Genomic DNA, 57671 nt, shown 5'->3' with positions numbered 1-57671 from the left:
TTCTGCTTTCTGGCTCTGTTTGTATTTTAGATAAAATATTTTTTGCTGTAAACTTTTTAAAATCTCGTACCAAATCTGATAACTGATCTTTTTCTGATTGAACGATCATATGTATATGATTACTCATGATAACATACCCGAACAAGACCATTCCCTTGTTTTTAATACAATAATCTAAACAATCTATAATTACATCACAATATATTTGCCTGGTAAATACATCTACCCAATCTACCACAGTGGCTGTGATAAAATGAGCTTTGCTTTGATCTCTTATGATGTATCCTTCTTTCATATATTTTTATTGCTATGCAAAGTCCCTGACTATGAGAGCTGTTTTCTTTTTATTTTACTTTTTTATGTTTCATTTTAACTTTTCGTTTTGGTTATTCCGCGAAGTCGGGAGACTTTGCGGAGCGGGGTTGTTGTGAATGTAATCGATCTTTTGTTGTATGACTTTATCTGTCCATAATTCAATCGGTTTGTTATGTTGTTGCCAAAATTGATATTTGGTTACATTACTATTCTTTTTTCCTGCTTTTTTCATCATCCATAGAAGCCATTCTTTTCTACTCTCTTGTGGGTGTTCCTCAATCGTCCTTATGAGCTTTTTTGCGGTAAACCCTTTAAAATCCCTAATTAGGTCTGAAGGGTTTTCATTTGCCGCTCTAAAAAGTAAATGTGCGTGGCTAGGCATAAAACAATACGCATAGATTTCCATTCCTTTTTCTTTTCTACAATATTCTAAGCTGTTCGCTAATACAGAAAAGTATTCCTGACGCGTAAACACATCCATCCAATACACCGTAGCGAAGCTTATGAAATAAGCTGCTGATGGATTATGGAATTTGTATTTTCTGCTCATTGTTTTATAATTCTTTTCTTTTTTAACTTCTATCTTATCTTCTTACTCTCTTGCCTGCACGAGCGAGACGCTCGCGCTAGCGAGGGGATATGTAAGTAGTGGTTTTTCATAATTAATTTAGGTTTCATTCTGAATCATTAGAATTAATAATTTCTTCGAGGTGAAGAAATAGTCTTTTTCCTATCGTGGTCTCTATTTTATGAGAAATTAGATCTCTAATTAAAGATTGTTCATCTTTATATTTTTTTATCATCTCTATGTTGCCATGCAAAAGACTGAACTCAACATTGGCTATGCGATCAGCTAGTTTCACAATTATTGCATTTTGATTTGTAGCTATGTTTTCAAAAGTTATTTCTTTGTTTTCTAGCTTAGTTTTTGAAGGATTTTTTATGTTGCTAACGAGTTCCACAATTTCTCTGACATCTTCTCCACAATTTGAAGTGATCCAGGCTTTATCTGCATCCGTATCTTCTATAACATCGTGTAACCAAGCTGCTGAAAACAAATCAGTGTTTTTTTGTAACTGAGCCCCAAAGTGTAATAATATGGAAACCACATTTGTCAGATGAACTTCATAGGGATAGCTTCCATAACGTTGAGAATTATGTTTTTTTACGGCATAATCCCTTGCTTTTATAACTTTATAGGGAGTGCAGAGAACTACTATTTCTTCTACTATTTTTGGATTTATTTTATCCTTTTCATGTATCCACCCTGTAGCATAATGGTTCATGAATGATTTAATAACAGGGGTTTGTTTTTTCCAATCTCCGTTTTCAAAGGATTCCAAGCTAGAAATATTGTCATAAACAGATTTTCCTGCAATTACCCTAATAACAATATCTTTATTATTGAATTTATGTATATAGAAATAATAATCTAATAAATTATCTCCTTCTATACATTTTATTAATTTCGATTCATTGTTTTTAGGAAACAAATTTATTGCAGGGTTATCCTTAACTCGTTTAACATACGAATATAAGTGATAGGAAAAATTAATGTGCTCCCAATCTGGTTCGTACCCAAAAGGGTCAATTAAAGGTTCTCTTTCGTTTTTGTATTCCTCTCGTATTAAAAGAACATCATTTTTAAATATTTCAAAGTAGCTTAATTCATCATAATTATAGTTTACTTGATATTTAATATTGATTGACTCATCTATCAATAAGGATTGGTCTTTAAGAAAAAGATAATTTGATTTATTATAAGTAAATATAGAATAGATAGAACCATTAATGACTTCATATTCACCAACAATATTATGTTTTTTACTTTCAGAAATTAATTCTTCATTCTCAATAGAAATACTTTGAGTTTTTTCGGTGGGCATAAGGTCGATACCTAAATTTGAGTAAAATCTTTTTAACATTATCTCATTCTATATTTTATTAAGATTTTTTCTAATTCCTGGAGTTCTGATGAAGATACTTTGTCGGTAAAAAAATCATAAAAGTTTGTTCCTAATTCCTTTTTGGTTCCTCCAAAATTGAATGAAGATGACTTAGCAATGCTTTCATTTATTTCATTCCATTGAGACTGATTCAATAAATTTAGGTCATCAATACCAAATTTTTTCTTTGCATTAGTCTTTACCAAACCTTCATATGTGGCACCCCACTTGTCACCTTTTCCAGTTTGGGTATACGTAATTTCATTTCTTTTAAATATCCACTCTAAGAAATCTGATGGAGTGTAATCTTTATACTCTATAGTTAAAGATCTTCTCATTTCCTGTAGAATCTTAGCCACTTCTTCAATACTTTTTCCTTCATTCAATAACTCTATCTTTTTATCTGCTAAAGCTTCTACTTTTGCTGCATATTCCTCTCTTAATACTGAATTGGTTTTCGAAATTAAAAGTTCATCTAAATTATCACTTCTTAGATTTTCTTTCCAAGCTGACAAAAGGTTTTCATCCTGTAATTTTTGAAGTTTGTCTTTTGATGCTCCAGAAAAGTCCTGAAAGAATTCAGTTTTAAAACTTTCATCTAAATCGTCTATATTATTCTTTAAAACTGATAAACTAGATTCTTCTAGCTTATTTAACAAATCCAGATGACTACCTGAAAGTTTTAAGCTTTCATAAATAATGTTTTGAACATTTCCTGGCTCCGGAATCTTGCTAGAATTCTGAACCATCTCTTGAAATAATTCTTGAGCTCTAGGTGTGGTCGGATCTAAAATTCTATACTCTTCATATAGCGGATGGTTTATAGTTTGTTTGACATCTAAACTCTTTGGTGTATGAAATTGAAGCTCGAATACTTGACCTGAAGGTTCGCGTAGATTGGTATTTATGCCTTTATACACTGCTCCACCTTCAAATGTATTTTTGACATTAACAATTTCATATCCTTTTTGTTGTAAAGCTTTCATTACATCAAAAACTCCATCAGTAAAAGATTCTGCTTCAAAGGTGGTCGTATAGCGAAGGACATCATTCATTGGTGTATTTACTCCATCAACAAAAAGTTTTCTTACCAATGAACTTTTTGTTTTCAACCTGAACTCTAGACCTTCCATTATGCCACCTTTGGATGAAGCAATATTTGAAATATCAGAGGTAACTACTTCCTCAACCCTCCTCGCGTCACTCAAGAGTTGTTCTGCTTTAACGTTAATCTGTAAAATTTCAGATTTAGCGTCTAATACTTTTGTTAAGGCTTGCTTAATTTGCTTTACAGCCTCAGCATCATTAGCATGTTTCGCATCTTGTAAATCCTTAATTGCATATCCAATATAATCATCAGTAACTTTTTCATAACTACTTACAAAAACACCTAATTGATCATTGCTCAGTTGGTTTATGTTCTGTGAAAGTTTTCGTATATCAGACGCTATCTCTTCTGCTTCATCTACTTTATTTTTAGCTTTAATCAGTAGATTTTTAAAATTGATGTTAGAAACGTTTTCACCCAGACTTACGATACCAGAAAGTGTGGATGTTATTTGCAGAATGTTTTTAAGTTCATTCAATTCAGCATTATCACTCACGGATGTAGCTCCTATAGAAGCCATACTACTTATGACATCAGCCGTGTAGAAAATTCTTTTGGCTCTGGTTAGGTTAGTTGCAATATTTAGTGCACCTCCTGATACCGCTAAACTCGCTACGTCTATAACTGTGAAAATGGCATCAGCTGTCGTTTGATTTTCTCCAGATTGAGATACATAAGCTACAGCAATTGCGGGTATTGGATAATTTTTTCGATCAAAACCGACACCACTCTCAAAAGATTTTACACTGGTTAAGTTTGATTTATTAGTAAGAAATATTAAGTCAAATGGTTTAAAATATTCCTCATTACTATAATCGACTTTAAATTTGGTTTTGTCGTCTATTGTTACATTTCTAAATCCAGATTGGGTAAGCTGCGTTAATTTTATTTTACCAAAATTAGAATCATTTTTATCTGTGATGAAATTTCTATTTATCGTTTCCGTTTGGTAATAATCAGAAAGAGGAGCATCTATAAATCGATAGGTTAAAGTTTCTGAAGTGATATTGCCTATTTCTACTAGAGCTCTACCTACAACATTTGTATATTCGAAAACAAATGATCTGTTTTCAATATCCTTTATAGCATCAGATAATCTTGAGTCATAAAGTTCCTCAGCATCAAACATTTTCTTAGTGAGTTCTCTAATCAAAAGATTTCTGTTGTCAGAACCAAAGAATAAAAATGCATCATCAACGGCATAGAAAATTTGTTCGCTTAAGACTTTATCAGGATCAAATACATTTGTTCCTTCAATGCCTTCTAGGATAGGTTTGTTGATATTTCTATTAGCATATTGGATTAACTTTATGATTGCTCCTTCAAGATCATACTTGGCGCTATTACTTTCTGGTGTAAAAGTTTCATTAACAAATTTTGAAATGATTTTTAGTATGGTTTCAGAGTGTAGTTCAGCAATGTCATTTTGTGAAGCTATATTAATTACGTAGGCAATATCTTGAGAGTCATCCTCCTCAATTTTTCCTGGAATTGTATTATAATCCAGAAGAGAGGAAGCAATATTATTAGCTTCATTGTTTATATTAATTTTTAGATAATCATAGAATTTGATTAACCATTTTTCAGCTGAATCAGGAATATTAGCATCAGTTTTGATGGAATAAGATGTAGTTCCTTCTTTTTGATTTGTCTGAGAGTAACAATATTCTTGCCTTAGAAGTAATTCAAATTTACCTCCACCACTGCATAGATTTTGCCTATTCCAATTTCCGAATTGAGATGAGATTTCATCTAATAATCTGGGGTATAGAGATTTAATCTCAAGAATTTTGTTTCTAAGTAGAAAAGTTTTATCAGAATTAGAATAATTGGCTTCAGCAAATACCCAATTAACAGCTTCATTGGTAATCGAATATTGTGATCCTGAATATTGAATGTCTAAAGATTTAGTTCGAGTTTCTGCATCTATTTGTACTATAAAATCTTTTACTGGGACTATTCTGGAATTTTCAGAAAAATGTGAATAATTTCCGTTAATAATTAGAGCATGGTAAGAATATTTATCACTTTCATGAACTCCAAATATTATAGCTTTGGAACTATTTTTTTCATTTAATTCAATATTATAATCAGATAATTTATAGACTTCACCATTATCTGTACTATATTCTTTCAAAGAATATTCATTTTCTCCAAGTTCAATTATTCTTGCTTTATATGTTTTATCCTCAATGGTAAATTTTGCGATCGTTCCTGGAACAACAGTCATAAATTGATTGAATTTGGACAAATCATCAAATAGACTATTTCCATAGTAACCATAAAATTTGGTTACATTGGATACATTATTAGGTAATACAAGTATCTCCTTACTTGGTGTTAAAAAAGTAAAGGTTTTATTAGAATCTTCATTTTGACCAAACTGTAAATCTTTAAAGTATCCTCGCGTGGAATAATTTTCCCCACCACTATCCTCCTGAAACAAGAAGAGTTTTAAACCAGAATCACTCATCGTGGCCCAGTTGGGGTATCCCAGTTCTGTACCATCCCCATAATCCATTAACCAGGTACTGGCTTTGCCGGTATTATCCAGATTCTCACCAAATGGATGTTCTAAGGTAAATACACCATGTCCTAACTCATGCGCAGCAACTTTAAGCGCAGAATCTTTCTTTTCTAGTCCACTACCTATATGTTTTTCAAACAAAAATCCCCATTGTCTGGTTTTGGGCATAAAACCACTTAGCGGTTTAGAAACGGTAAATTCATTACTTAGTACTAAAACAAAATACTGTTGTGAGTCATATCCCGGATATTGTTTTTTGAATTCTTTGTAGATATTTTTTAGTTCTGTTGGATAGTCTGATAAAATACCGCTTCCGTCATAATCGATAATATTATTGTTGTTTTCATCCCAAGAGTTCTGAGCTACAGTAATATCTATAACATTAGGTTTTACTTTAAAATTTCCACCAGCGCGACTGTATATTTTATTTAGTTCTGTTTCAAAATCTGGAATGTTTTTACCACCATTTACGGTAACTACCTGTACAGGGATTTCTTTTTGTTTTCTAATATGATGGATAAAGAAACTTGCTGCAATCTTGTATTTTTTGTCGGCACTATCCAAATAAGTAATCACACACTCTTCATTTTGGTATGGATTTATGCCAGATACGGTAATTTTATAGGTATTTGTTCCTGCTAATCGTTCGTGTTTTATTGCAGAATTTTTAACCGTTTTTATGATGAGGCTGTCTATATTTATGTTAGAATCACTTATCTCGATGTCTGCATAAAAAACATCATCCTCTCCTTGTACTGCTGCCTTATGAGGAGGGTAGTAGTCCTTACCATCAGAAGTTTTTATTTTGCTATAGGTAGAGGTTTCAAAACTATTATTTACCTGATCCAGAGCAAAACGAGTCTCTGCTTCATTTTCCTTATGTTCTCTAAAAGCTACTTTAACCGCATCATTGATGATTGTATCTACATAGGGATCCTCTATAGTACCGGCATGAGTGCCAGATTGTATGCCATCAGCGTTAGCAGAGGTTAGAGGAGGGGATGGATCTCCTTTGCCTGTTTGGGTAATATTACCTTCTTTGTCTATAGTCCATTTATCTCCACTAGCATCGGTAATGGTATAGGTGTCTCCTTCGTCATAATCACGGTTATCCTTAGTGCCATCGGGTTTGGTAATCACGATTTGACCATCAATAATGCTAATGTCACTAGTTTCTATATCATAAGTAAGCGTAATGATATCGTTATCTCCACCAGTAAATACATCGACAATGTCTTCTCCTGCATCAATTACTTCGTCTACATCCAGAATATTACCCCATTTTGGGTCATATACTGTCATAACCATACCTTCTGCAAGTTGTTTTTGGTTATTTATAAAAACATTGGTAAAGTGCACGGCAACTTTAATGCTGTTAAAATAAGGAAAGGTTACATATCCCTTACCAGAGAAACGACCATTACTACCATTGGTTTCGGTTACTTTAACAGGAAAATCCCCTGCTTTAAAGATATCTCCCAGAAAGAGTTGTTCCAACGGTTCCATATTCTCGATATTCATATCTGGAGAGATACCACAGTCGATAAGGCTGGTTTCATCACTTTCTTCCAGCGTTGTAAATGTTTGTGAAATAGAATACTCACTTTCAGAAATAAGACATTTTTTAAGTACCTGATACTCATAAGTAGTTCCTGGACGAAGATCCCATATAGTAAGCCAGTTACTGCTTGTTCTGGATGTAAACCATTCATTGTTATTTCCTTTTTCACGATACCGTACTACAAATTCCGGGACATCGGTAGTAAAATCATCCCATAAAACATTTACTTGTTGGGCTCCTTTTACTTCGTGCCTTACAGTATCCGGGGTATCACAAGGAGAGGTATAATTAAACCAATAAATTTCACTGTATCCATTGTTTTTGAATAAGCCGATCTCTTCTGCGCCATTTAGAGCTTTTGCTTTTACACGCCATGCATATCGTTTGTTGGACAAAAATAAAGGGTTTGCAGGACCGTATAAATAGGATGTATTTGTTGTAGTGGTTTGAAATACTGGAGGAGATGCTAAAAATGCAGCTTGAGGATTTATGGTTTGATCCCATATCTCTACAATGCTTAGCTCATATTGTACATTACTTACATTAATATGCCTTGGAGTCCATTGAAATAATAGATTTAATGGATTTTGTTCGGTTACATCTATTTGATTGTTTGGGGCAATTAATAATGGAGGTTCGTTTTGGAATATAAATGTAGATGCGCATGTTTTTTGTGATATTCTTGCTCCTGTAAGAACATCATAAACTTCAAAACAGAATTGGTAGGATCCTTCTGGAATTATCTGTCCATAAGTGGCAGGGGGGATTCCGGTTATATTTTCATAACTAAAATATGGGGAGAGCTCTGTATTTGTTAGAGTTAATGGTATACCTCCTTCTATAAATAAAGTAGCCCCTCCAATAACAACATCTTTACTTTGAAAAGAGATGCCATTGCCTTCAAAATAAGTTTTTAGTTTAATTTCTCGATTTGCTTGTGATAAGTCATTTAAAATAATCTGAAGTCTTAAAGGGCTATTTATAGAACTTGCATTTGCGTATGAAGAAAAATAAATAGGTGCAGGAGGTGTAACTTGCGGTACTAATGTAACAGGAAAAGTTTGTGAGTGCAAACTCTGTACTATTAGTGATATTGTAAGGAACAGGAAAATTAACCGTTTCTTCATAAGTTAAGTTTTGGTTTATATTTTTTCTATATATCTAAGTTCTAATTTATCGGGATTAACCTCTTCTGTAGACTTATTGTAATAGAAATCAATAATTTGGGATTCTAAATATAAGTTAATTTTTTTAACATCTTTTTCTTCTTCATATAATCGGTAAGCGTTTTGAGCTTCACCAGACTTAAATTCAGACATAAAAGCATCTGGATTTTTAACTATTTCAATAGTTGTATATTTGTCAAACTTTTTCTTCATCCATCGATGACCTACCAATTTTTGTTGTCTGTTATCTAGTTCTTTTGTAAGGCTTTTTATTTCTTTTACCTTTTCAGGTTCTTTTTTCTTAAGATTATCTAATTCTATTTTAGTTTTAACAAAACTTCTTTCTAATCTAAAATCGATAAACTGCATATCTTCTTTTAGGCTTAAAATAACTTCTTGTAATATTTTATCATACGTTTTTAGGAAATCTTCATAGCTATATAATTCTTCTAAAAACGTAAGAGCTTTTTCTTTATAAGCCTCTGATTTTGATTGTTGTTGTACTGTTGCAAATAAGAAATTCAGGTTTCCTTGTTTATCTTTCGGGATATTCTGAAATCTAGCACTGTTTTTTACATTGGTAAGTTGTTCTGTTATTTCAGGTATAGTACCACTATATGTTGTAGAGCGATATCTAAACTGTAAAGTTCCTAATTTGGATATAGCTTCCTCATCTAAAAATTCTTTTTTACGTTTTTTAATTTTTATTTTAAACGTATCAAAAGTATAGGTGTACCCTAAGGTTGCAGTAAAATCGTTATCGTTGGTAGTACCTGTGTTTCTAAATAGAGATAGTAAGTTTAGATTAAAGTTATGGCTTTCATAAAAAGAGTAATTTCCTCCTAATCGAATACTATAAATATCATTTTGTTTTTCACCATTATTAAACGCAGCATTGTAAGAACTTGAAATATTTGCTCTTAGTTTTTTATCAAAAAAGGATTTGGTGGCAGATATAGTAGGGCCAAAAGTAAGGTTGTTGGTTGTCCCGACAGTATTATAGGAAACATTGGTAGCTAATGAAAAGTTAAGTGAGTTTTTAGGGTAACTTAATGTGTAACCAGAAGTAATATTATAAAAATTGGATATTCCATTTTCTATAGTTTCTCCATCCTGTTTATTATCAGAACTTTGATAAATAAGGTTTACATTAATTGCTTGTTGTTGATTTTCTACTTTTTTTAATGTGTAATTAACTCCCAGATTTGCATTTTGAGATATTTGTCTATAATTAAGGGTATCTATGTTTTCGAATTGGTCTACTTCGTTAATATAATCAAATTGATCCCGAATATTAGTATAAGATTGAAAGTTAGAGTATCCGGCATTTACAGAGAGTTTATCAGAAGCAGTATAGGTAATATTAAAAGCACTTACTATACGTTGTAGTTCTGAGCTTTTGGTATTATCCAGATTATCTCGTTGTAGACCTGCATTTATGTTAATCCCTAATTTACTATTAAATAAATTTTGTGAGGCATTAATTGTAATATTTTCTAAATCGTTATTAAAATAATAAGCGCCAAACGTTCTGTAATCAGGATCGATACGTTCATATCCAACACCAACAGAGCCATTTCCTGCGGGGTAGTCTAAATGAGCATTAAAAGCATTATAGTAATTAGTAGTCAGATTTTCATTTAATAAAAAGGAAAGAACCCCTGAGGATGTTCTGGGTTCTGATACCTGAGTGTCCTCGGTAATTCCAGAAATAGCGTACTCTAAATTTATTTTAGTTTTTTCAAAAATTGTAAAATTGGTTTCGGCACTTACAACAGTATTTTCTTTTGGGGTAAGTTCTAATTCTACTGGAAATAAATTTTGAATAGAATCTGCATCATCTTTTGCGGAGAAAAATATAAGGCCAATAGATATTTTTTCAAAATTATAAGAGGTTTTAAATCCATACCCAAATCTTTCATAAGCAGGTATTGCCTCAGGAATTTCTTGATTATATTCTGTAGCTTTAAGAAATTTACCGTAGAGTGCACTTATTTTAAAAGGACCATTTAGGGTAAGATCGACACCACCTCCTGTAAATTGGTGACCACTTAACGTATATGGAGAAAATGTCATAGAAACATCACCAATATGAGTAGTGATCCATTTATATGAAGGATGAATACTTAACCGATTTATTTTGAAAGGTGTACTATAACCAAAATCCTGATTAGTATAAGAAAAGGATAATGGGATATTGTATATACCACTAATATCAAAATTTAAGTTTCCATTAACAAAATAAGTGAATGGATCACGATTGGCGATTCCATCATAAAATACACCATTGCCAGAAATTCCACCATTAAATCGTAATAAAGGAACCTTACCAATTTGCTCAAGATCTTGAGCAGAAGCTATTATGCTAAAAATTAAAGAAAGTATAAGTAATTTTATTTTCAATAGAAAAAGGTAATTTGGGGTTGTGAATTTAATATAATTTTAATAATATTCAATTTTAATAATTAACATTTCAAATAATAATTGAATTTTAAGTCTCATCTTCTGCAAAAAAAACAAAAGTTTCATTTTTTGAAACTTTTGTTTTTTTTGCAATTTTTTTTTTAATACCCTATTAAAATTCTAATTCTCTGGGGTTATCTCAAAAACAGAATATGTTTTCAGTAGGATAGATCATGAGCTTACTCTGAAGTTATTGTTCATAAAGCTATCTCAAAAACAAAATATCTTTTAGGAACTTGAGTTCGATCTAAGAATTTGGTTTAAAAAAGCCGTCAAATGGAGTGATTTTTCATAGGGTAACAAGAAAAATTGTATCGCTCTTTCGACAAACTCAAGATGGTAAGGCTTTTGGTTTAAAATTTACTTGTCTTCGATACAATTTTCTATCGAAAACCACTCTGACTCACATAAATTTTCTTACATCAACTCAGGTTAGGAGGATACATTTTTTTACATCATGTTACTTAACTTGTCTTTTTTCGTTTAACCAAGTCGGGAGACTTTGAGGGACAGTATTTCAAAGTTAAAATGGTATTAGTGGTATATCATTCATACCGTAAAGACTCTATAGGATCTTGTTTGGCAGCTTTTAGAGCAGGATATAATCCAGAAACAACTGCAATAACAAAGGATATAGTAGTTGCGGCTATGATTGCTAACCATGGTGTGGTAAAAGAAAAATTGGCTAATGATGAAATACCTGCGCCAATAGCTATTCCTAAAATGATACCCGTTAGCCCTCCAATTTGACCAATTATAATCGTTTCCATAAAAAATTGACCGGCAATAGTATGTTTTTTTGCCCCAAGGGCTTTTCTAACACCAATTTCTCTGGTTCTTTCGGTAACAGATACCAGCATGATATTCATTAAAGCAATCGAAGATCCCAGTATAGTAATAATGCTTATAATCCATGCTGCATAATATAAATAGACTGTAATACTTGCAATTTTATTTAATAAATCATCACTACGTTCCAAACCAAAATTATTTTCTTCCAAAGGGTTTAATCGCCTAATATTCCTGAAAGTTGTAATAGCTTCATCCTGAGCTCCTTCAAGAAACTGCTTGTCGTTTACCATAATACTAATACCGTAATTGATATCAGGAATCGTAAAAATAGATCTGGCAAGTTGCAAAGGAATAAGTACACGTAAATCCTGGTTGTTTTTAAAAGTAGCACCTTTGCTTTCAAGTAATCCAATTATTTTAAATTTAACTCCCCTAATACTAATTGTTTTTCCTAAAGGGGTTTTATTTTTAAAAATATTTTTTTTGAAGTCGGAGCCAATAATACAAACGTGACTGTTGTTTTCAATATCAAAAAAAGTAAAGTTTCTCCCTTCTTCAATTTTTGTACCCGTATTATCCAGATAATTTTCATTAATACCAACAACAGATACTTCGGGATCTGTCTTTTCATTTTCATGTTTAACCTCGGCTGTTCGGGTTCCTGTAAAATAGATAGAAGTCTTTGAAAAAGGATATTGAAAACGATCATTAAATTCTTTTACATTACGATAGCTGATAATAGGATTTATTTTTTTTCTGTCCTCATTGTTTTTAGTTTCAAATTCATAACGTTGAATATTAAAGGTATTGGCTCCCATAGATGCAAAATCCCCTGAAATAGTATTTTCTAAAGCACCAACCAAAGTAAGTATTCCTACTAATGATGTAATACCAATTGCAATAATCAATATAGTGAGAATAGTTCGCAAAACTTGCCCTTTTATAGAATCCATTGCGATTCTGATATTTTCTCTGAAAAGTGAAAACATAACGGTCTTTGATAATTTGTTCTTTATAATAGGACTGCAAAAAGCAATTAAAGTTACTGAAAAACTAGAATTTTTTACTTCTATTATTAAAAGCCGCTATACTTTTTTAGATATTTGCAGCTTAAAATATTCAGTAAATATTTAAGATTAATTCCTAATCAACAGATATATTTCTGGTTATTAGTTAAATAAGAGTTTGTTTAATAAAAATCAAAATGATTTATAAGTAAATATAGAATATTGCTTATGTTTTTGTTCAAAAAAAATGGAAACATCAAGATATAAAAAATCTATGTGAACTTGCTTAAAACTATATAATGGCACAAAAACCATCCATACCAAAAGGAACGAGAGATTTTTCTCCAATAGAAGTAGCAAAAAGAAACTATATTATAAATACCATTAGAGAGCAATTTCGATTATTTGGTTTTCAGCCAATTGAAACTCCTAGTTTTGAGAATAGCGAAACTTTAATGGGTAAATATGGGGAAGAAGGAGACAGGCTGATTTTTAAAATATTAAATAGCGGAGACTATCTTAATAAAATAGATGAAGCACTATATGCAACCAAAGATAGCAGTAAGATAATCTCTAAGATTAGCGAAAAAGCACTTCGTTATGATCTTACAGTGCCTTTTGCCCGCTATGTTGTACAACATCAAAATGAAATTGATTTTCCTTTTAAACGATTTCAGATTCAGCCGGTTTGGAGGGCAGACAGACCTCAAAAAGGAAGATTTAGAGAGTTTTTTCAATGTGATGCAGATGTAGTTGGTAGTACATCACTTTTGCAAGAAGTTGATTTTATTAAATTATATGATAAAGTTTTTACAAAATTAGATCTTAAAGGAGTTACGATTAAAATGAATAATCGTAAAATCCTTTCTGGTATAGCTGAAACTATTGGAGCTGGCGATAAATTGATAGATTTTACAGTAGCATTAGATAAATTGGATAAAATAGGAGAAGATGGTGTAAAAAAGGAAATGTTGAGCAAAGGGATTTCTGAAACAGCTATTGAAAAGGTAAAACCCCTCTTTAATTTTACAGGAACAGCATCAGAAAAGATAAAAGATCTGCGAAGTATGCTAGGATCTTCGCAAGAAGGATTAAAAGGTGTAGAAGAGTTACAATTTATACTGGATGCTATTAAAGAAATGCCTTTAGAAACAGCAACTTTGGATTTGGATATTACTTTGGCCAGAGGATTAAATTATTATACAGGTGCAATTTTTGAAGTTTCGGCCCCGGATACTGTTAGTATGGGTTCTATAGGAGGAGGAGGTCGATATGATGACTTAACAGGGATCTTTGGGTTAAAAGATGTAAGTGGTGTAGGAATCTCCTTTGGCTTAGACAGAATTTATTTAGTTATAGAAGAGTTAGGGCTGTTTCCTGATGCGGTGATACCTGCAACAAAAGTATTGTTTATAAATTTTGGGGATAAAGAAGCCTTATATTCTTTAAAAACAGTAGATGCTTTAAGGAAAGAAGGTATAACAGCCGAAATTTATCCGGATAATACCAAAATGAAAAAGCAAATGAATTATGCAAATAAAAGAAATATCCCGTTTGTGGTACTTGTAGGAACTTCAGAAATAGAAAACAACACATTTACAGTTAAAGATATGCAATCGGGAGATCAAAAAGAAGTCGATTTTGTAGGACTAAAAGTACTTTTACAATAATTTTTTCGTTACTTTATTGTTGTATAACTATATAACCAACACGCTGTTTAATCAACAATAGAACTATTTTTTGTCCTAAAATTAAAATTATGAAAAAACCTATTTTAATCATTTCTCTTTGTACTATTTTGTTATCTGTGGTTTCTTGTAAAAAAGACCCAAAATCTGATACAGTAGTAGATACTACTGTAGAAACAGTTATGCCAGACTCTATACGAGAAGCTGTTTTGGAAGAAGTTGAAAAAGAAAAAATGGAAGCAAAAAATAAAAAATCCATCATTGAAAATAAAAAAGCCATAACCGAAAAGAAAAAGTCAACAGAAGGAAAAAGTACTATGCGAATACCAGGGACTTTTGATTCTACAGATAATACAGATACCCAAAAGTATATAAAAGACTATGAAAAATATGTGGAAGATTATAAGAAAGCTGTTGAAGCAAAAGATATGGATTCTTTTCTTAAACTTAATGATGCAAGTAGTAGTTTAAGTAAACAGTTTAACCGTTTAATGAATATACTGCCTAGTGAAGAAATACAAAAAGTAAGCGAATATATGCAGGTAAAATCAGAGCAGTTGGCAAAATTATCTGCTAAGATGTGATAAGATAAAAGCACCGTTTTTTTGATTACAGACCTCCTTTTTTAGTTTATTTTTATATCATGGGGTAGTGATGATGATGTAATTAACAATTTAATTATTGGAATCTGGAAATTATCAAGCCTTAATACACAGGAGAACCTAATCTTGTTTCTCTTTTGGATTGTGAAAAGACTACCAACTATACTTTGGCAAATAATAAAAATATTGATAAAAACGAAATATTAGAGGGTATTTGATTTTTCAAATACCCTCTTTTTTGTTATGAACTTGCTTGTAAAAAATATTAAAAAACATATTGTCTGTTACAACATTAATCTCCTATACTCTTCTGGAGTATTTCTGGTTTGGTTTTTAAAAAAAGTAGAAAAATAAGAAACATTTTTGAAACCAAGTTCTAAAGCTATTTCACTAATCGAATAATTAGTATGATACAGTAATCTTTGTGCTTCTATACATAAATGGTTTCTAATAAAAGTTCCCGCGGTTTTTCCTGCTTCTCGTTTACAAATTTTGTTTAAGTGATTTGTTGTAATGTTTAATAAAAAAGCATATTCAGATGGGTTCTTTTTACTTTTATAGTGAGTCTCAATTAATTTTTGAAATGCAAAAATCCTGCTTTTTCCTAATGTATTTCGTTCAATTACTTTTTCTGGTCGATAACTTCGTTCAATTTCAAATAATATAATGTTTAGATAAGACCGTAATACCTTCTTTGTGTGTTTTGCATAATAAATATATTCTTCATATAATAAATCCATAATTTGTAGCCATCTTTTATGCTGACTCTCTTTAAAAATTATAGAAGGAATGGTATGATCCTTTATATAAGAAAATTCATTGAGCACATTGTTATTATATCTCAAAGCAAAAAAATCTTCTGTAAAACATATAATCTTTCCTTTAGCATTGTCGTCAATTTTAATACTACTTACGCTACCAGGCTTGATAAACAATATTTGTTTTGAGTCTGCCGAAACAGTAAACTCGTCGATTACTACAGACCCTGATGCTTTTTCTATATAAATGATAGAGTAAAAATCTTGGGTATGTGGTAGACATAATTTAGGAAACCGTTCTATAATGCCATATAGCTCGCAGATACAAAAATCACCAATATTGCCATCAAAAAACCCAATAGAGCAAGCCATAAGACATCTGGTTTGCATTTTTATATATTTAGGTTTATGTAAATAACTATGTATAAACTAAAGAAATAGAATAGCCCGAGGGGGATGAAAAACAGAGGTTTTATAAAAAAAATTATACAGGGAATTAAACGATAAAATTTTTTCTTTTTTTTTAGTCTGAAAATTAAATATTGGGTGGATTTTAATAGCGATAAATAAAAATGCTTCAATTTCTATTTTCTTACAGTTCGGTATCTTTTCAGAAGAGTTATTTTTTCTGTATTTTTCAAATTGAGACAACAATACACATTTTCCGTTGCAAGTAGACTTTTTATTAAATCTGTTTATACATTCATTCTTAGAAATGTATTCTTGATTTATATAAAAATCAATCAATATCCACATATTGAATGCTATCTGATTTAAAAACAGTACACAAAAAAATATGGATATCAGTTTTTTCATGTTTATTAATAATTAAGAACCACTAAATAAATCAACAACAATCAATGAATTCTTTGAACGTCCAAGGTATATACTTTCTCTTTCTTAAAACAGTTTCTCAACATATTTGATAAAGGATTGATTGGTTTTTGAAAAACATTTCCTTTTTTATGATATTCATAGATTGATTATTAAACAAAATTCCTTTTTTTTCATATCAATTCGATCATTATAAATATAGAAATTTACTATAAAATTATTAGTGATGAATTATCATGGGGGAGTAAAAAAAACTTTGGCAGACACTACTGCTTTATTATCCGGGTTTTATAAAGATAAAGTAGCAATTGTAGCTCAGGATAAATCATTGACTTACTTAGAATTTGATAAGTGTACGAATCAAATTGCTAATGGATTATTAAAAGAAGGGGTTAAACCAGGGGCTCGTGTTGCTTTTTTAGGAAAAGACAGTAACATTAATTATGAAGTTTTATTTGGGTGCTCAAAAGCAAAAGCAGTTCTTGTACCCATCAATTGGCGATTGAGCCCTCAAGAAATTTTGGCTATTATAAAGGATGCAGAAGCAGAAATACTTTTTGTAGATCAGGCTTTTTATACAATCATCTCACAGATAAAAGAGCGACTCGTACCCTTTGTGAAAATCATAGAATATAATAATTCACATTCTGTCTGGAGTGATTATGCACAATGGAAATTGATGCAAGAAAAAACATCCCTTGATTTATCATACAACACAAAAGATGTTGTATTACAAATGTACACCAGTGGAACCACAGGAAAACCAAAAGGGGTTCAATTATCAAATGATAGTTTTTTTAGCTTACTAGAAACGATGCGATCAAAACATGATGATCTTTGGATGAATATTAATAGTAATGATATCTTGTTACATTGTGTCCCTTTTTTTCACATAGGTGGTCTATGGTGGGGGGTTCAAGGTTTGATTACAGGGGCTATCCTTATAATGCAAGAAACATTTATTGCATGGCAAGCACTTGAGTATATAGAAAAACACAAGATTACAAAGGTAGCAATGGTTCCGGCAATGCTGCAATTTATATTATCAGAACCTAATTGTGATACAACAGACCTATCGTCATTAAAAGGGGTTCTGTATGGTGGTTCACCAATTAATCCGCCTCTTATGCGTAAAGCCATGAAAGTTTTGAATTGTGATTTTTATCAAATTTATGGCATGACCGAAACTGGTAATATGGCAGTTTGCTTAAGACCAGAAGATCATATTGACACAAGCAAAGGTTGCATAAAAGCCGCAGGAAAACCACTGCCAGGAGTAGCATTAAAAGTGATTACACCTGATTTTATAGATGTGCCATTAGGTACTATTGGTGAAATCTGTATAAAATCCCCTTCTAATATGATTGGATATTGGAAAAGAGAAGATGCTACAAAAGACACATTGATAGATGGATGGATACGTACCGGTGATGCAGGATATCTGGATACCGATGGATATGTATATATCTGTGACCGTATTAAAGATATGATCATTTGCTCAGGAGAAAATATATACCCGGCAGAAGTAGAAGCTGTATTGAGCGAGCACAAGGCTATAAAAGAAATAGCTATCGTAGGTATCCCTGATGAGCGTTGGGGAGAAATAGCTAAAGCTTTTATAGTTCTTAATATCGGTTACTCTCTCAAAAAACGTGAATTAATAAATTATGCCAGAGGAAAAATAGCAGATTATAAAATTCCGCAATCTATAGAGATTGTAGAGTCATTGCCCAGAAACTCTAATGGAAAAATTATGAAACGTGTATTACGAGAACCTTATTGGAAAGAAAAAGAACGATTAGTGAATTAATGTACCAAACCTCTCCTTCTTATAAAAATTAACAGGAGCAGATAACTATCAAAAACCAAGTTAACTAACAATATATTATATAAGCTCTATGGAAACCACACAAAAAATCAATATTAAAGAGGCTAAACCTAATGAAATAGGTGGCATTATAACTGGGATAGATATAACAGAATTATTGCCAGAAAGTGAAGAGATCATAGAAATAAGAAACGCCATTTACAGAAACAAACTGGTAGTGATTAGAAATCAGGATTTCACCCCGTTAGAATATGTAGAATTTGCAAAAAAGATAGGAACTCCTCAGATCTATTTTCAAAAAAACTACCATCACCCTGATTTTCCCGAAATTTTTGTCTCTTCAAACGTAAATAAGAAAGGAGAAAAAATAGGGGTTGCAGGAACAGGACATTATTGGCATACAGACTGTCAGTTTGAACAAAACCCTTTGTCATTTACTTCTATTACTCCTGTAATTATTCCAAAAACAGTAAGAGAAACACGCTATATCGATATGCATCAGGTATACAACAAACTTCCCGATCATTTAAGGGAACTTGTAGAAAATGCTACTCTTATTCATGGCGGAAACAACCGATATAAAGTAACACCAGAGGATATCGATAAATCAATACAGCAGCTTATCGACAAAATGAACGAAATGGTTCCTTTTGTAAAGCACCCTGCCGTTATCGAACATCCGGTAACCGGAGATAAAATACTATATGCAAGTAGAGGGTTTACCATGAAGTTTGATGGCTTTTCTTATGAAAAAAACCAAAGAGTTTTGAATGAATTATTTGATTTTATAGAAAAAGATGAGCATATACACACACATGCGTGGAAAAAAGGGGATCTTATTATTTGGGATAACAGATACCTGTTGCACATGTCCTCACCCCTTGTTCCCGGAGATAAAAGTAAAAGCTACCGTATTGGTATTTATGATAAATACCCTTTTTATGTAGGACTATAAATCTGGTATACCCATGAAAACTATAACAGAAAAAAAAGCAACCCAAATTGTAATAGATTCTGAGTTTGTAAAAAGAATATTGCAACCCTATAGAAAAGATGCATGTTATCTTAAAAAAGCAATTCTTGAATATAATGGAAACGATAACAAATATCCAATTTTAAAAGGAGATTTAGAGATTAACGAGTCATGTTATATTGATGATACAGGACATTTTAATGCTGTAGAATTTAATATCTGTTTTAATCAAATGGGCTATACGTATTTAGGATATTGTATCAAAGAAGGGTTGATCCCTCAATTAGAAGGGTTTTCAAAAAACAATTGTAAAGAATTTTTTGAAAAACAATTATCCCATTTTTTGATCGTAAATATCCAATCATCCTATAAAAAACCTATTAATTCTGATCAATTTTATGGAGAAATTGGTATTAAAACTATTAGTAAAAAAGCAAATTGCACATTTATTGTAATGACATGCAAATACTATGATGATGATAATGGCCGATCTTTTGGTGAAGTTACGCTAGCAATACTACACCCTTGAAAATACAATTTTGTCAATTAAAAATGAATAGAAGTATTACAATACTTCTATTCATTTTTAATTAAGTGTAATACTTATCCTTTATTCTATAAATATATGACTACCTCTTTAATTATTGAACAACTCAAAAATAGTAAAGCAGTATCAAGAATAGATATATTCACAGAATATATAAGAACATTATTAGCAGGTTTTTTGGAATTTGATGATAAAAATGATATAGCTGTAAATCAAGATTTTGTAGAATTAGGAGTGAGCTCTATGGAAGCCGTAAATTTTAAGATATATCTGGAAAATGAACTGAAATGCTCTCTAAAAACTACTTTGTTTTTTGATTACCCCACATTAGATGTATTGGTTCATCATATTCTCAAAGATGTTTTGGGATTTGATATAGAAGAATCTAAAATAGAAACCAAACCATTTCAAGAACAAGAAAACAAATCAATTGTACCCAAACAAGACCTCGGGCAAATTGTTGTTATTGCTATGGATGGCATGTTTCCAAAGGCTATGACTCCCAATGAGCTGTGGAACAAATCTATTATAAATCAAAATACAGATAACGACCAGACAAATAAGTCATTTTTGTTTAATGAATTTCCTTCTATAGCATATCAAGAGCAATTGTTATCGTTTGGGATAACCGAAGAGATATATACAAAAATGCCTAGAGAACAAAAAATAGCATATATTACAATTAATAATGCTATAAATGCATATAACATTTCTGTAAACAAATTAACCACTTCAAAAACAGGTGTTTTTTTTGTTTCTGATGGAGGAACAAAAAAAAATTCTACAAATACCCCGTATCAAATACCATTATCTAATGAAATATCATTTAGATTAAACCTTAATGGACCTAGTGAAACTGTCCATACATTTTGTACCAGTATCTATGTAGCCATGCATAGGGCAATACAAAGTATACAAGCACAAGAGTGTGAACAAGCAATCGTAGGAGGAGTAAACACAATTTCTAAAAAAACATTCCAAAATCATGCAAATCAAGGTATCTACAATGATTTACTAAGTAATAATAATGCTATGTTTAGTTTTAGCGATCAGGCAAATGGATTTGTAAGAAGTGAAGGAGCAGGAGCTATTATACTAACCACATTATCCAAAGCCCTAAAAAACAATGCAAGTATTTTAGCTATTATAAAAGCTACATCTGTTGCTCATGGAGGAAAAAACTTTTCCATGGAAGCACCAAAGGCAACAGGAATAAAAAACACTATCATGTTATGTGTTCAAAAATCGGATATAGCAGTAGATACTATAGATTATATAGAGGCACATGGTATCGCCAATCCTCTTGCCGATGCTATCGAATTATCCTCAATACAGGATAGTTATACATCTTTAAGTAACCAAAAAAATAAAAAATGGCATGTAAGTACAGTAAAACCTGTAGTTGGTCATCCCGAGCTGGTTTCAGGTATAGCTTCTTTTATTAAAGTAATAAAGGCTTTTGAGCATGAAATGATTCCTGGGGTAAATAATCTGCAAACTATAAACACAGAGATCCCAACAAATAATAATTTATCAATTCTAAAAGAAACAATACCATGGATAAAAACTTCTTATCCAAGACGAGCAGCTCTTAATAGCTATGCAATTGGAGGTGTAAATGCACACGTGATTTTAGAAAAGTACAATGATATAACAATAGGCAAAAATATTTTATCGGTAGAAACAAACACAAAGAACCCTGCAAATATTGTGATTTCTTCAGAAAAAGAAGATAAAATGGCTATTGCCAATATATTATTAGAAGTTTTTGATTTGGAATTAGAAAAAATAGATAATTCTCTATCTCCTATGGATTACGGTTTTGATTCTATAAAAATGGTACAATTCATTAGGCGTATTAATGAAAAATTTACGATAGATATAAAAATAGGAGAAGCATTAGGAATAAATAGTTTTGAAGATTTCTTTTCATTAATCGCTGTCAAAAAACAAACAGCTTCTTCAAATATACAAGTCGCACCTATCGAGCTTAATATATCACCAGATTTTTCCTATGAGGTTACCTTATTTCAAAAAGGGCTTTGGTTGGTGCACCAGTCAGACCCCTCATCAAGCACTTATAATCTGCCGGTCATATTTTTGGTAAAAAAAGATATCCAATCCAATATTGTATTACAAGCCTTGGCTTTTTTATTAGAAAAGCATCCCGTTTTGAGAGTTTATTTTCAAAATGAAAGAGAGCAAGTCGTTCAAAAAATACATCCAATATCTTATTGCCTGAATATAGACAAAAGTACTTTTGCAACGACTCCCGAAGAGGAATTTAAGAAATTAACCAGAATACCTTTTGATTTACAACAAGACTGTTTATTACGAGTATATATAAGAACTGATAAAAATAGTGGGCAACAATTTTTAGTATTCATAATCCATCATACCATTTTAGATGGATTATCAGGAACGCTATTTATGAAACTTTTCTGGGAGGCATACCATACAATAGAGAAGGGAGAAAAAAACAGCTTAGAAAAAACAAATACTCATTTTTTTGATTTTGTTACCTGGGAACATCAATATATGAAAAGCTCTAAGGCAGATACTGATTTATCATGGTGGAAAAAACAGTTGACAAATATTTTTCCAGTACAACTACCTTATGATCACGTTCAGAATATAGTAGTGTCACAGCAGGATAAAGAAATGATATGTACTCAAATCAAAGGAGTAGAATTACAAAAACTTAAAAAAGCAGCGATTGCCATGAAGGTAAGCTTGTCTGTACTATTAATGGCAGGATTTAAGATTTTGCTTCACAAATTAACCCAACAAGAAGATATTACTATAGCTACACCTACAGAGGGCAGGCAAAAAACAATATATGAAGATAGTTTGGGATGTTTTGTAAATGTTATCTTAATGAGATCAAAACTTGATACTCAAAAAACAATATTACAAAATGTACTAAGCGTAAAAGAAAACTTTTTAACAAGTTTAGATCACGGAACATATCCTTTAACAGGTTTGTTATCAAAAGTAACAGAAAAATCAAATACATTATATATTCCGGTATCATACACGTATCAAAACATTTTTGATACAATTCTTGACACAACATTTCTAGGAAATACTATTGTTCCTGTATATGATGTATACCAAGAAACACAGGATGAATATGCAATGGAGGTATATGATTTTAGAGATACATTACAAATAAATTTTAAGTATAAAAAGCTTCTTTTTGAAAAACAAACAATAGAAAGGCACCTTAAATATTTTATGCGTATTATCGATCAGGTTATTACCAATGAAAAACTTCTTCTGGCAGATCTGGATATACTTTCTAAAGAAGAAAAAACAGCCTTTTTTACTTATTTTAACAAAACGAATATACAGTACCCAAAAGAAAAAACACTGGTGGATTTGTTTGAGAAACAAGCAAAAAGCACTCCCGATAATATTGCATTAACTTATATCGATCAGCATATAAGCTATCAGCAACTCAATGCAAAGGCAAATCAATTAGCCAGATTTTTAAGAAAAAAAGGAATCGCTCAAAAAGATAAAGTAGTTCTCTGTATCGATACATCCATAAATATGGTGGTAAGTATTTTGGCAGTTGCAAAAATGGGAGCTATATATGTCCCGGTAGATCTTTTATACCCAAAAGAGCGTATCAAATACAGTATCGATGATTCAAAACCCAAAGGTATTATTTGTACCAATACTACTATATCCAAATTTTTAAAAGAAACATATACCTCATCTGTTATTATCACTAATTTAGAGGATGAGGAAATAGCAAAAGAAGAATCAAAAAATTTAGATCATACAATAAATCCCGAGGATTCTTTATATGTAATATATACATCCGGGACTACAGGATACCCAAAAGGAGTTGTTATTACACATAATAATGTAGTCCGCTTGCTAAAAACGGAACAGCCATTATTTGATTTTAACAAAAAAGATGTATGGACACTCTTTCATTCCTATTGTTTTGACTTTTCGGTATGGGAGATGTATGGTGCCTTATTGTTTGGTGGTCGTTTAGTAATTGTACCAGATTATATAAAAAAAGACACCTTTTTATTTTATAAACTATTAGCTTCAGAAAAAATAACAATACTTAATCAAACCCCATCCTCGTTTTATGCATTACAGGATCAAATTAATAAATATCCGCAAGAGTTAAATGTTAGGTATGTAATTTTTGGTGGAGAAGCATTACAACCAATATTATTAAAACAATGGTATGCTGTATACCCAAACTGCAAACTAATCAATATGTACGGAATTACAGAAACAACCGTACACGTAACCTATCAAGAAATTACAACTACAGAAATTAATGGAGGAGTGAGTACTATTGGAGTTCCAATCCCAACACTTAGTTGTTATGTGTTAGATAAAAACATGAATTTGCTACCTAATGGAGTTGCAGGAGAATTGTATGTAGGAGGAGAGGGGGTAGCAAAAGAATATCTGTACAGACCAGAACTAACTAAAGAACGTTTTGTTAAAAACCCTTTTCAAGAACATACCCGACTATATAAAACGGGAGACATTGTTAAATACAATTATAAAAACCAGTTAGAATATATAGGGAGAGTAGATGAGCAAGTAAAAATAAGGGGATATAGGATCGAATTACCAGAAATAGAAAATGTATTGCTCAAAAATCCTAATGTACTACAATGCGTAGTTATTGTAAAAGAGATATCAAAAGATAACAAACACATTATAGCATATATAAAGCTAAAAGAAGCCGTAGACAAAAAACATATCTTTGAATTTCTTGAGAGTCAAATTCCACAATATATGATTCCAAATTCTATATACTTAATAGATGATTTTGAATTGACGTCTAATGGAAAAATTGATAAGAAAAAATTACCATTACCTGATTTTACAGGAATACAACAAAACTATATTGCACCTACAAATGATATCGAAAAAGTAATAGTAACAGTTTTTGAAGAGATTTTGGAAGTAGAAAAAGTGGGGGTTTTAGATAACTTTTTTGAATTAGGAGGGCATTCACTTCTAGTAATGAAAGCTATACACAAAATAAATACCGTAGCAGATACTAAATTGGCAGCAAAACATTTGTTTAGATTTCCTACCCCTCAAAAACTTGCAGTATGTATAAAAAATGAAGGAAGCTCCGATCCAGTAATAAACTTGCAAGAAGAAGTAAAATTTGATCCCGAAACCCATTTTGATTTAACCAAATTTGTTTTTCCTACAGCACCTCAACATATTTTTGTAACAGGAGGAACAGGGTTTGTTGGATCATTTTTGCTTAGCGAACTATTAAAAAACACCAATGCTCAAATATATTGTTTGGCAAGAGCAAACTCTAAAGAAGAGGCTTTTTCTAAAATCAAAAAAGTTATGGACAGATATGATTTATGGTTGGATGAGTATGCAATACGTATAAATGGTATTGCAGGTGATATCGGGCTTCCTTTATTAGGATTAAACCCCGGAACGTTTGATGAATTATCCTCTACTATTGATGTGATTTACCACAATGCAGCACACATGAATCACATGGCAACATACCAGGATCTTAAACCTGTAAATGTAGATGGTACATTGGAGATCATTAAATTAGCATCAAAACACAAAATAAAACCGTTACATTATACCTCTACGCTAGCAGTGTTTAATAATACCATTCGTAAAGAACTTCAGACAATAACAGAAACAAGTACATCAGAAAACGAAATCCACTATGAAAGCGATGGATATCCTACAAGTAAATGGGTTAGTGAAAATATAATCGTAAAAGCACAAAAAGCAGGATTGCCATCTACTATTTACAGACTGGGGTTAATTACCGGAGATACTATAAAAGGAAGGTTAGATAATAAACAATGGCTTTACGGGTTTATAAAGAGCTGTATTACAGCAGGAGCTATGATTAATCAAGATCTAAGCATAAAATTACCAATGATGCCTGTAGATATTGCTGCAAAATCTTTGGCATATTTATCTCTCAAAAAAAGTACATTAAACCAGACTTTTCATTTGATAGGAAAATCATCTTCACTATATACTATTTTTAAAAACTATAGTGAATCAAACAATGGTTTACCTCTTAAAGAATTATCTATGTATGAATGGTTGAAGCTCATAAAATCACACCCAGAACTCCCAGTTCCCCCGTTCATGCTAGAGTACCTGGAGTTAAATCAAGAAGAACTAATTATACGAAAAAATAAAGAACTTATAGCCAAACTAAAGATTGATGCCTCATTTACAGAGAAAAGAATAGAAAATGGTAATATTTCATTCCCTTATATTGATTCTGAAATTGTGTTGAGGTATTTTGGTTATGTAAAAGAAAAAGAAAACCTTATAGGAGATATAGTTGCTTAATAAAAAGCAATAATAAAATAATAGATATGTTTGATAATAAAATCCTCTTAAAAATAATACTAATGGGTATTCTGCTAATTACAGTATTTTCATGTAATACTAAGCAAGACTTGACCTCCATTTCTAACAAAATACAAACCGAAAGTGATATAAAGACAGAAAATATCCCAAAAATAACCGAAGAAAATCACGATGTGTTAATGAATACGCTTTTTGGAAAACCCAAGTATTCTATAAAAAATATAGGGATTTTGGTATATGATGACACCAATTCATTAGACGTTATGGGACCTCGCCATATTTTAGGACAGATCTTATCTGCCAAAACTCGATTTATAGGGATGAAACCCGGTACTTTTATAACTACAGATGGTGTAGAAATAGCCGTAGATACAGTTATTGATTCTATAAATCAATTAGACATTCTTATTATACCAGGAGGTTTTCAGGGAACTATAAAAAATGTATATGACAAAAAATTACACGAGTGGATAAAAAAAATAGATAAAAATTCTGTTTATACGGCAAGTGTATGTACTGGTGCATGGGTATTAGGGGCTACAGGTTTATTAAAAAATAAAAAAGCCACAACACACTGGTATAAAGCAGAAGAAATGTTGGAAAAATATGGAGCCAAATATATAAACAAACGCTATGTGAGAGATGGAAAATATTGGACTTCAGCAGGAGTAACAGCAGGTATGGATATGTCGTTGGCAATGGTGTATGAAATATTAGGGAAAAACTATACCGAAGGGGTTATGTTGGATATGGAATACGATCCGCACCCACCCATAGAAGGAGGATCTCCTGAAAAAACAGGATATGTAATGAAATATATGATGGAGGCTATGTATGATGCAGGAGTAGAACCGTTAATAGATAGTCTGGAGCAAGTCAAAAAAGCATCAGAAGATATTATTATTTTATAACAGGTGAGATTTGCTTTTTCAATAGTATTATGTGCCTTGTTTACAGTGCAACCAATCTGTAAACTAAGTGCTATAGTATATTATCAATATAATATAGATGCTATTATCAAAAAAATCTGTATTAATAAAGACAGACCTAAACTACGGTGTAATGGAAAATGCTACCTGTTATCCAAAATAGGTACTACTACAAATAATACCCACAAAAATATTTCTATTATAGATGTCTTTTCTCCTCTTTATTTTAAAGCAGAAAATATAGAACTTAAACAATTCCCTGATTTTGGTTATGTAAATATTATTAAAAACTGGTGTATAACACTTCTGGTAATATACGAAATTTTATATCCTATTGACCACCCTCCTCAATGAGTATAAACCAAGCCAGGTTAAAAGCAAAATATTTAATATGCATTTTCCTTTATTTTTTTATTGATAAAGGAAGATAACTGTTTGCCTGGTTTTAATACTGACTTTAACCTGAAGAGTGCCTATAATACCTAGTTTGATTTTTGACGGCGTATACTTAAAATCGAATTATTTTTTTCAAGATCAAGGTAAAATATTTTAGCATAGTAGTTGTGTTGAGCTAAGCCGAGGTATAGTTACGGTAACATATTTTAACAAAAGATGGAGAAAAAGAAACTATTTAATATGTTATTAACAAGTTAAATCGATATTATAGGCATTCTTCTGAAAATTAATACTCAATCTAAAAAATCTAATAATACTATTAAAATAACCATGTATATATCCTATAAACTAAGCAAATCAATTCTAAGTATAATTGTATCACTATTATTACTGTTTTCTTGTAATAATGATGATGAATCCAATACAACAGAAGCTGTTACAAAATATGATCTGGAGTTAATGTTAAAAAATTATACCAGCAATCAAGTGATTTCTACAGGAAATGTAGATTTTGAATTTCTAATAAAAAATGCAGGAAAAAACACCATTCCTGCTGGTACCAATATATATCTTTCTCTTAAAATAAATGACACTAATCAATTTGATCTTAATTTGGCTAATACCGGAAAAGATGCTGCTACCATAGTAAAAATTGATAACGATTTAGTGCCCAATGGATCTTTTGCTTATAAGCAGGAACCCATATCTTTTTTGAATGTAGAAAACACACTACAATTCTTAGGCGTTCCTTCAGCAAAAATTTGTTCGGTAGCGTGGGGAGTTGACAAAACTTCTATAGGAACCTTTGATACAGATATCAATAGCCAGAACAACACATTTTGTTTAACTTTTGGTGTTGATTAAAGTAAACACTACCGTAAAATACGGTGGTTGTTTCATTTCTTATTAATGGTTTTTAACCCCTCATTGGGGGTGATTTCCAGTGTCTTGTTCCAAAAACAAAATATATTTTCGAAGGCATACCTCGTAGGTTTGCTTCAGGGTTATTGATTTCTTCAAGATTTGCCCCAAAAACAGGTGCAAACGATATTATCTATATCAGTAATGGATAGAGAATTTACTCTTTTGATAACCCAAAAACAAAAGTTTAATCCTGTACAAAAACAAAACATGAATAAAACAGTTATAATTATCCTTTTTATTTTTTGCATAAGTTATTACTCTGTATATGCACAACTTAGACAAGGTATAATAACATCTGCAGATGGAACTCCGATAGCAGGAGCAACTATATTAATAGAAAAACAATCAATAAACAGAGCCACTAATAGTAATGGTGTTTATACAGTCTATCTGGCAGAAGGAGAGCACCAAATCATAATATTGGCAGAAGGGTATAAACCACTAACCAAAATGATTCAATGTACTTCTTACTATTGCCTGCTGGATTTTTTTATGGAAAAAGATCTTCAGGAACTGGAAACGGTTACTATACAAGGAAATAGACATGAAAAAAATATTTTGAACACAACAGCCTCCATTTCCGAGATTTCCTCTAAATCTATAAAGGAAACACAAACAGAACTATTAAAAGACTTAAACAGCTTAATCCCCAATTACATATACAGTGATTTAGGGGTTAACTACCAACAGCAAATAACACTTAGGGGAGTAAGCGCTTTTAGTGAGGTGCCATCTGTTGCTACATATATAGATGGTATTAATACATTTAATATTTCGGCAAATAATTTATTACTTAATGATGTGGAGAAAATAGAAGTTTTCAGAGGGCCTCAAGGAGCGGTTTTTGGGCAGGATGCTCTAGGAGGAATCATTAATATTGTTACAAAAAAACCATCTTCTAATAATAAATCTGCATTTATAGAAACTAGTATAGGAAATCAAGGATTTTATAGTTATGCAGCGGGTTTTAAAACACCTGTCATTAAGAACATCCTTTTTATAGGAGTTGATGGTAAACTTAACAGTCAGCACGGGTTTTATAGAAATAACTTAACAGGTACATTTTCATTTGATGGAAAACCTTTAGAAAAAAGCTCTGAAAATGGTGTTAGAATAGGGGATCAACAAGCCTATTATGGTAATATCGATATAAATTTAAGACCTGATGAAAAATTAGATTTGCTTTTTAATATTAAAAAGCAAATAGATCAATCTATAGGAGCCAGTTCTTTTTATCAAGCAGCGTTAACTCCTCAAAAAGCATTGGATAACCCTTATGAGTTTTCTGTAAACTCTATTGGTAGCGATCATAGGGACGTATTAAATCTTTCTTTGAGAATAAAATACGAGGGATCTAATTATGTAATACAAAGCTCTTCCTATTACTCCAAAGTAAAAACAGGATACAATAAAATAGACGGGGATCTAACGCCCTTTGATTTTTATTCTGCATCTTCGAGTTATAAAGGAATATTGGGAAATCCTTTTCCTCTGGAAGTTATTGGTCAGGAAATTAAAATAGAATCGGATAAAGAAAAACGATTATCTTGGTTGGTTGGTGGATCAGTGTTTTTTCAAAACTACCAAAAACAATATTCTTATGTCGGAAAATCTACAGTTCAGGAATATAAAGATTTTCAAGAAAACACAGGAGTATCAAGCTTCGGAAGGATTTCATATCAGGTCTCAGAAAAATTTGATATTACTCTTCATGGGAGGTATGACACAGAAACAAAAAATATTAAAGCAAGCGTATCAGATACAAATACAAAAAATAAAATTGATATTATAGAATCTATTAATCGTAAAAAAAACTTTTATGCACTAAGCCCAAAACTGGTATTCAGTTATGCTCCATCCCTTAATCATAAGCTATACCTATCGTATGCCAGAGGATTTAAACCAGGAGGAATTAATAATAGAGTGGTTAATGAAAACGATTTTTCAAGTTATGATTCAGAATACTCTAATATTATAGAATCTGGATATAAATGGCTGTCAAATGATAATAAATATCTTATTTCTGCTACAGGATATACTATGTATTGGCAAGATATGCAATTATATTACTTTTCGCAACAAGCAGATCGACCAGACATAAGAGGTATTTGGATTATTGATAATATAGGAAATGTAAAATCTTATGGGTTAGAAACAGAAGTTACAGCAAAGCCTTTTTCTGGTTTCCAGATAGATTACTCATTAGGAATCAATCATGGCAGATATAGTGGATTTGAGTTTTTGGGAACAAATATTAAAGATAACACTACTATATTATCACCAGAATTTACTTCATTTCTAGGTGCGCAACAGTTGTTTTCCTTGTTGAAAAAGAAAAATATTACAGGTATTATAAGAGGAGAATGGCGTGTTGTTGGAGATCAATATTTTGATTTGGCAAATACTATAAAACAGAGTGCTTATCAAATTTTTAACACAAGATTATCTATAGCAAATAATAATGTATCGCTTGCATTTGGCATAAAAAATATATTTAATGAGCGTTACATAAGTTTTTCTATGCCAGGACAATTTAAAGCTTCTATTCTTAATCGCCCCCGTACATTTACGATAAGTTTGATTTATAGACTATAGAAACTTCTCGTTCATTACTTTTTTAATAATGTTTGGCTCTAGTTTATAATAGAGCCGGCATTCTTTATAGGTAAAACTCTTTATTAGTAAAAAAAGAATATCCTATTACAGTAAATTCAAAATGGTATTATTTAGGATATTTTTGATTATACCTTATTTGCAATTGTGTTATTTTTTTGACAAAAAGGGATAGTGAAATAAAAGGTGGCCCCTTTTTCTTTTTTGCTTTCCAACCAAATTTTACCCTCCAGCATTTCTACGTAGGCTTTTGCAATAGATAACCCAATACCTGCACCTTCCAAAGCATAACGATCTTCTATATCTGCTTGTACAAATCGTTCAAAAATAGCTTTTTGTCTATCTTCTGCAATTCCCATTCCTGTATCTTTTACATAAAATTTTAATACATTACCTTCTTTTTGATATCCAAATTCAATACCTCCTTCTTGAGTATATTTTATAGCATTTTTTATTAGATTAGTAAGTATAGTTGTTAGTTTTTCTTTATCGGTACTTACAAATATATCTTTAGAAGAAAGTCCGTTAGATAGGGATAACACAATACCTTTTTTATCGGTTTGAGGTTTAAAAAGGTTAAACAAGTAATCCGTTTGCTCATTAATATTAATTTCTTGGATATTTACTTTAACTTGATCCGCAGCTATTCGTGAAATATCAATAATATCTCTAATAATATTAAGCATTCTTGCTCCGCTTTCTTTAATTAAATCCAGATATAATTGTTGTTCATCACCGGTAAGCTTTGGTTCATCTAAAAGCTCAGCTAGTCCCATTATACCATTCATAGGAGTTCGGATCTCATGGCTCATGTTTGCCAGAAAAGCAGATTTAAGACGATCACTTTCTTCTGCTTTTTCTTTTAGCTTACTTAGTTCCTGTTCATACAACTTGATATTTGTAATATCTGTTATGGTACCCACATAACCTATAATTTGTCGTTTTTCATTATACTCTGGAATTACTCTTCCTAAAACCCAGGTAATAGAGTTATCAGATTTAAGAAACCGGTATTCTACATCATAAGTTTCTCTTTTGTCAACACTGGTGTACCATCCCTGTTTTAATTTTTTTCTATCTTCAGGATGTACTGCTTTTAGCCACCCGTTAATTAAAGCATCCTCATTAGAAAGCCCGGAGATTTCGCACCACTTTGGATTTACAAATGTAGTTTTTCCTTCGCTACTAGTCATAAAAATACCAACAGGAACCAGATCTGCCAGCACATGATATCTGTTTTCGGTAAGCTGCACTGCTTTTTCTGCGACTTCAAACTTTTGCTTATAAGTAAGAGAATGAAAAATATCTTTAAAATTGATATGATTTAACGGATCATCTTCTTTTTCAAAATATTTTAAGTAAACAGTAAATAAAATACTGTAGACTAATGTCATAGTGTTTTTGGATATTAAACCCGAAATTATAATTTTTTGTATGTCCTTAAAATACCAGAATGAGCCTAATGTAAAAGATATAGCATCAAAACTTAAAACAAGTATCATTGTAAACAATATCCTTAAAAACAAACTTGAAGTATATTTGGATATATACTCATATAAATAGATAATCAATAATGCATCTATATAGAGTATACAAGTCCCAACTATTAATACAAAGATATTAGTATAAAAAAATTCTGTAGAAACATCAAACGGGTTATAATTATAAGCACCTTCTATATTCATCCTGAAGGAAAGTAAAAGAAAACACAATACTACATTTGCTATAACCAAAGAATAAATTAATTTTCTGGCAGTAGTAGCATCTTCTTTAATATAAATTAACAATACTGCAAATAATGTGGCAGAAAATAAAACGGAGGAACCAGGAGAAATGACTATTACATCAGATATTTCAAAATAAAGAGTGCTGGCCATAAAAACCTGAATGAACTGAAATAGTCCTAAAGAAGTAAAAAGCAACCCTAAACCTATTATTGTTCGTAAACGAAAAAGTAACAGGATAAGAAAGGCAACAACAAATCCTTGAAACAGAAAAATTAATATTTGATAAAAATTCAGTGTATCCATATAGTATAATACTACATTAAAAATGGGTTTTAATATATTTTATTAACCTAATTATATAGTATTTATTTTTAATGCCCCTTAAAGCTACGAACAATTGTTAAATTTTTGTATTGTAAATCCGTAAAAAATATTTTTTATTAAAAAAAATCGAATTAAAATTCAATGACAAAATTAAACTATACTAAGAAACTATAGTTTTTGTAATATAGTTAAACAATACATAAAAAAGCAGTTCTTTAATGATATTTTGTTTTTAAAACACTGTTTATCAAATAATTGTGTAGGTTATTTTTGTTTTGTATTACTGTCAAAAATGATATAAAAAAAACCTGCCAACAATGACAGGTTTGTGTTTTAAAAAAAGTTAAGTAGTATATATTAAATTACTTTTACATTTACTGCGTTTAATCCTTTTTTACCTTCTTGTAAGTCAAATTCTACAGCATCTCCTTCTCGAATTTCATCGATTAAGCCAGAAATGTGTACAAAATGTTCTTTGTTAGAATCTTCTTCAGTGATGAATCCAAACCCTTTGGCATCGTTGAAAAATTTTACTGTTCCTTTGTTCATTGTTAAAATTTAAATTAGTTAATAAAAATCAAAGATAATGCCAAATATCTAAATGATCATCATCAAGGTGTTTTTTACATATTTTAATAAACACATATTTTATATGTTTATTGTTGGCAAAAGTATAAAAATAAATTACCAATCAATGTTTTAAAAAATATATAATATTTTTTTATTAGGAAAAAAGGTTATATAAACTCAATTTTTATACTAGTAGCTGCTTTATTTTTATGTTATAATCATATTGTAAATCTTCATGTAATACTTGTATTTTTTTTTGAATAGATATAATCTCGCGATGATATAAATTTTTTAAAACAGTATTGTTTTGTATTGAAGGGGTAATGCATTTTAGTTTGTTACAAAAATGTAGTAATAATTCTATTTCAGTTTCTTTGTTTTTGGAGTATTTTATATACTTTTTTACAGTCCTTAAAATTTTCCGAATACTTTTTTTTATAAAAAAATAAGAAGATGTGTTAATCATTTCAAATTGCTCATCAATTTCTATTTTTATTTGTGCAATATATTCTTCCTCATTAGTGGATTCAAACAATATATAAGTGATAAGCTCTTTGTTTTCTTTTTTAAATCTGGATAAATGCAGGCACAATTCTATTAAATCTTGATGAGATCGAGTGTTCAATTCTGTCTTTATTTCTTTTATAGAGGCAACCTTCATCTATTTGTTTCTTTTTTCTCTCGGTATAATTATTCTTTGATTAGGTATTACCAAGTATCCTGTTATCAATGTTTTTGTTGGCAGTTTTTGTTTAATTGTAAATTTTTCATAAAACTAAAAATAAATTTAATACCGTATTTATTAATGTTGGTAAGTTAAGGTTTTAAATAACTGATGGCTTTGGTTTAAAACTTATTTATAATGAATAAAGTGACTGAAAAGAAATGTTTTCTGCTTGTCATTAGCTCTTCGACTACATTCAAGATAAACTAATACCATTTTAACTTTGAAACAGCACTAATAAATTATTTCTTTTTCATCTGTTCTTCGTTAAAAAATATAACCGTAACTACAGATATGCTTGATACCAGATCAAGTCTGGCACAAGCTTTTTGCCTTGAATACTTAAAAAATAAATTCAGTTTCTATACGCACTATTTCAAAGTTAAAATGGTATAAAAGGCTAGAATCCATGGGGGAAGTAAAGGAGTATTTTTATTTTGCAGATGTTTGATCTTCAGTAAGATACAGGCTAACTTAAACGACATTGATAATCCGGGTTAAATGGTTTGTGACCTGTAAAAACTGGTTTTTCAACAAGTTATTAACATAAAACTCACAAAATAATGACTGATTTGTTGATAACTAGTTGTATTGTAAACAGATAGGTTTAAATCATATATTGTGATTTTATTTAAAGGACTTAATTTAAAAAGTAGTATGATTTTTTGAGAAAACTTCTCAAAGTTTCCCTATGGCTTGTTGGTTCCTGACCAAAAGATTTAATTCTCATAGAGGGTTTCATTCCCCGGGGTTTGCTTTGAAAACAAAATATATTTTTCGGAAGCATAGCTCGTGAGCTAACCACGGGGTTGTTGATTTATTTATTCCTGAATTTTGTAACATCTACCTTGCGGAAAAATTGATTCCCATCGGCGAACATCTTTTTCATGATGAAATGTAGTAGGACGCAGAGATGTTGTAGATATCCAACATTTAAAAGTATCTAATCCACCGTTAATGTTTTTTAATTGCTCTTTTTCAATTTTGAAATTTCTAAACTTTTGTTGCAATGTATCCATAATAGATTTTTAAGTTATATAAAACTAATCTATAGGATTTTCGTTTAAAAAAAATTATTAATTGATAACAGACAAGAAATATAGGTTAATTGCCAGAGCTAAGTTTATAATTGCAGTAGTACAGCTTATAAAAATATATTTTAAAGTATGGTGTTTTTTAAAATCAAAAAACTTATCTATTTTTTAGTTGTCTCATTGTTTTTATAAAATTCTCTTTAATATTATAGTAAGAATTATGCTTTCCTGATGTTACAATTTCTTTGCCATAAGCTATTGTTTCTAATTGCATAGAAGTATCACTAGCATATACTATCGTAGAGGACAAGTTTTTAATAGAAGTTGTCGATAATAAAGGAGAGGAGTCGTCTATAACAAATGCATTTAATGGTTCTCCAATCTTAAAGAAATCTGATGTAAAATTATTCATTGCTTTTCTGCCTGAAGATGTAGCCATTTCTATAGCAAACATTCCTGAATCTCCTTGAATAGAAGAGTAGTAGGTGTTCCTTTTATGAGATATTAATCTTTGCCCATAATCCAAAAGCTTTAATTCTTCCAGAGGGTTAAGACCAATATGGCTATCGGTACCAATGCTCCATTTACCGCCTTTTTCCTGATATTTACGTAAAGGGAACAGACCATCTCCCAAATTCCCTTCGGTACTGGGGCAAAGTACTACATTTGCTTTGCTTTTAGCTATTCCTTCAATCTCTTTATCTGTTAGGTGTGTAGCGTGTACCAAATGAAATCTATCGTTCATCTCTATAGTATCTAATAACCATTCTACTGGGCGTTTATTTAGATATTTTATAGAGTCTTCGATTTCTTTAATTTGCTCTGAAACATGAATATGAAAAGGTATATCTTGTGGCCCGGACTTTGCTATTGTTGCAATATCTATAGGCTCAACCCCACGCATAGAATGAATCCCTATGGCAATATTTGCGTGTTCATAATATTTACATGCTTCTTTACTGGCATCTAATAATTTTAAATAGCTATCTATTGTTGGAGAAATAAACCTTCTTTGTCTGTCATTTGGAGCTTGTCCAAAACCGCCTTTTTGATAAAAAATGGGAATTAGTGTAATCCCAATACCTGCGGTTTTTGCTGCGGAGATTAAGCTACTACCCATTTCTGCTAGGTTAGAATATGGTTTTCCATTTTTATCGTGATGTACGTAATGAAATTCTGCTACATTGGTATATCCATGGCGTGCCATTTCTGCATATAACATAGTTGCAATTGTTTCCATTTGCTCTGGATCCATGCTTAATGCAAGCTGATACATTGCTTCTCTCCATCCCCAAAAATCATCCGGATTACTGATTCCTTCATGTTTTTCTGCTAAACCGGCCATTGCATACTGAAAAGCATGAGAATGCGCATTCTGAAACCCCGGAATAGCAAATCCTTTGACTAGATCATTGGATATTATATTTGGATCAAAAGATGTAATATTGATTATAATACCTTCCTGATTAACTGTTATCGCTGTGTTTTCTTGCCAACCTGTATTTTGTAATATTCCTTTAAAATAGTATGTTTTCATTTGTTTTTATGGCTTCTTGGTGTTTTAGTTTTTTAGTCTTTGAGTTTTGACTTCTGACTTCTGACTCCCGACTTCTGGCTCCCGACCTCTGACTTCTGACTTCTGGCTCCCGACTTCTGGCTCCCGACTTCTGACTCCCGACTTCTGACTCCTGACTCCTGATTTCTGACTCCTGACTCCTGATTTCTGACTCCCGACTTTTATTATTTCAGGACCTCAATTAAACTTTCCATAGTGTTTTGTAGTATCTTCTGTACTTTTTTTGCCCGATCCTTATTATAAGTAATTTCATTATCATCCATATACAGAATTTTGTTCATTTCCAGTTGCAGAGCATGAACATTATTTTCTGGTTTACCAAAGTAGCGGGTTATATGCCCTCCTTTAAAGGGAGAATTATGATTTACAGCAAATTCCCCTGATTTTAATCCGTTTAATGCCGAATTAATGATATCCGGATGTGCTGTTTTTTCATTATTATTTCCTAAAATCATATCAGGAAAAGGATCTTTTTGAATGGTACTTACTTTGTGTCGTATAGAATGTGCATCCCATAATAGTACTTTTCCGAATTGCTTTTTTCTTTCTGCCAACAAGGTTTCGAGTTGTTTATAGTATGGCCAATAATACGTTTCTAATCTTCGATTAATTTCATTTGGATCAGGCTCAAATTCTTTAGAAATATAGATTTTGTTACCATAAAAATCGGTAGTTGGGGTATTGGTAGTGATAAGTCTGTTATCTGTATACAAAGGTACACTTTCAGGATCTCGATTAAGATCAATGACCCATCTGCTTAAATTTGCTTTTATAACTGTAATTCCCATAGAAGGAGCAAATTTGTACAACCAATGTACGTACCAATCGGTATCGTCCAAATGTTTTTGCATCCTTTTTTTATAATGATTTTTTATTTCTTTTGGGAACTTTGTTCCAGAATGCGGGATACTAATGATAATTGGTACTACTGGTGCTTTTGCTTCTTTGATTTTAAATAGTTCCATACTTGTTTTTGTTCATTATTTTTGAAACAACTAAAGTAGTGTCTTTAATGGCAATACTTTGTATATATGTGATAGATGGAGTAGTAACAACTAGTAAATCTCCTTGATCTATTATATACATTGTATTATCTATATTGATTTTAGTTTTTCCAGAATGAACATAAATAAATAGCCATTCCAGATTTTTTTCTATAAGGTATTCTAAGTTTTCATTTTGTTTACTATCAAAAACAATTAATTCTCCTGTGGTTTCCTCTTTAGTCATTAGATTAAAGTCGGTACATTTTCCGATAGATGTAGTTTTCCAGTCTCCTTCAAATTCATCTATATCAAATCTACACAGTTTTTTTTGGTATCTGTTTTCATGAATCAGAATTATCTCTCCTTCTAAAACCATTAATTTTCTGGATACTCCTGGTAATGTGGTAAAAACAGACTTTTCTACCGCAACTGTTGCCATACTTAATCTAAAATCAAAATTTAATTTTGCGTAATCAGCAGAATAGGGATATATAAAAAACTGGGTAGTAGTACCTCCTGACCATGCATTTTTTTTAAAAGTACGGGATTTGATAATTTCAATTTTCATATAGCAAACTAGTTTACATTAAATCTTCCAATAGTTTGTCATCTACTATATTTGGTAAAGTAACTTTAAGCTGTGGTGTTCTTTCCATTTCTCGCTTTATAGCAAATAAAGCTTCTTTATTTCTTGCCCAACTTCTTCTGGAAATACCATTGTTTACATCATAAAATAACATTCGTTCTAATTTTTGGGAGGCTTCTTCTGTGCCGTCCAGTAGCATTCCAAAACCACCATTAATTACTTCTCCCCAGCCAACACCACCACCATTATGAATAGACACCCAGGTAGCTCCTCTAAAGCTATCTCCTATAACATTATGTATGGCCATATCTGCGGTAAATTTGCTGCCATCATATATATTACTGGTTTCGCGATATGGCGAATCTGTGCCACTAACATCGTGGTGATCTCTGCCTAAAACTACAGGAGCCGTTATTTTTCCTGTTTTTATGGCTTTATTAAAAGCTTCGGCAATTTTAATTCTTCCTTCGGCATCTGCATATAAAATACGGGCTTGTGAACCAACTACCAATTTATTTTGTTTAGCTTCCCGTATCCAGGTTATATTATCCTGCATTTGCTGCTGAATTTCTTTTGGAGATACTTTTTTAATAGATTCCATAACTTCTAAGGCTATTTGATCTGTAGTATCCAAATCTTCTGGTTTACCCGAAGTACAGACCCATCTAAAAGGACCAAAACCATAATCAAAACACATTGGACCCAGAATATCCTGTACATAAGACGGGTATTTAAAATCAATTCCATTTTTTGCCATTATGTCTGCTCCGGCACGAGAAGCCTCCAACAAAAATGCGTTACCATAATCAAAAAAATAAGTGCCTCTGGCAGTATGCTTATTTATAGTATCTGCCTGTCGGCGTAAGGATTCTTGTACTTTTTGTTTAAACACATCCGGATTTGTGCTGATTAAAGTATTCGCTTCATCATAGCTTAATCCGGCAGGATAATATCCACCAGACCACGGATTATGTAAAGAGGTTTGATCAGATCCTAGTTGAATATGAATATTTTCATCATAAAATTTCTCCCAAATATCCACAACATTACCTTGGTACGCAATAGATACAATTTCTTTTTGATCCATCGCTTTTTTAGTACGAGTCACTAAATCATTAATATCATCAATAATTTCATCTACCCAACCTTGTTCATGACGTTTTGTAGCAGCTTTTGGATTTACTTCTGCACAAATAGTAATACAACCAGCAATATTTCCTGCTTTAGGCTGTGCACCGCTCATTCCTCCTAATCCGGAGGTCAAAAATATTTTACCGGCAGGAGTTTCCTTTGGTTGTAAAGTTTTTCTAAAAGCATTCATTACCGTAATGGTAGTACCGTGCACTATTCCTTGAGGACCAATATACATATAACTACCTGCGGTCATTTGCCCGTATTGTGTAACCCCAAGCGCATTGTATTTTTCCCAATCATCTGGTTTCGAGTAATTAGGGATCATCATGCCATTGGTAACGACTACTCTTGGAGCATCTTTAGAAGAAGGAAACAATCCCATTGGGTGTCCGGAGTATATATGCAAAGTTTGCTCATCTGTCATTGTTGCCAGATATTGCATAGTCAACAGATATTGTGCCCAGTTTTGAAATACAGCACCATTGCCACCGTAGGTTATTAGCTCATAAGGATGTTGTGCTACTGCATGATCCAGATTATTTTGGATCATTAGCATAATCCCTGCTGCTTGGTTTGTTTTGGATGGATATTCATGGATAGATCGAGCAGATATTTCATATTCTGGCATAAACCTATACATGTAGATACGCCCATAAGTATTTAATTCTTCTAAAAACTCCACAGCAAGTTCTTTATGCCAGTCTTTAGGAAAATATCGCAATGCATTTCTAAGAGCCAATTTTTTTTCCTCAGTAGATAGGATTTGTTTTCGTTTAGGAGCACGACTAACTTTAGAATCTAAAGATTTTTTTTTTGGTACTATTTTAGGAATCCCTTGTAGTATTTGTTCTTTAAAGGTCATCGATATATGTTTTAAATTAAAATTTAGTTAGGTTAAGCAGAGCCGAAATGAAAAAAAAATACTTAAGATCCATCTTCCGATTCGACTCTGGAGGGCAAAAAAAGGAAATGTTTTAGGATACTAAAACTCCTCGTTTCCATACTTGCGAAGGAACAAGTTTACCCTGATGATAAAAAATTTCATGAACAGAGTTGGTAGGAAACAGGTTAAAATCTGCTAACATTCCTGAAACCAATTTTCCTCTATCCTTAAGATTAAGTGCTGCTGCGGCTCTGGAGGTTATCCCGGCAAGAACTTCGGCATTACTTAATTTTTCAAAAGTTCCTAAAACACAAGCCTGCATAAGCAAATCTCCCATAGGAGCAGAACCAGGATTCCAATCGCTTGCTATTGCCAGCGCTCCTCCTGCATCCAGAATTTTTCTGGCAGGAGTAAAACTACATCCTAGTCCTATCGATGCACCAGGTAATGCTACAGAAACTACATTGCTGTTTGCCAACATTTCAATTTCTGTATCGGTACTTGCTTCTAAATGATCGGCACTTATTGCTTTTACTTTTACAGCAACTTCACTACCTCCTGCGGTAAATTGATCTGCATGTACAGTAATATCAAATCCCATCTGTTTTGCTTTTTCAAAATAAGGATAAATATGAGATGGAGAAAAAGCACTTTGCTCTATAAAAGCATCAATTCTATTTGCTAGTTTTTCTTCTTTTAAAACAGGAAATAGGGTAGTACTGATTTCTTCGAGATATTCTTTATGGTTCCCTGTATAGTCTTTTGGTAACATGTGTGCTGCAAGACAAGTGGTAATTAGATCTGTTTTTGTTTCTGGGCGGGCATTTTTTATAGCTCGCAGCATTTTGAGCTCTTCTTCTACAGATAAGCCATATCCGCTTTTTACTTCCACCGTTGTAATTCCATTTTTTAATAGTGTATTGGCTCTTTTTACTATACCACCAGAGAGTTCTTGCATAGTAGCTTTTCTGGTTTGGGTTACCGTATCCCAAATACCACCACCAGCTTTTGCTATTTCAAGATAAGATTTTCCTGCATTTCGCATTGCATAGTCATTAGCTCTTGATCCCGAAAAACAGATATGTGTATGTGCATCTATAAATCCCGGAGTACACACATAATCTGTGCGTAGTTCTATAATTTCTGTTGTATTTTTATCTGCTTTTTCTTTTAAATCTGAAAATAAACCAATAGTATGTATTTTTTCGCCTTCAATAAGTATACCTGCTTTTTCTATGATAGTTAGATCCTGATCTTTTACAGAGCCTTTGGTTTTTATAGTTTCCAAAGAGATAAGTTGTGTGATTGGACCTATTAGTTTATACTGTTTCATATTGTATTTTTAGTAATGAACTGGATGTATACCATTTCTTAAATGAAAAAAATCTGTCTTGTTTTTAATTAAATTATAGTATCGTTTTAATAAACTTCAAATTCATTTGAAAACGGGGTTTCTATAGATACCTGTTCTTTTTCTGCTATTTGGCTAGCGATATTAATAATTGTTCTGTTTTTAATTATTTCAATTCCTTTTTCGATATCATCGGCAAATACACGGTCTTTATCTGCAAAAGAGACCGTTTCACGCACTTTTTTGTGAATTTCATCCAAAATTATCCCGGATTTTAATGGTTTTCTGAACTCAAATGCTTGTGCAGCGGTTAAAAGTTCTATAGCCAGTATTTTTTCTAGGTTATCAATAACTCGTAAAGCTTTTCTTCCTCCTATAGATCCCATACTTACATGGTCTTCCTGACCGAGTGAAGTAGGAATACTATCTGCACTTGAAGGAAAACACAATCCTTTGTTTTCACTTGCTAATGCTGCTGTGGTATATTGTAGTATCATATAGCCTGAATTAATACCAGTATCCGACATTAATAGTTTAGGAACTCCGGGAGAGTTACCTTCTAAAGATAAGTATATTCTTCGATCAGAGATATTACCAAGTTCTGAAGCTGCCAGACATGCATAGTCTATTGCCATTGCCAAGGGTTGCCCATGAAAACTACCTCCGCTAATGGTAAGCTCTTCATTAATAATAATAGGGTTGTCGGTTACAGAATTCAATTCAACCTCCAAAAGCTCTTTTAAATGTAACCATGCATTTCTGGATGCACCATGAACCTGTGGCATACATCGAAGTGAATAAGGATCCTGGACTCTTTCACAATCGATATGATCTTCCATTATTTCAGATCCCTTTAGTAGTGATTTTATTCTGGAAGCAACATGTATATTGCCCTTAAAAGGACGTAGTTGATGTAGTTCTTCAAAAAATGGTTTTACAGATCCTTGCAACCCTTCTATCATCATTGCACCGATAATATCAGCTTGTGATAAGCAACTATGCAGTTTGGCTACTACTTGTACTGCGTGTGCTGCAATAAACTGTGTTCCGTTTATAAGAGCTAGTCCTTCTTTTGGACCTAAATCAACAGGTTTTATTCCAGTTTCTATAAATAATTCTGCTGTAGTAATAGTTTTATTGTGGTAAACTACTTTTCCTAATCCTAATAAAGGTAGAAAAAGATGAGATAAAGGAGCTAAATCTCCTGATGCTCCAACTGATCCCTGACTGGGAACAACAGGTATCGCATCATTATCAATATGCCATAAAATTCTATCTAAAGTTTCTTCTGCAATACCAGAATATCCTTTGGATAGAGATTGCACCTTAAGAATCATCATTAATTTTGCGATTTCAGGATCAATGGGCTCTCCTACGCCAACGCTATGACTTTGCAAAATATTACTTTGCAAAAGGTTCGTTTTTTCTTTAGAAATTTTTGTTGTACAAAGAGGTCCAAACCCTGTATTTATACCATAAACAGGATCTCCTTTCTCTACAATGTTTAGTACAGCTTGTCTGCTGGTTTTAATTTTTTCTCTGGAAGTTTCAGAAATAATCCCCTGGATTTTTCCTTGAGCAATTTTTAAAGCTATTCCTGCTGTTAAATGATCTTCTCCGTATAAAAAATGATGTATTGTTTCTGACATTATCGTGTTTTTATTTGCTAGCACTAATTTAATATCTATTTTTAATAATTAGAAATACTAAATTTGTCATTAATTAATAACTATGAGTTATCAAATAGAATTACGGCATTTTACCTATTTTTTGGCTGTAGCCGAAGAATTGCATTTTAGAAAAGCAGCAGATCGATTATTTATTTCTCAACCAGGTTTGAGCAGACAGATTAAGCAAATGGAAGAAATAATAGGAGTGACTCTTTTTATAAGAAATAAGAGAAAAGTAAGTTTAACCGTTGCCGGAGAATATTTAAAAAAAGAATTGGATTATGTTTTTAATCATATTGATTTTACCCTAAAACAAACTCGTTTAATAGATAAAGGTAATGATGGGGAGATTCGAATAGGGTTTTTGGGTTCTGCTATACAAACGGTTATCCCAGAATTATTGGTAAAAGTTAATGAGCAATACCCTAATGTACAATTTAGCTTAGAAGAAATGTCTAATCACTTACAAGTTGAAGGGATAGAAAAAGATCAACTAGATCTTGGTTTTGTTAGATTGGCAAGGGTGCCTAAGGGAATAGAAATGAAAACGGTACATACAGATACATTTTCATTGGTTTTACCAAAAAATCATTTTTTAGAGAAGAAGAATTTTAAAAACATAGCACAGGTATCGGATCAGCATTTTATTTTATTTTCCTCGGATTATAGTTCTCTTTACTATGATAAAATTATGAGTATATGCGAGGATAAAGGTTTTACGCCTAAAGTTTCTCATAAATCGGTGCATGCACAGACTATTTTTAAACTGGTAGAGAGTGGGTTGGGGGTAGCAATAGTTCCTACATCATTGCAATACGGGTTTGATTTGGGGGTAAAATTTTTGGAAATACCAAAAATACCTCAAAAAGCTACACTTTCTGTTATTTGGAAACAGGATAATCGTAATCCTGCTTTAGAACAAATAAAAAGATTTCTTTAAAGATAAAAAAAAGGATAAAGAAATGTTTATACAAGCAGGAGCACAGTCTAGACCTATTTAATGAGAGAAATAGGTCCCGGCTGTGCTCCTTGCATTTTAATATTTTTATAAAGATGGAACAGATAACTGCATGTTGATCTCTACAAGATTGTTTTTAAGGCTATCTGTTTGTTAGGATAAGACTATTGAGGGGGCATGGAATAAAAAAATTGTTCTTCGGTTATTTTGCCATTGTTTACTTGGTATACGCATACTTCTTCTATTTGCATACGACCACTTTCTTTAAAAGTACAATCCATTTTCATAGAGCAGCTAAAGTGGTTTTCTGCAACTACCGGATCTGATATTTCACCACCATGAAACTCCTCTACAGAGGCATACCAATCTTCACTTTTTTTGATTACAGCATCAATGCCTGTAGTTATTTCATTTGGGCTTCCCGGCATTTCTTTACTTATGATATTGTTATCATATAATTCGTTAAGAGCTTGCATATTTTCACCTTGACGACAAAGCTCAACTAATCGATTTGCAACTGTTTGAGTATTCATTATATTATGATTTATTGATTATACGAAGACAAAATACAAAAAACTTATGGTTATAATTTTAAAGAAATGTTATAAAAATGAATTATTGATTAAGAGCTTCTTTATATATTTTTAAGCATCGTTTTCGTGCAGTTTTATGCTCTATCATTGGTGGTGGATAAGTAAGCTCATTAAGGTCTTTTACCCAAGTGTTTATATACGCAAGTTGCTTGTCAAATTTAGCGATTTGAGTGGTAGGGTTAAAAATCCTGAAGTAGGGAGCTGCGTCAACTCCCGATCCTGCTGCCCATTGCCAGTTTCCAACATTTGCAGACATGTCATAATCCAGTAGTTTTTCGGCAAAATAAGCTTCTCCCCAACGCCAGTCGATAAGCAAATGTTTGCATAAAAAACTAGCAACAACCATTCGTACCCGATTATGCATATATCCGGTTTTATTTAATTGTCTCATTCCTGCATCTACTAATGGATATCCTGTTTCCCCTTTTTTCCATTTCTCAAAATCTTCTTCCTTATTTATCCAATCAATTCTGTCGTATTTTGGTTTAAAAGAAGTATTTTTTGTACGGGGATAGTGCCACAGGATTTGCATAAAGAACTCTCTCCAGATAAGTTCTGATAAAAAGACTTCATTTTTTTCGGCAATTGCTTTTTTCATGATTGTTCTTATTCCTACAGTTCCAAAGCGAAGATGGGGTCCCAATCCAGAGGTTCCGTTTTTTTTTGAAGGATAGTTTCGGGTTTCTTCATAGTTTTGAACAAGATCTGGCGAAACATCAAAACCCTTAATTTTTATAAGGGATTTTTTAAAACCCATATCGCTTAATGAAATATTGGGGAGCCTTGTGTTTTTTATTAGATTATCTAAGTATTGAGAGGTGTAATATATTTTTAAATTAGATTCTTCAAAAATTTCTTTCCACTTGTTTTTATATGGTGTGTAAACAAGATAAGGGTCTCCGTTTGGCTTTACTATTTCATTTTTTTCAAAAATCACCTGATCTTTAAAAGTATTAAAACGAATGTTTTTGTTGTCTAAAAATTCTTTAACCTCTTTATCTCTATCTCGTGCATAAGGCTCATAATCATGATTAGTGTATACCGTTTCTATTTGGTATTGAGATATTAATTCTTGAAAAACATTTTTTGGTTTACCATAAAAAACAGCTATTGAACTATCGTGTTGTTCTTGCAATTTTTTGCGCATGGACTGTAAATTTTCATGGATAAAAGAAACTCTGGCATCGTTGTTATGCAATTCTTTTAAAATATCCTTATCAAATATAAAAATTGGCAATACAGGATTTTTGTCTTGAAGAGCTTTGAAAAAACCTGCATTATCGTCTAATCGCAGATCTCTTCTATACCAAAACACACATATTTTTTTTACCATTTTTAGTTATATTTAAGGTAGATATATCACCATAGATATTACTGTATATATCCTCATAAAAATATAAGATTATATAATAAAATTACGATCATATTTTGGTCAAAAAAAACTTTTAGCCCAGGATTTAGCTTCTTCGAGTGTGCTAAAAAAAGTAAAAGATTTACCATATAATGGTTGTTCTATTATAGCTTTATCTCTTTCTTTATTGTCGCTGGATACAATGGCGATCCCTTTCATATTATCAAGCTGCCCTTTTTTATATATTTCAGAAGAAATCTCATGTTTGTATTTACGGTAGCTAATCATTATAAAATCTTTAGATTTATAATAGTCGCGTAATTTTTCTCTTATTATAGAGGCTTTATGTAATGTGAAATCTACATTTTCATTAACTGTAAGAATAGAGAATTTGTCATGTAGCTCTATTTCACAAAATTCATTAGTAAAATGTTCCATAGGGGGGTATGGTTTTTCTAAAAAGAGTAAATATATGTTAAAAACAATTAATTTTACCTAAATATAGATATTTTAGAAATAAGTTATTAATATATTTTAACAATCCTTACAGCAATCCTCTGATTTTGTTGCTTTACAGGTCAAAACGGCTAGTAGAGCCCCAAAAACCGGAGCTATAAAATATAACCATTGGTGCTCCCAATGTCCTGATAATAAGGCTGGCCCCAGAGATCTGGCAGGGTTCATAGATGCATTTGTTACAGGGCCGGCAAACATAGCCTCCAATAATACTACCCCACCAACAGCAATACCTGCCATTGTACCTGTTTCTTTAGATCCAGAGGATACATTAATAATTACTACCATTAAAAAATAAGCGAGCAATGTTTCCAGAACAAATGCTTTAAGCGGTTCGATTGTTGGTATAGTACCACCTAAAAATTCACTTTGAGGGAATAAATACAGTAAAATACTACTTGCTAATATAGAACCAATAAATTGTGCAATAATGTATTTTGGGACATCTTTCCATTCAAATTTTTTGGCATAGGCAAAAGCTATCGTAACCGCAGGATTAAAATGCGCACCAGATATTTCTCCAAAAGCATATATCATAGCCATTACGATAAGCCCCCAGGTGATTGCTATTCCTACATGGGTAATATCCCCTGCTGTAATTTCATTAATTGTCATAGCTCCTGTACCACAAAATACCAAGCTAAATGTTCCTATACCTTCAGAAATATATCTTTTCATTGTTCTATTTAAAAGCTAACAAATATAGGATTCTTATTTTTATGGTTTTGTTAACTTTTTGCAAGAGTGTAATTCTTATTTTCGTTACAGAATAAATTAAAACAAACAAAATTATACACAATGAAAAAGATTGTCTTATTTCTTTCTGTTGCTTTATTATCCTTCGGGATCAAAGCTCAGGTAAAAACACCACAACCAAGTCCGGCTTCAAAAATCGAACAGGTTATTGGATTAACAGATGTTTCAGTAGAGTACTCGCGTCCTAGTATGAAAGGAAGAACTATCTTTGGAGATTTGGTGCCTTTTGATAAACTTTGGAGAACAGGAGCCAATAAAAATACACAGATTACTTTTGGTGATGATATAAAGATTGACGGTAAAGAACTTAAAAAAGGTACTTATGCAATTTTTACTAAACCGGGTAAAGAAAACTGGGAAGTAATTTTTTATAGCGACACAAACAATTGGGGAACTCCTCAAAAATGGGATGATGCTAAGGTGGCTGCAAGTGTAAAAGTAAAAGCCAATACATTACCTATGAATGTAGAAACGTTTACTATAATGTTTAGTGATTTTACTATAAATTCTGCTGTCCTTAGCTTTATTTGGGCTAATACCGAAGTAGGAGTTACTATAGAAACCCCGGCAAAAGAGGCTGCTATAGCAAGTATTGAAAAAACTATGGCAGGCCCGTCTGATGGGGATCACTATCAGGCCGCTACATTTTATAAAGAAATTGGTGAGACAGCTAAAGCCAAAGAACATATAGATAAAGCCATTTCTTTGCGTAAAGAACCTGCTTTTTGGCATTACAGACAACAATCTTTGATTTATGCAAAATCCGGAGATAAGGATGGGGCAATAAAAGCAGCTAAAACTTCGTTAGAGTTAGCAGAGAAGGCTGGAAATGCTGACTATGTTAAAATGAACAAAGACTCCCTTGCTGAGTGGGGAGCTAAATAAACACTCTTTCTCACACACAAATTATTTAAAAAGCATTCTGGTTATCAGGATGCTTTTTTTATTTTATAACCTTTATTACAATAGGAGCATTTTTTTGGCTTGCTCAAAATCAAAATGTATTTTCAAAACATGCCCTTATAGGCTTGTTGATTTTGGCGGACAATACTTAACTTAAGATTGTTTTTTTTGAATAGTATCAAAAGAAATCTTAGTAGATAGTAATTCTTCTCCGTCAATTTTAATTACAGATGTCTTAATATAGGTGATGATAGTATCTGTTTGATGCTCTAAAACAACTTTTGTTACTACCTTTTTTACAGAATCAGAAACGATTTCGAAAGGAGATATAAGTTCAATACGTTTAAGTTTGGTGCTATGCTTATTTGAAAGTAATTTATATCCTTCTGTTTCAATGTTAAAACCAGGGTTGGTTTTCATCAATACTGCTTTGTCCAAATATTCCTGAAGTTTTTGCTGTATTAGTATAGAGTATGCTTCAGTTTTTGAAAGATAGGGAGTAGGTTCTTCTTCTAAGATTTCAAAAGCCTCAGAATTTTCTGTGTTCATAATTTTAGAAGCATTTTTTGCACATCCAAAACAGAGCAAGACAAGTATAGTGTATATAAATTTTCTCATGACTTTATCCGAAATTTTAGTTTAACGATCTGCTCATTTAATTTTTGCGACTCTATAACCTCAATGTTTTTTAAGCTTTGCGTGGGAGTAGTTAATTTATCTATAAATTCCTTTTTAGTATACATTTCGATACCTAGTCGATGAGGCAATACCTGAAAAATAGTTGCATTGTCAGCAATTATTTTGGCTAATTCTTTTCTTCGATTTTGCCAATCTTCAATTTTTCCATTGGCATAATAATGAAGCATTAATGCATAATCATCAGTTTTTATATGAAGGTTTTCCGGGCTTTTTGAAGAGGCTGTCCTATATATGGTATCTGTTTTGTGATAGGGGGATTGTATTATAAAATGAATGTAGTTATCCTTTGTTTTCCAGATAAAACATCCTACACTATCGCTTTTTGAATAAAATGGAGATTCCCCATTATTAAGGATTATAATATCAATAGGCGTTTTAACAGTTCGATTTCTATCTTGATCTATAAAACAAAAACTAAAAGTGTTTTCTTTTGGAATTAAGAAGTATATAACTGTTAATATAATAAATCCCAAAAATACGAACCCAAACCCAAACCGTTTTTGGATATCCCTGTTTTTTGGGGAACGGGAAGAGGCAGGATGGTTGCTTTTAAAATCATTCCAGTTTTTATATCCACAATATTGTGATAATAAATTCAGGATATCTATTCTGGGTAATTTTTCTGAAGAACTTTTAAAATAACTATAAAAAGATTTTTCACTAATAGTGCCTTTTACTTTTTCTTGTAAATCTTCTTTAAATAATATGATTTCTTGCCCTTTCCATTCAGAAATATCCAAACCAGAAGTGGTATGCTGTTGCAAAAATTGTTTTGCTACAGCTTTTTTAAGAATATCAAACAGTATTTTTTCGTCTGAAGTTATAGTAGTAATGTTTTGATAATGAATGATTTGTTTTTTGTAAAATAGTTTACAAAGGCTTTACATACGTTTTGCAATAAATAAATAACAATAGCTTTTATGTTTGTTTTTGATTTAACGATATAAAAATATAAAAATGAAAACTAAGAAAGTTAAAATATCCAGAATAATAGCTGTTACAGGAGTAGTATTATTAAGTTATTCCTGCTCTAAAATGGAAAACAAATACCGGATGGAGACAGAAAACATCATGGTAGAAGAAACAGGAGAGACGTCTGGATTGTCTGGTGTTAAACAAGGTATCGAGGAGAAGTCAGAGGCAGAACCTAATGCAAGGCAAACAGAAAAGGATAATGTAGATTTTGAACTAAAAATTATTAAAGAAGCCAATTGCAGAATTAAGGTTGTAAATGTTGAAGAAGCTACTTTGTTGGCAAAAAAAATAGCGACAAAGTATAAAGGATACATTTCAGACCAGCGGTTTACAAACACTAATTATAGTAAAGAAAACAGGTTTACAATCAAGATTCCACAAAATGATTTTGATACTGTTTTGGATAGTATTTGTGGGATAGCAGAGTTTGTAGAGTTTAAAAATATATCTACCATAGATGTAACCGAAGAATATATAGATATAACTTCACGATTAAAAACAAAGTTTGAAGTAAAACAACGTTATGAAACTATTTTGAAAAACAAAGCCAAAACAGTAGAAGATGTTTTAATGGCAGAAGAAAAATTAAGCAAACTTCAGGAAGAGATAGAATCTGCCCAAGGCAGATTAAACTACTTAGGTAATAAGGTAGTTTATAGTACTATCCAGTTAGATATATATGAAACTATAATCCCAAAAGAACAGCCAGAAGGATATATCCTTGGTTTTTTTGATAAAGCAAAAAAAGGATTGTCTTTTGGATGGGCTGTTATAGAAACTCTAACATTGTCATTGTTTTATATTTGGCCTTTACTTATTATAGGAATCCTTGTTTTTGCATATTTTAAATGGAGTAGAAAGTAAAAAAATAATGAATTAAGTGTGCCATTATGGTGCGCTTAATTTTGTATTTTGCGGGAGCAAAAAGAAAATTAATAATTGAAAGAGATACTAGGACGATATATCCCGGAAAGAGCAGTAGATCAGGTGTTTGATCTTATTATAAAGTGTAATGTGCATCTTAAGATTGTTAATGAACGAGTTACACGCCATGGCGATTATCGTAGAATGCCAGATGGCAGGCATCAAATCACGGTAAATGCATCTCTTAACAAGTACAGGTTTTTTATTACTCTTATTCATGAAATAGCCCATTTGATAGCTTTTGAAAAATATGGGCGTTATATTAAACCCCATGGTATCGAATGGAAAAAAACTTTTCAGCAATTAATGTTGCCTTATATTCATCCGGAGATTTTTCCCACTCGTTTATTACCAGTTATAGCGCATCATTTTAAAAATCCCAGAGCAAGTAGTGATACAGATGAAAAATTAGCATTAGCCCTTAAACAATATGATCCTGCTAATGATAAAAATTATATCTTTGAGTTACCCCTGGGAAGTGTCTTTAGATTATATAACGGCAGGATCTTCAAAAAAGGTGATAAGAGAGTAAAGCGATACGAGTGTGTGGAGCTTAATACAGGAAAAATTTACCTATTTAACCCAAATGCAGAAGTCGAACTATTAAATTGATTATGAATAAAGATTACTATGCAATTTTGATGGCTGGTGGAGTAGGTTCAAGATTTTGGCCTGTGAGTACTACAGGGTTCCCTAAACAGTTCCATGATATGTTGGGAACAGGAGAAACCTTGATCCAACGCACATTTTTTCGCTTATCTAAAATTGTTCCAAAAGAAAATATACTTATACTTACTAATGAGCGATATAATGATTTGGTATTAGAACAACTGCCAGAGGTCAATCAACAACAAGTGGTTACAGAGCCGGCGATGCGTAATACAGCACCATGTATTTTATATGCGGGGTTAAAAATTCAAAAAAAGAACCCTGATGCTGTAATGGTTGTAGCGCCAAGCGATCATTGGATCGAAGATGAAGATGCATTTATAAAAAATTTGGAACAAAGTTTTATAGCATGCTCTAAAAAAGATATACTAATGACTTTGGGGATTAACCCCACTTTTCCTAATACTGGTTATGGTTATATTCAGTACGATATAGAAAATGAAGTCAATATTAAAAAAGTGGTTCAGTTTACAGAAAAACCGAACTACGAAACAGCAAAACAATTTATATCTAAAGGAAATTATCTTTGGAATGCCGGGATCTTTGTATGGAGCGTTAAAAGTATTGTAACTGCTTTTGAAAAATTTCAAGAAGAAATGACCACGTTATTTAAAAAAGGGTCGTTTGTCTATAATACAGAGCAAGAGAACGATTTTATACAAAAAAAATACCCGTTGGCAGAAAATATATCGATAGATTATGCAATTTTGGAGAAAGCAGAAAATGTATATGTCCTGCCAGCAATTTTTGATTGGAACGATCTGGGAACCTGGGGGTCTTTATATGATAAATTAGAAAAAACAGAAGCTAATAATGCGGTGGTTAATGCAAGAGTTTTATCTCATGATGCATCTGGTAATATGATAAGAACAACAAAAGATAAAATTGTTGTGATTGATGGATTGCAAGATTATATTATTGTAGATAAAGATGAAGTACTTTTGATATATCCAAAAAAGAAAGAACAGGATATAAAAGAAGTACTTAAAAAAGTAAAAGAAACATACGGAGAAAAATACATATAAAATAGCATGAAAGAAGATACAAACCAACAATCCGGGGCTAATCAGGAAGAAATGGCAGAATCGGTTAAAAGAGATGCCAAAGGTCTTATTGAAAGTGTAAGTACTTTTCTTAAAGAATTACTGGATATACGATCGCAAACAGATAAAGATCAAACTATCGAAGATGTAAAAAACGATATTCCATTTAAAGGTCATAATGCATGGATTCTTATTTTTTCGGTATTTGTAGCGTCTATAGGTCTTAATGTTAGCTCTACTGCTGTAGTAATAGGAGCTATGCTTATTTCACCATTAATGGGGCCTATTGTAGGCATTGGATTATCTATTGCAATTAATGATATTGATACCTTAAGACGGTCTTTGGTTAATTTGGGAGTAATGGTTGGTTTAAGTGTTCTTACTGCAACGTTATACTTTTGGGTTTCACCTTTAACAGAACTTACTCCAGAACTTGAGGCCAGAACAGCACCTACTATTTTGGATGTATTGGTAGCTGTTTTTGGAGGTTTGGCATTGATAGTAGCCAAATCCAAAAAAGGAACCATGGCCAATGCTATTGCAGGAGTAGCTATCGCTACAGCATTAATGCCTCCGTTATGCACAGTAGGGTATGGTATTGCAGAGTGGGAGTTGGAGTATGCCATAGGGGCATTGTATTTATTTTCTATAAATGCTACATTTATTGCTTTATCTACATTTATAGTTTCTAAATTATTGCGTTTTCCGATGTTGCGATACGCTAATTCGGCAAAAAGAAAACGTACTGCGCAATTTGCCTCTTTATTAGCAATATTGGTAATGATTCCTGCAATATATACCTTTTATGTAACACTTAACGAGAGCAATGCAGAGAGGGATTATAAAGCGTTTATAGCAAATGAAATTGAAGCAAATGAGAACCTTTATATGCGAAAAGATTTTTATGATTATAACAATAAAGCTATTAAATTATTTTTTGACGGAGAGATCAATGAAGCAACGGTAAGTGATCTGCAAAATGAAATTAAAAAATATCCAAGTATCAGTAATTTTGCCTTGGCTATAAATGGTAACAAATCCAGGGGTATTGACCAAATATCCAAAGCTTACGATAGATCGATAGAACAATTAAACCGGGTAGAAAAAGAGAATGATAAATTGTTAAATGAGATCGAAGACCTAAAGATAAAGATTGCTGAGCTAGAAACACAGCTTAATGAGGCTAACAAAGTAATCCCATTAAATGTGTTGCCTTACGCCAATATTGCTAAAGATGCAAAAATTCGTTTTCCGGATCTTGCAGAGTTAGGATATGCAGAGGTACAAAAATCAAATTTCTTAAAAGTTGATACCATAAAAGTTATTTTTCCAAGGTGGAGATTTCAGGTGTCAGATAGTTTAAATGTGATACGAACAAATTCTTTAAGAGAGTGGATCACCAAAGAAATGAAAGCAGATACATTGTATGTAGAGTAGGTTATATCATTTGCGTTTTGAATTTACCATAATAAAAAAATACTTGGGGTCTAACCAGAAAAAAAATAGCGAAAAGGTTTATTTTCGACCAGACACTAGTTAGGCTAGCCTCATAATTTTAAACCTGACATAGTTTTTATTGAACAGATCCTTTTAGTGTTGGGTTTATCTTTTGGGAAAAAAGCACTTTGAGTTAATGAAGCGTCTACTTTTGTCTTACCAGTTTTAACAATCAACTTATGGGCACTTAATTGACTGTTGATGTTTTTGAAAAGGCGATCATACGATTTTTTCTTGGTTAATTGTGTTCTAAATCGATTCAAAGTGAAGCTTTTGACCTCTGTATTTCTTCTCAGAACGATGTGCCTTTTGTAATTCCTTTTCAATCGGATGCAATCTATTAAAGTATTGATTTGCTTATAAAACTTATACCAATTAAATTTCAAGATGCTCTTTATACATTTGATTAAAAAAGAAGTTACATGTAATCCCTAAGATTCTATTTTCATTGAGTTTATCACTGATAAAATCATGTAATACTATTTTAACTTTGAAAATACTGTAATAGGTATTTAGATAAAATTGGTAAGCTGTTATAAATTTAATAAGGTTACGTTTAAATGAAATTTCAAGGTTTTTTAAAAAGCTCTTCAGCTTTTGGGTCTTTCTTATAATGTGACTTTCGAGCACTTTCAATTTTGATTTATGTTTACGCCTACAATGAGCGTAGAGTGCGAAATAGGGAACAATTTCTTCTAGTTCTTGATCTATCAATAGTTTTAATTCAATATAACTGACCTTTGCAACTGTTTGCCTGATTGGGATTAGCATCGCCCTTTGGAATAGAAAAAGAAAGAAGAAGCAGATATTCCTACAGGTATTGGACAAGCCCGGATAGTAAGGGTTCAGGACGTTGTATGGATCGCAGGTTTATTGGGGTGCTTCAGGACTAGAACGCAAAACTGGCTATCTTATATTAAAAATATTAACTCTGGTGAGAGAACTCCCTATTGGAATGCGAAGGTGGGCAGGGTTTCTAATTCGGTACATTAAATCCCTGTCTGTAAAGCTGCCGATATTCATATTCCCAATACGGCAATTAAAAATAAATTGGTGGTTGCTGCAAAATTAGTTGGATTTAAACGAATTGGAGAGGGAAAGACTTTTGTACATTTGGATAGCGATACTTCCAAATCCCGAAATGTCGCATGGGGATACCCTTCTGGAACAAAGCCACCAATCATTCCGTTTGTATAAATAAAGAAAATTCCAGAGATACCATAGGTATCGTATTGTAAAATTATCTTTTTTTGCGGTATAGATACTGATTATCAAATGTTTTAATAGAAACCATGTAAAAAGTTCATGGTTTTGCCATAAAGCAAAAAGGTATAATTTTCTTAGCTTAGATCCAACATACAGACTCTACTTAAAATGAATTTACTTTTAATTGCCGCAGCTAAAAAGCTAGGTCGGGATACCGATATCATGGACTCTTATTGGAAGTACCAGCAACGGGGGCAAAACTGGTTTTTTTCTCCAAATCCCAATCTGGATCAGGCAACCAGAAAACCTTCTTCTTTGGACAGTTGGAATAGTTGGGACAGGTTATCGGTCAAACAAAAAATGACCTTATCTACTTTGGCAGGTTTTAGAAACGATGCTACCGATGTTATTCGTAATACTTCGCATTTATCCAAATTAAAGGATGCTCTTAGTACATGGAGAAATGATTTGTATAGTATTTTTTGGGCAAATGAGGGAAGTGGAAGGTTGTGGTTATGTAATGTTTTTATAGGGGATGCCATATACCTGTACAATGGTAGTAATTTTATTTCGGGAAACAAACACTACTTTGATCCGTACCAGATATATAGTGGTCAATCTTTTTTAAGAAAAAGAAACAGTTATAAAGAAGTGAAAGCCGGGGATATTGTCGTATTCAAATATGGAGGAAGTCCTAGGCATGTAGAAATCATAACAGAAGTACAAAAGAACTTTTTTGCGGATGACGGGTTTTGTTCTATCGGTGCAGGAAGAGGGCAAGATAATGAAAGTCTGGGAGTAGTCAAATGTGACAGCCATAACTGGTTTCTTGGAGGACGACGTGAATTAGAGGATAAAGGCAACACCTATTTTTATATTTGATGAACAACATAATTAAATTTCATATTGCCAGTAGCATTTTAAACGCTTCTATTATAGGAACGTTTATGATAGTGCATGGCTTAGTTATCGAAGAATTTGACTATTTGTTCTCGATTCGGATTCCTGTATATTTTAATTTGATCTATCTTATTTCGGCTGCTATTATTTCGTGGGTAGCTCCCTTTATGATCCATAAAATAAAGAACTACAAAGAACATTTTTTTGTGCTCTTCGTATTTTATTGGATACTGATTCTAGCCTTTTTAGTATTTGAATATTTTCATCATCTGGAATATACAGAGGCTTATCATGGGGTCTTAGGGTATATAAAACACTGCATAACAAAGATATTAGTAAGGGAGCAAGCCATATTACTATCGGTTTTATTACCCGGGGTGATTTATGGTATACAGTTACTGGTTGGTAGAGCTTTTATCTCTGAATTATATGGTGGCAAGGCTGTAAAGTAGGGAGTCATAAAATTCATAAAATATAGAATAACTTAACTTCATTTGTATAAAATGCTATTTTATAGTACCCTTCAAAATGTTTTTAATCGAACCGTTTATTTTTGTGATATGATCCTCTAAATAATATTGGGCTTTTTTCTTGGTATACACTTCCTCCATTATTTTTAGTATGGTTAGGACATCTTTTTTAGAAGTGGATTTTTTGGCAGCATATTCCAAAAAAGCAATTTTCATTTTCGAATATACCTGGTTCAGTGTTTGTACTTTTTAAGACCGTTGCAAAAGGTCGGTTTACTTGATTTAGTTTTTCTATTAGGTAGA

42 protein-coding genes (1 of these 42 running past the window's edge) are annotated in these 57671 nt (G+C 31.9%); 18 read left to right on the top strand and 24 right to left on the bottom strand.

Going from position 1 to position 57671, the window contains the following annotated elements; all coding sequences use genetic code 11:
- The 6 genes from ACZIYX_RS12190 to ACZIYX_RS12165 form a co-directional block, all read right to left on the bottom strand.
- Positions 1–295: the beginning of an REP-associated tyrosine transposase gene (locus ACZIYX_RS12190; RefSeq protein ID WP_462682523.1), read on the bottom strand. 305 nt of this gene lie to the left of the window's left edge; only the first 295 of its 600 coding nucleotides appear in the window; it begins with the start codon at positions 293–295; its stop codon lies off the left edge, out of view.
- 69 nt (positions 296–364) lie between these two features.
- Complete coding sequence (locus tag ACZIYX_RS12185) at positions 365–865, bottom strand: transposase (protein ID WP_462682522.1); 501 nt, start codon at positions 863–865, stop codon at positions 365–367.
- A 124-nt stretch (positions 866–989) separates the two neighbouring features.
- Positions 990–2201, bottom strand: coding sequence for an HD domain-containing protein (locus tag ACZIYX_RS12180; protein WP_462682521.1), 1212 nt, complete (start codon positions 2199–2201; stop codon positions 990–992).
- A gap of 38 nt (positions 2202–2239) precedes the next feature.
- The gene (locus ACZIYX_RS12175; RefSeq protein WP_462682520.1) at positions 2240–8584 is read right to left on the bottom strand and encodes a fibronectin type III domain-containing protein; all 6345 of its coding nucleotides are present in this window, start codon (positions 8582–8584) and stop codon (positions 2240–2242) included.
- Positions 8585–8599: 15 nt separating this feature from the next.
- A complete protein-coding gene (locus ACZIYX_RS12170) occupies positions 8600–11026 on the bottom strand; it encodes a TonB-dependent receptor (RefSeq protein ID WP_462682519.1) in 2427 nt (808 codons plus the stop codon).
- A gap of 605 nt (positions 11027–11631) precedes the next feature.
- Positions 11632–12867 carry an ABC transporter permease gene (locus tag ACZIYX_RS12165; protein ID WP_462682518.1) on the bottom strand — a complete coding sequence of 412 codons (1236 nt, stop codon included), beginning with the start codon at positions 12865–12867 and terminating at the stop codon, positions 11632–11634.
- Between the two features lie 317 nt (positions 12868–13184).
- Here ACZIYX_RS12165 and hisS point away from each other — a divergent pair, with 317 nt between their 5' ends.
- Together hisS and ACZIYX_RS12155 are read left to right on the top strand one after the other, a co-directional pair.
- Entirely contained in the window at positions 13185–14555 is a 1371-nt protein-coding gene (hisS, locus tag ACZIYX_RS12160) for a histidine--tRNA ligase (protein WP_462682517.1), read from the top strand.
- 89 nt (positions 14556–14644) lie between these two features.
- Positions 14645–15157 (top strand): hypothetical protein, encoded by a 513-nt coding sequence (locus ACZIYX_RS12155; RefSeq protein WP_462682516.1) that lies wholly within the window; start codon positions 14645–14647, stop codon positions 15155–15157.
- 302 nt (positions 15158–15459) lie between these two features.
- Here ACZIYX_RS12155 and ACZIYX_RS12150 read toward each other — a convergent pair whose 3' ends face one another.
- Positions 15460–16323 carry an AraC family transcriptional regulator gene (locus ACZIYX_RS12150; RefSeq protein ID WP_462682515.1) on the bottom strand — a complete coding sequence of 288 codons (864 nt, stop codon included), beginning with the start codon at positions 16321–16323 and terminating at the stop codon, positions 15460–15462.
- 670 nt (positions 16324–16993) lie between these two features.
- On the opposite strand from ACZIYX_RS12150, the gene ACZIYX_RS12145 reads away from it, so the two are divergent.
- The 8 genes from ACZIYX_RS12145 (at position 16994) to ACZIYX_RS12110 (ending at position 31325) form a co-directional block, all read left to right on the top strand.
- On the top strand, positions 16994–18577 hold the full coding sequence (locus ACZIYX_RS12145; protein WP_462682514.1) for a long-chain-fatty-acid--CoA ligase: 1584 nt from the start codon (positions 16994–16996) through the stop codon (positions 18575–18577).
- 88 nt (positions 18578–18665) lie between these two features.
- On the top strand, positions 18666–19550 hold the full coding sequence (locus ACZIYX_RS12140) for a TauD/TfdA dioxygenase family protein (protein ID WP_462682513.1): 885 nt from the start codon (positions 18666–18668) through the stop codon (positions 19548–19550).
- 13 nt (positions 19551–19563) lie between these two features.
- Positions 19564–20097, top strand: a complete 534-nt coding sequence (locus ACZIYX_RS12135; protein ID WP_462682512.1) for an FcoT family thioesterase — start codon at positions 19564–19566, stop codon at positions 20095–20097.
- Between the two features lie 96 nt (positions 20098–20193).
- Positions 20194–26460 carry an amino acid adenylation domain-containing protein gene (locus ACZIYX_RS12130; RefSeq protein ID WP_462682511.1) on the top strand — a complete coding sequence of 2089 codons (6267 nt, stop codon included), beginning with the start codon at positions 20194–20196 and terminating at the stop codon, positions 26458–26460.
- A 62-nt stretch (positions 26461–26522) separates the two neighbouring features.
- Positions 26523–27392 carry a DJ-1/PfpI family protein gene (locus tag ACZIYX_RS12125; RefSeq protein WP_462682510.1) on the top strand — a complete coding sequence of 290 codons (870 nt, stop codon included), beginning with the start codon at positions 26523–26525 and terminating at the stop codon, positions 27390–27392.
- 3 nt (positions 27393–27395) lie between these two features.
- Entirely contained in the window at positions 27396–27764 is a 369-nt protein-coding gene (locus tag ACZIYX_RS12120) for a hypothetical protein (protein ID WP_462682509.1), read from the top strand.
- Between the two features lie 372 nt (positions 27765–28136).
- Positions 28137–28670, top strand: coding sequence for a hypothetical protein (locus ACZIYX_RS12115; RefSeq protein ID WP_462682508.1), 534 nt, complete (start codon positions 28137–28139; stop codon positions 28668–28670).
- Between the two features lie 174 nt (positions 28671–28844).
- Complete coding sequence (locus ACZIYX_RS12110; RefSeq protein ID WP_462682507.1) at positions 28845–31325, top strand: TonB-dependent receptor; 2481 nt, start codon at positions 28845–28847, stop codon at positions 31323–31325.
- A 146-nt stretch (positions 31326–31471) separates the two neighbouring features.
- Here the strand turns inward: ACZIYX_RS12110 and ACZIYX_RS12105 are convergent, their stop codons facing one another.
- The 10 genes from ACZIYX_RS12105 to hutH form a co-directional block, all read right to left on the bottom strand.
- Positions 31472–33373, bottom strand: a complete 1902-nt coding sequence (locus ACZIYX_RS12105) for a PAS domain-containing sensor histidine kinase (RefSeq protein WP_462682506.1) — start codon at positions 33371–33373, stop codon at positions 31472–31474.
- Between the two features lie 378 nt (positions 33374–33751).
- Positions 33752–33943, bottom strand: a complete 192-nt coding sequence (locus ACZIYX_RS12100; RefSeq protein WP_024769089.1) for a cold-shock protein — start codon at positions 33941–33943, stop codon at positions 33752–33754.
- A 205-nt stretch (positions 33944–34148) separates the two neighbouring features.
- On the bottom strand, positions 34149–34625 hold the full coding sequence (locus tag ACZIYX_RS12095) for a hypothetical protein (RefSeq protein ID WP_462682505.1): 477 nt from the start codon (positions 34623–34625) through the stop codon (positions 34149–34151).
- A gap of 884 nt (positions 34626–35509) precedes the next feature.
- Positions 35510–35707 (bottom strand): hypothetical protein, encoded by a 198-nt coding sequence (locus ACZIYX_RS12090; RefSeq protein WP_462682504.1) that lies wholly within the window; start codon positions 35705–35707, stop codon positions 35510–35512.
- A 172-nt stretch (positions 35708–35879) separates the two neighbouring features.
- Positions 35880–37259: a formimidoylglutamate deiminase gene (hutF, locus tag ACZIYX_RS12085; RefSeq protein ID WP_462682503.1), complete on the bottom strand. Its 1380-nt coding sequence runs from the start codon at positions 37257–37259 to the stop codon at positions 35880–35882.
- 203 nt (positions 37260–37462) lie between these two features.
- Positions 37463–38263: an N-formylglutamate amidohydrolase gene (locus tag ACZIYX_RS12080; protein WP_462682502.1), complete on the bottom strand. Its 801-nt coding sequence runs from the start codon at positions 38261–38263 to the stop codon at positions 37463–37465.
- On the bottom strand, positions 38250–38852 hold the full coding sequence (locus ACZIYX_RS12075) for a HutD/Ves family protein (protein WP_462682501.1): 603 nt from the start codon (positions 38850–38852) through the stop codon (positions 38250–38252). Before ACZIYX_RS12075 ends, ACZIYX_RS12080 begins: the two co-directional genes overlap by 14 nt.
- Positions 38853–38865: 13 nt before the next feature.
- A complete protein-coding gene (locus tag ACZIYX_RS12070; protein ID WP_462682500.1) occupies positions 38866–40866 on the bottom strand; it encodes a urocanate hydratase in 2001 nt (666 codons plus the stop codon).
- Between the two features lie 112 nt (positions 40867–40978).
- A complete protein-coding gene (gene hutI / locus ACZIYX_RS12065; protein ID WP_462682499.1) occupies positions 40979–42220 on the bottom strand; it encodes an imidazolonepropionase in 1242 nt (413 codons plus the stop codon).
- A gap of 86 nt (positions 42221–42306) precedes the next feature.
- A complete protein-coding gene (gene hutH / locus ACZIYX_RS12060) occupies positions 42307–43887 on the bottom strand; it encodes a histidine ammonia-lyase (protein WP_462682498.1) in 1581 nt (526 codons plus the stop codon).
- An 82-nt stretch (positions 43888–43969) separates the two neighbouring features.
- Here hutH and ACZIYX_RS12055 point away from each other — a divergent pair, with 82 nt between their 5' ends.
- A complete protein-coding gene (locus ACZIYX_RS12055; RefSeq protein WP_462682497.1) occupies positions 43970–44848 on the top strand; it encodes a LysR family transcriptional regulator in 879 nt (292 codons plus the stop codon).
- 182 nt (positions 44849–45030) lie between these two features.
- Here the strand turns inward: ACZIYX_RS12055 and ACZIYX_RS12050 are convergent, their stop codons facing one another.
- The 4 genes from ACZIYX_RS12050 to ACZIYX_RS12035 form a co-directional block, all read right to left on the bottom strand.
- Positions 45031–45399, bottom strand: coding sequence for a SnoaL-like domain-containing protein (locus ACZIYX_RS12050; protein WP_462682496.1), 369 nt, complete (start codon positions 45397–45399; stop codon positions 45031–45033).
- 82 nt (positions 45400–45481) lie between these two features.
- Positions 45482–46792, bottom strand: a complete 1311-nt coding sequence (locus tag ACZIYX_RS12045; RefSeq protein ID WP_462682495.1) for a cryptochrome/photolyase family protein — start codon at positions 46790–46792, stop codon at positions 45482–45484.
- A gap of 99 nt (positions 46793–46891) precedes the next feature.
- Entirely contained in the window at positions 46892–47248 is a 357-nt protein-coding gene (locus tag ACZIYX_RS12040) for a hypothetical protein (RefSeq protein WP_462682494.1), read from the bottom strand.
- A gap of 96 nt (positions 47249–47344) precedes the next feature.
- Positions 47345–48004: an MIP/aquaporin family protein gene (locus tag ACZIYX_RS12035; RefSeq protein ID WP_462682493.1), complete on the bottom strand. Its 660-nt coding sequence runs from the start codon at positions 48002–48004 to the stop codon at positions 47345–47347.
- Between the two features lie 120 nt (positions 48005–48124).
- Here ACZIYX_RS12035 and ACZIYX_RS12030 point away from each other — a divergent pair, with 120 nt between their 5' ends.
- Positions 48125–48967, top strand: a complete 843-nt coding sequence (locus ACZIYX_RS12030; RefSeq protein ID WP_462682492.1) for a DUF2911 domain-containing protein — start codon at positions 48125–48127, stop codon at positions 48965–48967.
- Between the two features lie 171 nt (positions 48968–49138).
- Here ACZIYX_RS12030 and ACZIYX_RS12025 read toward each other — a convergent pair whose 3' ends face one another.
- Both ACZIYX_RS12025 and ACZIYX_RS12020 read right to left on the bottom strand, forming a co-directional pair.
- Positions 49139–49534 (bottom strand): hypothetical protein, encoded by a 396-nt coding sequence (locus ACZIYX_RS12025; RefSeq protein WP_462682491.1) that lies wholly within the window; start codon positions 49532–49534, stop codon positions 49139–49141.
- A 65-nt stretch (positions 49535–49599) separates the two neighbouring features.
- Positions 49600–50448 carry a hypothetical protein gene (locus tag ACZIYX_RS12020; RefSeq protein ID WP_462682490.1) on the bottom strand — a complete coding sequence of 283 codons (849 nt, stop codon included), beginning with the start codon at positions 50446–50448 and terminating at the stop codon, positions 49600–49602.
- A gap of 193 nt (positions 50449–50641) precedes the next feature.
- On the opposite strand from ACZIYX_RS12020, the gene ACZIYX_RS12015 reads away from it, so the two are divergent.
- From ACZIYX_RS12015 to ACZIYX_RS11990, 6 genes are all read left to right on the top strand, one after another.
- Positions 50642–51523 (top strand): DUF4349 domain-containing protein, encoded by an 882-nt coding sequence (locus ACZIYX_RS12015; RefSeq protein WP_462682489.1) that lies wholly within the window; start codon positions 50642–50644, stop codon positions 51521–51523.
- 75 nt (positions 51524–51598) lie between these two features.
- Positions 51599–52195, top strand: coding sequence for a SprT-like domain-containing protein (locus tag ACZIYX_RS12010; RefSeq protein WP_462682488.1), 597 nt, complete (start codon positions 51599–51601; stop codon positions 52193–52195).
- Positions 52196–52197: 2 nt separating this feature from the next.
- Positions 52198–53277 carry a mannose-1-phosphate guanylyltransferase gene (locus ACZIYX_RS12005; protein ID WP_462682487.1) on the top strand — a complete coding sequence of 360 codons (1080 nt, stop codon included), beginning with the start codon at positions 52198–52200 and terminating at the stop codon, positions 53275–53277.
- 6 nt (positions 53278–53283) lie between these two features.
- Positions 53284–54732 carry a DUF389 domain-containing protein gene (locus ACZIYX_RS12000; protein WP_462682486.1) on the top strand — a complete coding sequence of 483 codons (1449 nt, stop codon included), beginning with the start codon at positions 53284–53286 and terminating at the stop codon, positions 54730–54732.
- Between the two features lie 1434 nt (positions 54733–56166).
- Positions 56167–56880, top strand: coding sequence for a hypothetical protein (locus tag ACZIYX_RS11995; protein WP_462682485.1), 714 nt, complete (start codon positions 56167–56169; stop codon positions 56878–56880).
- Positions 56880–57350: a hypothetical protein gene (locus ACZIYX_RS11990; RefSeq protein WP_462682484.1), complete on the top strand. Its 471-nt coding sequence runs from the start codon at positions 56880–56882 to the stop codon at positions 57348–57350. The genes ACZIYX_RS11995 and ACZIYX_RS11990 overlap by 1 nt, the downstream gene beginning before the upstream one ends.
- Before the next feature lie 54 nt (positions 57351–57404).
- Here the strand turns inward: ACZIYX_RS11990 and ACZIYX_RS11985 are convergent, their stop codons facing one another.
- Positions 57405–57584 carry a hypothetical protein gene (locus tag ACZIYX_RS11985; RefSeq protein ID WP_462682483.1) on the bottom strand — a complete coding sequence of 60 codons (180 nt, stop codon included), beginning with the start codon at positions 57582–57584 and terminating at the stop codon, positions 57405–57407.
- Positions 57585–57671 lie beyond the last annotated feature (87 nt).

It is taken from the genome of Aquimarina sp. (assembly GCF_977115655.1).
The sequence above is the reverse complement of the archived record's forward strand: the minus strand, read 5'-3'. Positions and strand labels throughout refer to the sequence as shown.

Bases quoted from the DNA above. Each gene is read 5' to 3' on its own strand.
- hutH (WP_462682498.1), bottom strand. From the start codon at position 43,887: ATGTCAGAAACAATACATCATTTTTTATACGGAGAAGATCATTTAACA.
- ACZIYX_RS12035 (WP_462682493.1), bottom strand. From the start codon at position 48,004: ATGAAAAGATATATTTCTGAAGGTATAGGAACATTTAGCTTGGTATTT.
- ACZIYX_RS12095 (WP_462682505.1), bottom strand. From the start codon at position 34,625: ATGAAGGTTGCCTCTATAAAAGAAATAAAGACAGAATTGAACACTCGA.
- ACZIYX_RS11985 (WP_462682483.1), bottom strand. From the start codon at position 57,584: ATGAAAATTGCTTTTTTGGAATATGCTGCCAAAAAATCCACTTCTAAA.
- ACZIYX_RS12135 (WP_462682512.1), top strand. From the start codon at position 19,564: ATGAAAACTATAACAGAAAAAAAAGCAACCCAAATTGTAATAGATTCT.
- ACZIYX_RS12055 (WP_462682497.1), top strand. From the start codon at position 43,970: ATGAGTTATCAAATAGAATTACGGCATTTTACCTATTTTTTGGCTGTA.
- ACZIYX_RS11995 (WP_462682485.1), top strand. From the start codon at position 56,167: ATGAATTTACTTTTAATTGCCGCAGCTAAAAAGCTAGGTCGGGATACC.
- hutI (WP_462682499.1), bottom strand. From the start codon at position 42,220: ATGAAACAGTATAAACTAATAGGTCCAATCACACAACTTATCTCTTTG.
- ACZIYX_RS12185 (WP_462682522.1), bottom strand. From the start codon at position 865: ATGAGCAGAAAATACAAATTCCATAATCCATCAGCAGCTTATTTCATA.
- ACZIYX_RS12140 (WP_462682513.1), top strand. From the start codon at position 18,666: ATGGAAACCACACAAAAAATCAATATTAAAGAGGCTAAACCTAATGAA.
- ACZIYX_RS12000 (WP_462682486.1), top strand. From the start codon at position 53,284: ATGAAAGAAGATACAAACCAACAATCCGGGGCTAATCAGGAAGAAATG.
- hutF (WP_462682503.1), bottom strand. From the start codon at position 37,259: ATGAAAACATACTATTTTAAAGGAATATTACAAAATACAGGTTGGCAA.
- ACZIYX_RS12125 (WP_462682510.1), top strand. From the start codon at position 26,523: ATGGGTATTCTGCTAATTACAGTATTTTCATGTAATACTAAGCAAGAC.
- ACZIYX_RS12105 (WP_462682506.1), bottom strand. From the start codon at position 33,373: ATGGATACACTGAATTTTTATCAAATATTAATTTTTCTGTTTCAAGGA.
- ACZIYX_RS12075 (WP_462682501.1), bottom strand. From the start codon at position 38,852: ATGAAAATTGAAATTATCAAATCCCGTACTTTTAAAAAAAATGCATGG.
- ACZIYX_RS12090 (WP_462682504.1), bottom strand. From the start codon at position 35,707: ATGGATACATTGCAACAAAAGTTTAGAAATTTCAAAATTGAAAAAGAG.
- ACZIYX_RS12145 (WP_462682514.1), top strand. From the start codon at position 16,994: ATGAATTATCATGGGGGAGTAAAAAAAACTTTGGCAGACACTACTGCT.
- ACZIYX_RS12150 (WP_462682515.1), bottom strand. From the start codon at position 16,323: ATGCAAACCAGATGTCTTATGGCTTGCTCTATTGGGTTTTTTGATGGC.
- ACZIYX_RS12175 (WP_462682520.1), bottom strand. From the start codon at position 8,584: ATGAAGAAACGGTTAATTTTCCTGTTCCTTACAATATCACTAATAGTA.
- ACZIYX_RS12005 (WP_462682487.1), top strand. From the start codon at position 52,198: ATGAATAAAGATTACTATGCAATTTTGATGGCTGGTGGAGTAGGTTCA.
- hisS (WP_462682517.1), top strand. From the start codon at position 13,185: ATGGCACAAAAACCATCCATACCAAAAGGAACGAGAGATTTTTCTCCA.
- ACZIYX_RS12180 (WP_462682521.1), bottom strand. From the start codon at position 2,201: ATGCCCACCGAAAAAACTCAAAGTATTTCTATTGAGAATGAAGAATTA.
- ACZIYX_RS12045 (WP_462682495.1), bottom strand. From the start codon at position 46,792: ATGGTAAAAAAAATATGTGTGTTTTGGTATAGAAGAGATCTGCGATTA.
- ACZIYX_RS12165 (WP_462682518.1), bottom strand. From the start codon at position 12,867: ATGTTTTCACTTTTCAGAGAAAATATCAGAATCGCAATGGATTCTATA.
- ACZIYX_RS12040 (WP_462682494.1), bottom strand. From the start codon at position 47,248: ATGGAACATTTTACTAATGAATTTTGTGAAATAGAGCTACATGACAAA.
- ACZIYX_RS12015 (WP_462682489.1), top strand. From the start codon at position 50,642: ATGAAAACTAAGAAAGTTAAAATATCCAGAATAATAGCTGTTACAGGA.
- ACZIYX_RS12100 (WP_024769089.1), bottom strand. From the start codon at position 33,943: ATGAACAAAGGAACAGTAAAATTTTTCAACGATGCCAAAGGGTTTGGA.
- ACZIYX_RS12070 (WP_462682500.1), bottom strand. From the start codon at position 40,866: ATGACCTTTAAAGAACAAATACTACAAGGGATTCCTAAAATAGTACCA.
- ACZIYX_RS12030 (WP_462682492.1), top strand. From the start codon at position 48,125: ATGAAAAAGATTGTCTTATTTCTTTCTGTTGCTTTATTATCCTTCGGG.
- ACZIYX_RS11990 (WP_462682484.1), top strand. From the start codon at position 56,880: ATGAACAACATAATTAAATTTCATATTGCCAGTAGCATTTTAAACGCT.
- ACZIYX_RS12025 (WP_462682491.1), bottom strand. From the start codon at position 49,534: ATGAACACAGAAAATTCTGAGGCTTTTGAAATCTTAGAAGAAGAACCT.
- ACZIYX_RS12130 (WP_462682511.1), top strand. From the start codon at position 20,194: ATGACTACCTCTTTAATTATTGAACAACTCAAAAATAGTAAAGCAGTA.
- ACZIYX_RS12115 (WP_462682508.1), top strand. From the start codon at position 28,137: ATGTATATATCCTATAAACTAAGCAAATCAATTCTAAGTATAATTGTA.
- ACZIYX_RS12050 (WP_462682496.1), bottom strand. From the start codon at position 45,399: ATGAATACTCAAACAGTTGCAAATCGATTAGTTGAGCTTTGTCGTCAA.
- ACZIYX_RS12155 (WP_462682516.1), top strand. From the start codon at position 14,645: ATGAAAAAACCTATTTTAATCATTTCTCTTTGTACTATTTTGTTATCT.
- ACZIYX_RS12080 (WP_462682502.1), bottom strand. From the start codon at position 38,263: ATGGAACTATTTAAAATCAAAGAAGCAAAAGCACCAGTAGTACCAATT.